The 57370-nt window shown below is 74.5% G+C and carries 52 protein-coding genes (2 of these 52 running past the window's edge); 40 read left to right on the top strand and 12 right to left on the bottom strand.

Annotation, left to right across the window (positions count from 1 at the left end; translation table 11 throughout):
• Positions 1 to 711: the 5' portion of a YbhN family protein gene (locus AB0B76_RS40260; protein ID WP_360385608.1), read on the bottom strand. The gene continues 276 nt to the left of window position 1, outside the view; 711 of the gene's 987 nt are visible here — the first part of the coding sequence; the start codon lies at positions 709 to 711; its stop codon lies off the left edge, out of view.
• Positions 712 to 893: 182 nt separating this feature from the next.
• Between AB0B76_RS40260 and AB0B76_RS40265 the strand changes: the two genes are divergently transcribed.
• Positions 894 to 1547, top strand: a complete 654-nt coding sequence (locus AB0B76_RS40265) for a TetR family transcriptional regulator (RefSeq protein WP_360385610.1) — start codon at positions 894 to 896, stop codon at positions 1545 to 1547.
• Positions 1548 to 1551: 4 nt separating this feature from the next.
• On the opposite strand, the gene AB0B76_RS40270 is transcribed toward AB0B76_RS40265, so the two are convergent.
• The 5 genes from AB0B76_RS40270 to AB0B76_RS40290 form a co-directional block, all read right to left on the bottom strand.
• Positions 1552 to 2298: a class I SAM-dependent methyltransferase gene (locus AB0B76_RS40270; protein WP_360385612.1), complete on the bottom strand. Its 747-nt coding sequence runs from the start codon at positions 2296 to 2298 to the stop codon at positions 1552 to 1554.
• A 5-nt stretch (positions 2299 to 2303) separates the two neighbouring features.
• A complete protein-coding gene (locus AB0B76_RS40275; RefSeq protein WP_360385614.1) occupies positions 2304 to 3941 on the bottom strand; it encodes an acyltransferase in 1638 nt (545 codons plus the stop codon).
• Positions 3934 to 5142 carry a M20/M25/M40 family metallo-hydrolase gene (locus tag AB0B76_RS40280; RefSeq protein WP_360385616.1) on the bottom strand — a complete coding sequence of 403 codons (1209 nt, stop codon included), beginning with the start codon at positions 5140 to 5142 and terminating at the stop codon, positions 3934 to 3936. Before AB0B76_RS40280 ends, AB0B76_RS40275 begins: the two co-directional genes overlap by 8 nt.
• 27 nt (positions 5143 to 5169) lie before the next feature.
• The gene (locus AB0B76_RS40285) at positions 5170 to 5346 is read right to left on the bottom strand and encodes a hypothetical protein (protein WP_360385618.1); all 177 of its coding nucleotides are present in this window, start codon (positions 5344 to 5346) and stop codon (positions 5170 to 5172) included.
• Between the two features lie 61 nt (positions 5347 to 5407).
• Entirely contained in the window at positions 5408 to 6220 is an 813-nt protein-coding gene (locus AB0B76_RS40290; RefSeq protein ID WP_360385620.1) for a polysaccharide deacetylase family protein, read from the bottom strand.
• A 123-nt stretch (positions 6221 to 6343) separates the two neighbouring features.
• Between AB0B76_RS40290 and AB0B76_RS40295 the strand changes: the two genes are divergently transcribed.
• Positions 6344 to 6487 (top strand): hypothetical protein, encoded by a 144-nt coding sequence (locus tag AB0B76_RS40295; protein ID WP_360385622.1) that lies wholly within the window; start codon positions 6344 to 6346, stop codon positions 6485 to 6487.
• Positions 6488 to 6569: 82 nt separating this feature from the next.
• Here AB0B76_RS40295 and AB0B76_RS40300 read toward each other — a convergent pair whose 3' ends face one another.
• Both AB0B76_RS40300 and AB0B76_RS40305 read right to left on the bottom strand, forming a co-directional pair.
• Positions 6570 to 8177 (bottom strand): MOSC domain-containing protein, encoded by a 1608-nt coding sequence (locus tag AB0B76_RS40300; RefSeq protein ID WP_360385624.1) that lies wholly within the window; start codon positions 8175 to 8177, stop codon positions 6570 to 6572.
• A 138-nt stretch (positions 8178 to 8315) separates the two neighbouring features.
• Complete coding sequence (locus AB0B76_RS40305) at positions 8316 to 9218, bottom strand: BTAD domain-containing putative transcriptional regulator (protein ID WP_360385626.1); 903 nt, start codon at positions 9216 to 9218, stop codon at positions 8316 to 8318.
• Between the two features lie 309 nt (positions 9219 to 9527).
• On the opposite strand from AB0B76_RS40305, the gene AB0B76_RS40310 reads away from it, so the two are divergent.
• The 15 genes from AB0B76_RS40310 to AB0B76_RS40380 all read left to right on the top strand — a co-directional run bounded on the left by AB0B76_RS40310 (position 9528) and on the right by AB0B76_RS40380 (position 28397).
• Complete coding sequence (locus AB0B76_RS40310) at positions 9528 to 10352, top strand: Pvc16 family protein (protein ID WP_360385628.1); 825 nt, start codon at positions 9528 to 9530, stop codon at positions 10350 to 10352.
• 48 nt (positions 10353 to 10400) lie between these two features.
• Positions 10401 to 11546: a phage tail sheath subtilisin-like domain-containing protein gene (locus tag AB0B76_RS40315; protein WP_360385630.1), complete on the top strand. Its 1146-nt coding sequence runs from the start codon at positions 10401 to 10403 to the stop codon at positions 11544 to 11546.
• 3 nt (positions 11547 to 11549) lie between these two features.
• The gene (locus AB0B76_RS40320; protein WP_360385632.1) at positions 11550 to 11996 is read left to right on the top strand and encodes a phage tail protein; all 447 of its coding nucleotides are present in this window, start codon (positions 11550 to 11552) and stop codon (positions 11994 to 11996) included.
• A gap of 2 nt (positions 11997 to 11998) precedes the next feature.
• Positions 11999 to 12364, top strand: a complete 366-nt coding sequence (locus AB0B76_RS40325) for a hypothetical protein (protein WP_360385634.1) — start codon at positions 11999 to 12001, stop codon at positions 12362 to 12364.
• Between the two features lie 157 nt (positions 12365 to 12521).
• Positions 12522 to 13334, top strand: coding sequence for a DUF4157 domain-containing protein (locus AB0B76_RS40330; RefSeq protein ID WP_360385636.1), 813 nt, complete (start codon positions 12522 to 12524; stop codon positions 13332 to 13334).
• Between the two features lies 1 nt (position 13335).
• Positions 13336 to 14082 (top strand): LysM peptidoglycan-binding domain-containing protein, encoded by a 747-nt coding sequence (locus AB0B76_RS40335; RefSeq protein ID WP_360385638.1) that lies wholly within the window; start codon positions 13336 to 13338, stop codon positions 14080 to 14082.
• The gene (locus tag AB0B76_RS40340; protein ID WP_360385640.1) at positions 14079 to 15713 is read left to right on the top strand and encodes a phage baseplate assembly protein V; all 1635 of its coding nucleotides are present in this window, start codon (positions 14079 to 14081) and stop codon (positions 15711 to 15713) included. Before AB0B76_RS40335 ends, AB0B76_RS40340 begins: the two co-directional genes overlap by 4 nt.
• Positions 15714 to 15725: 12 nt before the next feature.
• Entirely contained in the window at positions 15726 to 16070 is a 345-nt protein-coding gene (locus tag AB0B76_RS40345) for a hypothetical protein (protein ID WP_360385642.1), read from the top strand.
• Between the two features lie 12 nt (positions 16071 to 16082).
• Positions 16083 to 16472 (top strand): GPW/gp25 family protein, encoded by a 390-nt coding sequence (locus AB0B76_RS40350; RefSeq protein ID WP_360385644.1) that lies wholly within the window; start codon positions 16083 to 16085, stop codon positions 16470 to 16472.
• On the top strand, positions 16469 to 18673 hold the full coding sequence (locus AB0B76_RS40355; RefSeq protein ID WP_360385646.1) for a baseplate J/gp47 family protein: 2205 nt from the start codon (positions 16469 to 16471) through the stop codon (positions 18671 to 18673). The genes AB0B76_RS40350 and AB0B76_RS40355 overlap by 4 nt, the downstream gene beginning before the upstream one ends.
• A gap of 13 nt (positions 18674 to 18686) precedes the next feature.
• On the top strand, positions 18687 to 20336 hold the full coding sequence (locus AB0B76_RS40360; RefSeq protein ID WP_360385648.1) for a phage tail protein: 1650 nt from the start codon (positions 18687 to 18689) through the stop codon (positions 20334 to 20336).
• A gap of 33 nt (positions 20337 to 20369) precedes the next feature.
• Positions 20370 to 22559, top strand: a complete 2190-nt coding sequence (locus AB0B76_RS40365) for a hypothetical protein (protein WP_360385650.1) — start codon at positions 20370 to 20372, stop codon at positions 22557 to 22559.
• Entirely contained in the window at positions 22556 to 24712 is a 2157-nt protein-coding gene (locus AB0B76_RS40370) for an ATP-binding protein (protein ID WP_360385652.1), read from the top strand. Before AB0B76_RS40365 ends, AB0B76_RS40370 begins: the two co-directional genes overlap by 4 nt.
• Positions 24712 to 27177 carry a hypothetical protein gene (locus AB0B76_RS40375; protein WP_360385654.1) on the top strand — a complete coding sequence of 822 codons (2466 nt, stop codon included), beginning with the start codon at positions 24712 to 24714 and terminating at the stop codon, positions 27175 to 27177. Before AB0B76_RS40370 ends, AB0B76_RS40375 begins: the two co-directional genes overlap by 1 nt.
• Complete coding sequence (locus tag AB0B76_RS40380) at positions 27174 to 28397, top strand: hypothetical protein (protein ID WP_360385656.1); 1224 nt, start codon at positions 27174 to 27176, stop codon at positions 28395 to 28397. Before AB0B76_RS40375 ends, AB0B76_RS40380 begins: the two co-directional genes overlap by 4 nt.
• 46 nt (positions 28398 to 28443) lie before the next feature.
• On the opposite strand, the gene AB0B76_RS40385 is transcribed toward AB0B76_RS40380, so the two are convergent.
• The 3 genes from AB0B76_RS40385 to AB0B76_RS40395 are packed head-to-tail and all read right to left on the bottom strand — an operon-like array spanning position 28444 to position 30993.
• Positions 28444 to 29313 (bottom strand): alpha/beta hydrolase, encoded by an 870-nt coding sequence (locus tag AB0B76_RS40385; RefSeq protein WP_360385658.1) that lies wholly within the window; start codon positions 29311 to 29313, stop codon positions 28444 to 28446.
• Between the two features lie 25 nt (positions 29314 to 29338).
• Positions 29339 to 30493, bottom strand: coding sequence for a hypothetical protein (locus AB0B76_RS40390; protein WP_360385660.1), 1155 nt, complete (start codon positions 30491 to 30493; stop codon positions 29339 to 29341).
• The gene (locus AB0B76_RS40395; RefSeq protein WP_360385662.1) at positions 30490 to 30993 is read right to left on the bottom strand and encodes a SigE family RNA polymerase sigma factor; all 504 of its coding nucleotides are present in this window, start codon (positions 30991 to 30993) and stop codon (positions 30490 to 30492) included. Before AB0B76_RS40395 ends, AB0B76_RS40390 begins: the two co-directional genes overlap by 4 nt.
• A 147-nt stretch (positions 30994 to 31140) precedes the next feature.
• Here AB0B76_RS40395 and AB0B76_RS40400 point away from each other — a divergent pair, with 147 nt between their 5' ends.
• The 22 genes from AB0B76_RS40400 to AB0B76_RS40505 all read left to right on the top strand — a co-directional run bounded on the left by AB0B76_RS40400 (position 31141) and on the right by AB0B76_RS40505 (position 53641).
• Positions 31141 to 32025, top strand: coding sequence for an SDR family oxidoreductase (locus AB0B76_RS40400; protein ID WP_360385664.1), 885 nt, complete (start codon positions 31141 to 31143; stop codon positions 32023 to 32025).
• Between the two features lie 107 nt (positions 32026 to 32132).
• Positions 32133 to 33443, top strand: coding sequence for an ATP-binding protein (locus AB0B76_RS40405; RefSeq protein WP_360385666.1), 1311 nt, complete (start codon positions 32133 to 32135; stop codon positions 33441 to 33443).
• Positions 33444 to 33620: 177 nt separating this feature from the next.
• Positions 33621 to 36320 carry a cation-transporting P-type ATPase gene (locus AB0B76_RS40410; protein ID WP_360385668.1) on the top strand — a complete coding sequence of 900 codons (2700 nt, stop codon included), beginning with the start codon at positions 33621 to 33623 and terminating at the stop codon, positions 36318 to 36320.
• Positions 36301 to 37167, top strand: coding sequence for a PPK2 family polyphosphate kinase (locus AB0B76_RS40415; protein WP_360385670.1), 867 nt, complete (start codon positions 36301 to 36303; stop codon positions 37165 to 37167). Before AB0B76_RS40410 ends, AB0B76_RS40415 begins: the two co-directional genes overlap by 20 nt.
• Positions 37164 to 38180, top strand: a complete 1017-nt coding sequence (locus AB0B76_RS40420; protein WP_360385672.1) for an AI-2E family transporter — start codon at positions 37164 to 37166, stop codon at positions 38178 to 38180. The genes AB0B76_RS40415 and AB0B76_RS40420 overlap by 4 nt, the downstream gene beginning before the upstream one ends.
• Before the next feature lie 115 nt (positions 38181 to 38295).
• Positions 38296 to 38484 carry a hypothetical protein gene (locus AB0B76_RS40425; RefSeq protein ID WP_360385674.1) on the top strand — a complete coding sequence of 63 codons (189 nt, stop codon included), beginning with the start codon at positions 38296 to 38298 and terminating at the stop codon, positions 38482 to 38484.
• A gap of 34 nt (positions 38485 to 38518) precedes the next feature.
• Positions 38519 to 40315, top strand: coding sequence for a glycoside hydrolase family 15 protein (locus AB0B76_RS40430; protein ID WP_360385676.1), 1797 nt, complete (start codon positions 38519 to 38521; stop codon positions 40313 to 40315).
• A 12-nt stretch (positions 40316 to 40327) separates the two neighbouring features.
• A complete protein-coding gene (locus AB0B76_RS40435; protein ID WP_360385678.1) occupies positions 40328 to 40726 on the top strand; it encodes a hypothetical protein in 399 nt (132 codons plus the stop codon).
• Between the two features lie 88 nt (positions 40727 to 40814).
• Positions 40815 to 42113, top strand: coding sequence for a hypothetical protein (locus tag AB0B76_RS40440; protein WP_360385680.1), 1299 nt, complete (start codon positions 40815 to 40817; stop codon positions 42111 to 42113).
• A gap of 6 nt (positions 42114 to 42119) precedes the next feature.
• Positions 42120 to 42785 (top strand): carboxypeptidase-like regulatory domain-containing protein, encoded by a 666-nt coding sequence (locus AB0B76_RS40445; protein WP_360385682.1) that lies wholly within the window; start codon positions 42120 to 42122, stop codon positions 42783 to 42785.
• Position 42786: 1 nt separating this feature from the next.
• The gene (locus AB0B76_RS40450; RefSeq protein ID WP_360385684.1) at positions 42787 to 43989 is read left to right on the top strand and encodes a phage tail sheath subtilisin-like domain-containing protein; all 1203 of its coding nucleotides are present in this window, start codon (positions 42787 to 42789) and stop codon (positions 43987 to 43989) included.
• A gap of 13 nt (positions 43990 to 44002) precedes the next feature.
• Entirely contained in the window at positions 44003 to 44506 is a 504-nt protein-coding gene (locus AB0B76_RS40455) for a phage tail protein (RefSeq protein ID WP_360385686.1), read from the top strand.
• Positions 44484 to 45278: a hypothetical protein gene (locus AB0B76_RS40460; protein WP_360385688.1), complete on the top strand. Its 795-nt coding sequence runs from the start codon at positions 44484 to 44486 to the stop codon at positions 45276 to 45278. Before AB0B76_RS40455 ends, AB0B76_RS40460 begins: the two co-directional genes overlap by 23 nt.
• Positions 45266 to 45997: a hypothetical protein gene (locus AB0B76_RS40465; protein ID WP_360385690.1), complete on the top strand. Its 732-nt coding sequence runs from the start codon at positions 45266 to 45268 to the stop codon at positions 45995 to 45997. The genes AB0B76_RS40460 and AB0B76_RS40465 overlap by 13 nt, the downstream gene beginning before the upstream one ends.
• Complete coding sequence (locus AB0B76_RS40470; RefSeq protein WP_360385692.1) at positions 45994 to 47508, top strand: phage baseplate assembly protein V; 1515 nt, start codon at positions 45994 to 45996, stop codon at positions 47506 to 47508. Before AB0B76_RS40465 ends, AB0B76_RS40470 begins: the two co-directional genes overlap by 4 nt.
• Complete coding sequence (locus AB0B76_RS40475) at positions 47505 to 47843, top strand: hypothetical protein (RefSeq protein WP_360385694.1); 339 nt, start codon at positions 47505 to 47507, stop codon at positions 47841 to 47843. Before AB0B76_RS40470 ends, AB0B76_RS40475 begins: the two co-directional genes overlap by 4 nt.
• Positions 47840 to 48241 carry a GPW/gp25 family protein gene (locus tag AB0B76_RS40480; RefSeq protein WP_360385696.1) on the top strand — a complete coding sequence of 134 codons (402 nt, stop codon included), beginning with the start codon at positions 47840 to 47842 and terminating at the stop codon, positions 48239 to 48241. Before AB0B76_RS40475 ends, AB0B76_RS40480 begins: the two co-directional genes overlap by 4 nt.
• Positions 48242 to 48251: 10 nt before the next feature.
• Positions 48252 to 50822, top strand: coding sequence for a baseplate J/gp47 family protein (locus AB0B76_RS40485; protein WP_360385698.1), 2571 nt, complete (start codon positions 48252 to 48254; stop codon positions 50820 to 50822).
• On the top strand, positions 50809 to 51279 hold the full coding sequence (locus tag AB0B76_RS40490) for a phage tail protein (RefSeq protein ID WP_360385700.1): 471 nt from the start codon (positions 50809 to 50811) through the stop codon (positions 51277 to 51279). Before AB0B76_RS40485 ends, AB0B76_RS40490 begins: the two co-directional genes overlap by 14 nt.
• Before the next feature lie 58 nt (positions 51280 to 51337).
• Positions 51338 to 52399 (top strand): PASTA domain-containing protein, encoded by a 1062-nt coding sequence (locus AB0B76_RS40495; protein ID WP_360385702.1) that lies wholly within the window; start codon positions 51338 to 51340, stop codon positions 52397 to 52399.
• Between the two features lies 1 nt (position 52400).
• Positions 52401 to 52850: a hypothetical protein gene (locus tag AB0B76_RS40500; protein ID WP_360385704.1), complete on the top strand. Its 450-nt coding sequence runs from the start codon at positions 52401 to 52403 to the stop codon at positions 52848 to 52850.
• Between the two features lie 5 nt (positions 52851 to 52855).
• Positions 52856 to 53641, top strand: a complete 786-nt coding sequence (locus AB0B76_RS40505) for a hypothetical protein (protein ID WP_360385706.1) — start codon at positions 52856 to 52858, stop codon at positions 53639 to 53641.
• 4 nt (positions 53642 to 53645) lie between these two features.
• Here AB0B76_RS40505 and AB0B76_RS40510 read toward each other — a convergent pair whose 3' ends face one another.
• Complete coding sequence (locus AB0B76_RS40510) at positions 53646 to 56261, bottom strand: CHAT domain-containing protein (protein ID WP_360385708.1); 2616 nt, start codon at positions 56259 to 56261, stop codon at positions 53646 to 53648.
• Between the two features lie 101 nt (positions 56262 to 56362).
• Here AB0B76_RS40510 and AB0B76_RS40515 point away from each other — a divergent pair, with 101 nt between their 5' ends.
• Positions 56363 to 57370 carry the 5' portion of a S8 family serine peptidase gene (locus AB0B76_RS40515; protein ID WP_360385710.1) on the top strand. It continues 147 nt past the right edge of the window, so 1008 of the gene's 1155 nt are visible here — the first part of the coding sequence; its start codon is at positions 56363 to 56365; its stop codon lies beyond the right edge, outside the window.

Consider the following 57370-nt stretch of genomic DNA (forward strand, 5'->3'; position numbering starts at 1 on the left):
CAGGCAGCAGAGATCCAGTAGCCAGTTGAGGGCGGCGTACCCGACCGGCACGGCCAGCTGCCCGACGCTGACGGCCCGCGCCACGGCGGCGATGTTGTGGGCCTCCTCGTGCAGCCGGGCGGCCCACCGCCACCGGTGGCGGTGCGCGACCGGCGGTCCCGGCGGCCGGGCCGAGCGCCGCCGCAGCAGCGCGAGGACGCCGAGCAGCACGGCGAGCATGCCGACCGGCGGCGCGACGTGCCAGGCCGGTGAGTGCGCCCAGGCCGGCGGCCCGACCGTGGCCGTGTAGAGCAGGGCCAGCCCGACGACCGAGGCGACCGCGGACAGTGCGGTGGCGGTGGCGGCCACGGCGGTGCTGGCGCCGCGGCGGCGGTACTGGCGCAGGGCGAAGGCCGCGGACACCGCCGAACCGCCCGGCAGCACCAGGCTCATCGCCGAGCGGCTGTAGGTGATGGCGAGGGCGTCCCGGCGGGAGATGTCGACGTCGAGGGCCGCGAGCAGGGCCCGCTGCTGGCGGGCGAAGGCCGCCTGCGAGAAGTTCTGCACGGACCAGGCCAGGACGAGCCAGCCGGCGTTGGCGCCGGCCAGCACGCCGGCGACCGTCCCGGGGTCCGGCAGGCGTCCCCGCAGCGTGAACACCATGGCGGCGCCGGCGGCCACCATGGCCAGGGCTCGCAGGCCGTACCGGCGCGCCGCGCGATGCCGAGCCACGGCACCCTCCCCGGCCCTAGTAAACAGTTGCTGACTTACCGTCGGATCATGCGTCAAATCAACAAGCGTTTACTAGCGGATGAGTCCTGGGTCACACGGCCCCCGGTGCGTCCGGAAAGTAAGCGATTGTTTACTACGGGGATTCGGTCGCGTTACGCTGCTTGCGGACGAGAGGACGACCAGTGGCACGAGCAGGTCAGAACGCGGCGGTCCCCGCCGACCCCGGTGGCCGCGCGCCGGGTGGCCCCGCGCCGGTGCGCCGCCGCCGCAACGCGGAGCAGACCCGGCAGGCCCTGCTCGACGTGGCGATCGGCCGGTTCGCCCGCGACGGCTACTCGTCCACGACGGTCCGGGACATCGCCGACGAGGCGGGCGTGAACGTCGCGCTCATCAACCGGTACTTCACGTCCAAGGAGGGGCTGTTCGAGGCCTGCCTGGCCGCCGCGGTCACCGATCTGCGCCGCGACTCCGACAACACGTCCGCCGCGGCCGTCGCGCCCGCGATGGCGCACCGGATCGCGAGCTCCGCCCACGACGGGCGCCTGCCCGACATGCTCCTGCTGCTGTTGCGGTCCTCCGGCGACGGCCGGGCCGACGCCATCCGCCGCGACTTCGTGCACACGATCACCGAGCGTATGGCGACCGCGGCCGGCGGCCATCCGCCCGGCGACCGGGCGGCGCTGCTGCGGGCCCAGATCCTGCTGGCGGCGGCCCTGGGCATGACGCTGCTGCGCTCGTCCATGGGCGTCGAGCCGCTCGTCGCCGCCACCGAGCAGGACCTCACCGAGCCGCTGTCCGACCTCGTCGCCGTCCTGCTCCGGCCCGGCGAGTCCTGACGGCTCAGCGCGAGCAGACGAGGGCGAACGCGTTCGGCAGGCGGCCGCGGAAGGCGGCGGCGTCGAGGCCGCCCGCGCGCCAGAACGGTTCCGCGTACTCCGACAGATGCCGGACCGTCAGCCCCGCCTCGACGACCGCGGTCACGATCTCGCCCAGCGTCCACAGCCACACCGTCGCCCCCACGCCGGGGAAGGTGTCGCTGAGGTAGCTGCGGTCGAAGTAGCCGCGGTCGGCGCGGATCCGGGGCTCGTCCAGGTCCCACGTCCACAGTGGATGAGCCGGGTGCTCCTCGTACACGAACAGGTGCCCGCCCGGGCGGAGCAGGCGCGCCGCGTCGCGGGCCCACGCCGCGATGTCGGGCTGCCAGATCAGGGCGCCCTTGCCGGTGTACACCAGGCCGGCGCACCCGTCGGCCAGCGGCGCGCCGGGCAGCGCGGCCACCACGTAGGTGCACGCGAACCCCAGGGCGTCGGCCCGGCGCTGGGCCGCCCCGTTGGTGGTCGCGCTGTAGTCCACGCCGACCACGCGGCGGGCGCCCGCCCGGACCAGGGCGATGTCGTCGAGGCCGTGGCCGCTCTGCAGGTGTACCACCAGAGGCCCGTCCCGCAGCAGCGGCTCGAGCAGCGCGGCCTCGGCCGGGAAGAGCGACGAGCCGGTGCGCGCCTCCTCCAGCAGCTCGTCGTGCTCGTCGACGTACTTGCGCGCCGCCGCCTCCCAGATGGCCCGGTTCCGCCGGGTCGAGGAGTCCATGGCGGTCATCCGGCCGGGCGGTGGACGCCGCGCGGGCGGTAGCCGAGGCGGTCCGCCTGGCCGGTCAGGTCGGCCAGGAGCCAGACGATGGCGAGCCACATCTCGGTGCCCTGCAGGCCCGGGACGGTCGCCTGGTCGCCGGCGGCGTCGCGGTGCGGGGCGCGGAAGCCGAAGCCCAGGCCCTCCGTCCAGTGGCCCAGCGCGTCCCGCAGCAGCGTGCGGGCCAGCGCGTCCACCTCCTCGTGGCGGTACCCGGTGTGCCGCGTCAGCCACAGCGGGTGCGCGATGTCGAGGATGTTGCACGCGTTCTGCCGCTCCGGGCGGGTGACGCGCCCGTCGCGGGCGTGGCGCAGGACGGTGTCGATGACGCGCTCCGGGTACGGCACCGGCAGCCCGAACTGCGCGAAGCTGCCCCGCGAGGCGCGGTAGAAGCCGTTGACGACCTGCAGCAGACCGTCGTCGGGACGGTGCGAGCCCCACATGCCCGTGTTCGGGTCGGCGTTGGCCAGCAGCCAGCCGAACAGCGTCTCGACCGCGCCGGGGCGGCCCGGCTCGCCGAGCTCCTGGTTGCGGTACATCGCGGTGGCCAGCACGTCCACCCAGTGCCCGGACGCCCAGGTGTCCGTCCACCACGGCCGGCTCCGCAGCCCGAAGAGGATCTCCTCCGGCTCGGCGTCCGCGACGACCCGGATCGGGTGGGGGAAGCGGGCGCCGAGCAGGTCGAGGGCGTACCCGACGCAGAGCACGTGGTAGTCGGCGTCGGGGTCGAACAGGCCCGGCTCCGGCGAGCGTTGGCTCCCGTCCGGGTTCAGCGGCCCGACCATGCCGGTCTCCGGGTCCTGCCAGCCCTGCAGCCGCTCGACCTGGTCGTGGAAGTCCAGCTGCGGCGGCGCGGTCTCCAGCAGCAGGTCGGCGATCTCGATCGCGTCGCACTGGGCCCGCACGGTCGGCGGCGCGCCCGGCGTGTCGCGGAACAGCCCGTCGTCGCCGAAGCAGCGGTCGAGGATCGCGGTGGCCCGCGACCGGGCGGCGTCGGCGAACCGTGCCACGTCGCTGTCGAACGTCGGCCGGACACGCCACTTGAGCACCTTCGCCGGGTTGCCGCCCACGACCGCGCCCGCGGGCACGTCCTTGGTGACGACGGCCCCGGCCGCGAGCACCGCGCGGTCGCCGACCGTCACGCCGTCGAGGACCACGACGTGCGAGCCGATCCACACGTCGTCGCCGATCGTGATGCCGAGGCTGCCCATGGGCTGGCGGAACACCTCGACGCCGGGGTCGGCGAAGCCGTGGTTGAACCCGAGCAGCGACGTGTGCGCGCCGACGCGGACGGCGGCGCCGAGGCGGACCGTGCCGCGCACCACCGCGTACGGGTTGACGGAGCAGTCGCGGCCGGTGTGCAGGGTGCCGCTCACGTACGCGTACGCCGCGATGTAGCTGCGCTCGCCCAGCTCCAGCTCGTCGTTGGCGATCGACGCCAGCTCGGAGACGAAGCACTCCGCACCGATGCGGTGCCCCGGCCGCCGCCCGAGTGCCTCCTGCCGTACCCGCTGGCGCTCCCGGTCCTCCTCCGCCGCCTCGGCCGCGAACGACCACGGCGCGTAGTCGAAGCGGTGCCGGTCGTGCGCTCCGGAGTCATCCATGGTCACCATGATCGCCGACCGCCCGGTGCGCGAGCCACCCGGCCATGGCGCGCACGCCGTGGGCGATCGCGCGCTCGTCCGGGTCGAAGGCGCCGAAGTGCGGGAAGGCGGTCTCGATCGAGGCGCCCGGCCGGCGCACGCCGAGGAACGTGTAGGTGCCCGGCAGCCGCCGCAGGAACAGCGCGAAGTCCTCGCCGTTGTACGGCAGCGCGGCGTGCAGCCCGACGACCCGGTCGCGGCCGTTCGTCCGGCGCAGGTACCGGGCCAGCGCCTCGTCGTCCGCCGGGGGGACGACCATCGCCGGGAACGGGTCGCCGGGGTACTCCACCGTGGCCGGCCCGGCCGCCGCGGCGAGCCGCCCGATGTCGGCGCGCAGGGCGGTCCAGCGGGCCTCGGGCCAGCAGCGGTACGACACCTGGACCCGCTCCCCGGCGGCGGCCGCCCGCATGAACACGAACTCGGCGTACGGGCCGTGCGGGATCTGCACGTCGGCGACGAGCCGCTCCATCTGCGCCGGGCTCGCGGGCAGGCCAACGGTGCCGAGCGCGTTCATCGCGGCGGCGAGCCCCGTCGCCCGGTCGGCCGCGCCGGGGCCGGTCAGCGTGACGGTGGCGTGGTCCTGGCCGGGCAGCCCGAACCCGGGCATGACGGCGAACTGCCCGACCGGGAACGGGCCGCAGTGCAGGGCGTGGATCTCCTGCGGGCGGGTGTGCTCCAGCACGTGATCGGCGAGCATCGCGGCCGCGCCCGTGAGCGACTCCTCGCCGGGCTGGAAGACGAAGACGACGGTGCCCGCGAGCCGGCGGCGCTGCCGGGCCAGGGCCTCGGCCACGCCGACGCCGACCGTCGTGTGGATATCGTGGCCGCACACGTGCGCGGCGGAGGCTCCGGCGGGGATCTGGCCCTGTGCGGGTACCGCATCCATGTCGGCGCGGTAGGCGACGGTCCGGCCCCGGCCGGCGCCGCGGAGCACCCCGACGACGCCGTGCCCGCCGATGCCGGCGGTGACCTCGAGGCCGGCCGCGCGCAGCCGCCGCGCGACCACGCCGGCTGTGTACGCCTCCTGGCCGGAGAGCTCGGGATGACTGTGCAGATCGCGGCGCAGCCGGATCAGGTCGTCGACGTCGCCGCCCCGGCCGAGCACGGGAACGAACGCGGATGCGGCGGCGGCGCCGAGGACGGCGCGGCGGGTGATTGGCATGCGTCAAGCCTGGCGAAGCGCGGGCCTTCACACATCATGGCCGTCCATAGTCGACAGTAGAGGGTTGTCCCTACCGAGCGCGCCCATGAGCGCGCCGACGGAGATGGCGCGCAGTTCGTTCCGGGCGACGGTACGGTCGGCCAGCCAGTCGACCACGAGGGCGCGCACGAAGACCAGCCAGGCGGTGAGCACCGACGCGAGCACGTTGCGCTCCAGAGCCCGCTGACGGTCCTCGAGCTCGTCCTGCCGCCGCTGTACCTGTGGCTCACAGTCCCGCGGCGGGGAGGCCTTCGAGGGTGAAGCGCTCCTGGAGCCAGGGCAGCAGATGCTGGTACACCGTGATGGTGTTCGGTTGTCCGTTGTCGTGCGACAGCACGATCGAGCCCGGGCGCGTGTTGTGCTGGATGTCGCCGATCACCCGGCTGATGTGCGCCGACGCGCCCGAGTCGTGGGTGTGCTCCCAGTCGCGCGGGTCGACATCCCAGTAGATCGAGTCCATGCCCAGCGCGCGCGCCTTCGCCACGAGGGCGGGCGTGAAGTTGCCGCCGGGCGCGCGGAAGTACCGGATCGGCGCGTCGGCCCCCACCGCGGCGTGGATCATGTCGTTGGTGTGCTTCAGGTCCCAGTCGATGTAGGCGTCGTCGCGGTGGGCCAGGTTCAGCAGGTGCTGCCAGGAGTGGTTGCACAGGGTGTGGCCGTCGGCGTAGATCTGCCGCACGAGGTCCGGGCGGTCCCGGACGCGGAAGCCGACCATGCAGAACGTGGCGTGGATGTGCCGCTCCCGCAGCAGGGCGAGCAGCGCCGGGGTGTTGATCGGGTCCGGGCCGTCGTCGAAGGTCAGCGCGACCGCCGGGGTGCCGGTCATCATGAACGAGCCGGACGGCCCGGTGCCGGTGTGGAAGACCGGCGGCGCCGACGGGCTGGCCGAGGGCGTCGGGCTGGCCGACGGCGGCGCGGCGGCCACCGGGACGGCCGACACCGCCGGCGGCGCCGGGCTCGCGGCCCGGTTGACGAGCTCGCTGTCGCGGGCGGTCGTGCCCAGCAGGAGCACTGCCGCCGCGATCAATATGCCGGCCACCGGCCCCTTGGTCCCCAGACGCACATTTACCAGACGTCGCACGGGTGCGTCTGGGTTGCGTCGACGATCCCACTTTGATCGGGCGCGCCGCGGCCGATACGTGGCCAGTGGTCAGTGGTCATAGTGACGAGCGTACCGGGGCTGGTGCGCGGCAACGCCCAGGGCTACCACTTCGCCCGGCCGCTGCGCCCGGCCGATGTCGAACTTCTCCGGCACGGCGACGGGGCCGCCTGGCCGAGCCTGTCCACCCCGGCGGCGGCGGGCTGACGGGCCGGTGCCCACCCAGTCGGTCGTGCTCTTGCGGTCCGGCGAGGTCAGCTCGGCGTTCTGATGCCACTGCTGTCCCGCGTCACATGTCCAGGACGACGTCGGTCGTGGGGCGGGAGCAGCAGATCAGGACCGAGCCGGCCGCCGGGGGCTCCAGCGGGTCGGGGGAGTAGGCGACAGAGCCGGACAGCAGGGGCGTCTCGCAGGTGTGGCAGACGCCGGTGCGGCAGCTCCACCTCGTCGGCACGTCGCACGCGTCGGCGAGGTCCAGGATGCTTGCTGCCGCCGGTACCGATGCCGAGACACCGCTGCGGGCGAACGTCACCTGCGGTCCGGGGCCCGGCTCGCCCGTCGGCGGGTGCGGGGGCCGGGCGGGGCGGTCGGCCAGGCCCGGGTTGACGCTCGGGCGGGCCGTGAACAGTTCGGTGCGGATGCGGTCGACACCCGACCTGGTGAGGGCCGTGCGCATGTCCTTCATGAAGGCGTCGGGGCCGCACACATACGCGGTCGCGGTCGCCGGCAATCGCAGGGCTTCGAGGCGCTCGGCGGTGAGGCGGCCCCCGGTGGCGCTGTAGAAGACGTGCTCGCGGGCGTCGGGCAGGGTGGCGAGCAGGGCGCTCGTCTCGGCGGCGAGCGGGTGCTCGGCGCGGCTGCGAGCGGCGTGGATCCACCAGACCTGGCGGGGGCTCGGGCCCGACGCGAGATGGTGCAGCATCGCCAGGACCGGGGTCAGGCCGATTCCCGCCGAGATCAGCAGGACCGGGCCGGGGCCGTCCTCGAGGACGAAGTCGCCGCGGGGGGCCGCGACGTCCAGGATCGTGCCGGGCTGCAGCTCGGTGGTCAGGTACCGGCTCGCCGTCCCGTGCGACTCGCGCTTCACGGTGATGCGGTACGCGTCGTTCGAGATCGAGTAGCTGCGGACCGCGCCGTCCGGGAGGCGCAACGTCAGGTACTGGCCGGGGCGTGCCGCTTCCGGCGGGTCGGCGAAGTGAATCGACGTGACAGTCGCGTTCTCCGGGATCACCCGGGTCACGCGCAGCGGGCGGAAGCCGTCCCACGCGGTCGCGGCGGCGGGCGCCGGGGCGAGCATGTCCCGGAACGAGCCCTGCCAGCCGGGGCTGAGCGCGGGCACGGCGGCGGCCAGACGCACCCGGTCGAGGTCGCGGCCCGGCAGGTACAGCAGCGCGTCGGTCTCGGCGACCGTGATGGGGCCCTGGCGCGTCCGCACGATCTCGTCGCCGGCCCGGACGTGGCCCTCGCGGATGACCCGCATGTAGAACCCGGGGCGGTGGTGGGCCACGAGCAGCGCGGCCATCTCGGGCACGCCGAGGCGCAGCCCGACGCGGTAGCACGTGACCCGGGGCTGGGTGACCTCGAACTCGGCGTCGCCTATGCGGTACCGGTCGCCGATGCACACCTCGTCGTCGGGCAGCCCGTCGACGGTGAAGTTCTCACCGAACTGCCCGAAGTCGTCACGCAGGCCCAAATGCTGCTGCCAGTACCGGTAGGAGTCGAGCTGGTACACCAGCACGGCCCGCTGCTCGCCGCCGTGCCCCGCGGTGTCGCCCTGCCCGTCGCCGTCCAGGTTGAGCCGGCGCGCCCGGACCGGGCCGTCGACGGGGTGCTTCCAGACGCCGGTGTACACCGTGCGCCCCTGCCACGCCACGTCCTTGGGCCGCCCGACGTTCACGGACCGTAGCCGACCGTTACCTGTCATCGCGCTCGAGTGAGCACACGATCACCAGCACACCAGCCGACCGCACCCTGCCACCATCCCAGCCCGCGAGCCTGGGCGGTACCACTTCCGCGGGTGAGCACGCGGCCCGGCTCACGGAGTCGACGACGTTGCCACCCGTGGCCATCGGCGGCCGGCCGGGCCGGGCTCCGCGCTGGTGAGCAGGGCGGCCAGGTCGGCGGGCCGGTGCCCGGTGAAGGTCGCCAGGTCCGACGGCAACTGCGCCGGCGGCGGTGGGGCCGGGCGCGGCCGGGGGTCGAGCTCGCCGCGGAGCAGCGCCCGGTGGACGGCCCGCAACTCCGGGCCCGGGTCGATGCCCAGCTCGTCGGCCAGCCGGTCGCGGATCGCCGTGTAGTGCTCCAGCGCCTCGGCCTTGCGTCCGCCCGCGGCGAGCAGCTTCATGAGCACGCCGGCCAGCGACTCGTCGAGCGGGAACTCGGCCACCAGGTCGGTGACCACGCCCCGTGCGTCGCCGGGATCGCCGACCGCGAGCTCGGTCTCGGCCCAGGCGACGACTGCGGACACCCACTCGTGCCGCCACGACCGGCGGACCCGCTCCACCCACGAGCCGTCGAGGCCGATCAGCGGGTCGCCGCGCCACAGCCCGACAGCCTCGCGCAATGCGGCTCCCCGCGGCGCCGCGGCGACCATGGCCCGTGCCTGGCCGACCAGCCGCCGGAACCGGTGCAGGTCGACCCGCTCCGGGTCGATGTCCAGCCGGTACCCCCCGCCGGCGTTGACGACCCGCACCGGACCGCCGGCCCCGGCCGGCATCCGCTCCAGCGCCCGGCGCGCCCGCGCGATGTAGGAGTGCACGGTCCGGCGCACGTTCGGCGGCGGCTCGGGTCCCCAGACCCGGTCGACCAGCGCGTCGACGGACACGGTCCGTCCGGCGTCGACCGCCAGCGCGGCAAGCACCAGGCGCTGGCGCGGCGAGCCGGCGGCCAGCCACCCCGACTCCGCCCGGATCTCGACCGGCCCAAGCAACCGCAGCATCGCACGACCTCCCCGTGACAAGATGCGAACCTGTCGGCCAGGATGCTTGCGGGCCGGACGGTCTGTCGACCGTTCTGCCGTCTTCCCGTCGGTGCAATGCCATCGTTCGCACCAGGGAACCGGCGCCGGGCTGCGAAAAGGTTCTGTCCACAGTGGAGTCGGGGACATTCCGGGACAGGCATTGGCACCGGATGGAACATCGGGTCGCGTCCGGGGCCGTCCACATTCCCGCAGCAATTTCGTCCACACCCGGGTTGCAGCCTGGTGAGCGGGGACGAAATCCCGCTGGGCAGGAATGGGGTGATGGAAATGTTCAACGATCTCGACGCCACTCTGAGGGCGGTGCTCGGCGATCCGGCCGCCCCGGCTGACGTGCGCGACGCCGACGTCAGCTTCGAAACGCCTGACAAGGACTTCCGCCCGCCCCGCCCGACCGTCAGCCTGTTCCTCTACGAGGTGCAGGAGAACCGCACCCTGCGGGACCCCGCGCCGTTCGTCGAGCGGGTCGGCGACGGTGCCGTGCGGCGGATTCCGCCGCTGCGCATGAACTGTACGTACCTGATCACGACCTGGTCCCCGAAGACCGGCGCGCTGCGGGCGGAGGAGGAGCACCGGCTGCTCGGGTCCGCGCTGCTGTGGCTGAACCGGTTTCCGCTGATCGGCCGCGGCTTCCTGCGGGGCGGGCTCGCGGACCCGCCGCAGCCGTACCCGCTGCCGTCGATGGCGGCCCAGCTCAACGAGGACCGCAGCGACGGGCAGTTCTGGAGCGCGTTGGGGATCGCGCCGCGACCTACCTTCTCGCTCACGGTCACGATCGCCATGCAGCCCTTCGACGACGCCGAGGAACTGCCGCTCGTGCAAGGGGTGCAGGTGGAGCCGGCCTCCCTGACCGATGCGGTGCTGTTCGGCCGGGTCGTCAACGCGGGCCTGGCCCCGGTCGGCGGGGCGACCGTCTCGCTGGCCGGCCGCGGGCTCAGCCAGACCGTCGGGCCGGACGGCCGGTTCGGCTTCCCCGGCCTGGCGTTCGGCCCGTACGACCTGGTCGTGGCGCGGGCGGGCCATCCCGACGTGCACACGGCGATCACGTACGCGGCCGGCAGCCAGCTGCACAACGTGATCCTGACCGACACCTGATTCCCGCGATGACTACCAATCCGATGACCCGAACCGAAGGGACGGTCGATGGTCGACTATGAGAGCAAGGCGCCGGGCGTCTACATCGAGGAGATCACCCCGGCGGGCCCGATCGCCGGAGCCGGCACCAGCACGCCGGCGTTGATCGGCACGGTGGTGGCGGCGGTGAGCAACGATGCGCTCGGTGTGCCGGTCGCGATCACCAACTGGACGCAGTACACCACGGTGTTCGGCGGATTCGACAACACGCTGAGCCTGCCGTTCGCGGTCCGCGGCTTCTTCGACAACGGCGGCAGCTTCTGCTACGTCGTGCCGATCAAGGACTCGACCGGCCTGCCGGCGGCGCTCGACCGGCTCACCCGGCAGCCCGATGTGAGCCTGGTCGCCGTGCCCGGCCTGGTCGATCCGGCCCTGCAGGCCACGGTCATCACGCACTGCGAGACGATGGGCGACCGCTTCGCGATCCTCGACGGCGCGCTCGACCAGCTGCCGCTCAAGAACGACGGCCCGTTGCAGAAGCAGCGGGCGGGCCTGCTGTCCAAGAACGGCTTCGCCGGGCTGTACTGGCCGTGGATCGTCATCCGGGACCCGGCGGCCGCGCCCGGCTCGACCGCCACGCTCACCAAGCCGCCGTCGGGGCACATCGCCGGCGTGTTCGCCCGCAGCGACGGGCAGCGGGGCGTGCACAAGGCTCCGGCCAACGAACCGCTGCGCGGCGCGCTCGACCTCACGTACAAGCTCAACGACAACGAGCAGGGCGCACTCAACCACGGCGGGATCAACGCGCTGCGGATGTTTCCCGGCCGGCCGCCGCTCGTCTGGGGCGCCCGGACGCTTACCGACGGCACGCCGTGGCGGTACGTCAATGTGCGCCGGCTCTTCTCGTACGTCGAGGACTCCATCCAGGCGGGCGTGCGCTGGGCGGTCTTCGAGCCGAACAACCTTGCGCTGTGGAAGGGCCTGGAACGCTCGATCACCGAGTTCCTCACGCGGGTCTGGCAGTCCGGAGCGCTGTTCGGCCGGACCCCGGCCGAGGCGTTCTACGTCAAGATCGACGAGGAGCTCAACCCCGCGTCGACCCGGGCCCTGGGCCAGGTCATCGTCGAAATCGGATTGGCGCCGGTCCGCCCGGCCGAGTACGTCATCGCGCGCATCGGCATCTGGGACGGCGGCGCGCGGGTGGAGGAGGGCTAGGAGATGCCACAGACCGGACAGCTCATCGATCCGTACCGGAACTTCAACTTCCTCGTGGAGCTCAACGAAAGCGGCATCGCGCAAGCCAGCTTCACGGACTGCAGCGGGCTCGGCTCGACGACCGAGATCATCGAGACCCGGGAGGGCGGCGACAACACGACCGTCCGCAAGCTTCCCGGCAAGACCACGTACACCGACATCACGCTGAAGTGGGGCCTCACCAGCTCCACCGAGCTGTGGGACTGGCGCCAGCAGATCGTCGACGGCATCGTCGCGCGCAAGAACGGCTCGATTGTCGTGTTCGACCTGACCAACCACACCGAGGTCGTGCGCTGGAACTTCGTGCGCGCCTGGCCGACGCGGTGGGAGGGCCCGACGTTCAGCGGCAAGGGCAACGACATCGCCATCGACACGCTCGTCCTGGCGCACGAGGGCCTGACGAGGGCCTGACGATGCTTGTCACCGACTTTGCGTTCGAGCTGCCCAAGGGCTACGTCGACGGCGCCGGCAACCTGCATCGCGCGGGGACGATGCGGCTCGCCACGGCGGCCGACGAGATCTATCCGCTCAAGGACCCGCGCGTGCAGGGCTGGCCGGCGTACCTCATCGTCGTCCTGCTCTCGCGGGTCGTGACGAAGCTCGGCGGGCTGGCCGAGGTCAACCCGGGTGTCATCGAGGGCCTGTTCTCCGAGGACCTGGCGTACCTGCAGGAGCTCTACAACCGGGTCAACGGCCTGGTCCCGCGGGCGATGTCGGTGCGCTGCCCGCACTGCGACGAGCGGCACGAGGTGGAGGTGCCGATCTTGGGGGAATCGTAGGCTATCCCACGGACCGGGTCTACCGGGAGATAGCGCTGCTGGGACGGTACGTCCCCTGGACCCTCGGCGAACTGCTCGAGCTCGACCACACCGAGCGGCTGCGCTGGCTGCGCGAGGTCACCAGCGTGGTCGAGGAGCAGGAAGCGGCGGGCGTACGGTGAGCGCCCGCAGCGAGCCCGACACGCTGGGACGGCGGCTCGACGGCCTCGGCCGCCGGATCGCCGGCCGTCAGAATCTCGGCTTCCCGTGGGCGGCGCCCCTGGGCGTGCTGCTCGACCACCTCGGACAGCTGCCGTCGCCGGCCGGCCCCCGGTTTCACCGCCGGGAGGCGACGCCCGAGCGCCCGGCCACCCCGCCCGCGAGGGCCGGGCGGGCGCTGCCGGCCGACGTGACCGCCCGCCTGCGACCGCTCGTCGGCGACGCCGCCGGGGCCGTGCGGGTCCACGACGACGACGCGGCCGACGCCCGGGCCCGCGCCCACCGGGCGGACGCGGTGAGCGTCGGCAACGACGTGTACTTCCGGGCCGGGAAGCTCCGGCCGCGGGAGCCGCGCGGCTTCGCGTTGCTCGTGCACGAGGCGACCCACGTCGTCGAGCGGATGCGGCCGGGTGCCGCGTGGCGGCGGGCGACCACCGGCGGGGCGGGCGAGGAGGAGCGGCTCGCACTGGCGCGGGAGGAGCGAGCCCTGGCGCCGGACGCGCCGCGGGCGCCGATGCCCGGTCCACTCCCGACGGTCCACGGTGGACATGCCGCACCCGCGGCGCAACCGGCCGGGGCGCCCGCCCTCGGCCCGGCGCCCGACCCGGTCGCCGCGCCGGCCGGATACGCCGTGTCCCGCCCGATGACCGCGCCGGTCGACCGCACGCTGCCGTCCCCGGGCGGCGCGGCGCTGGACCTGGAGGCGTTGAAGGCGGGGTTGCTGCGAGACCTGATCGGGCAGCTGCGCGACGAGTTCGAGCGAGGAGGTTGAGATGACCCAGCCGCGGTTCGCGGCCGCGCCCGTGCCAGCCGGCAACGGACTGGCCAAGGCGCTGCTCGTCAACACCACCACCGGCGCCGGCTTGCCGGTGATGTACAACCCGGAAGAGCTGGTGCTCGACCAGGGCAACGCGTTCGCCGAGATCCCGGTGCCCGGGCTCAACGCGTCGCCGGTGCAGTACATCCGGGGCCGGGCCCGCACGCTGAGCATGGACCTGTTCTTCGACTCGTACGAGACCGGCGAGGACGTGCGGGCGCACACCGCGCCCATCGTCGCCCTGCTCGATGTCGCGCCGCAGACCCAGGCGCCGCCGGTGCTGCTGTTCTCCATGGGTCGGCTGCAGTTCCAGTGCGTCCTGGTCGAGGCGGCCCAGCGGTTCACCATGTTCCTGCGCGACGGTACGCCGGTGCGCTCGACGCTGTCGGTCAAGCTGCACGAGTTCGTGCGGATCGACCTGCGCACCGAGCAGGGCGTGTTCTTCGGCTCACCTGTGCTGTCCGGCGCCGTCAACGCCGCCGGCACGGCCGTCGGCATCACCACCCACACCATCCACGTCGTGGCCGGCGGCGACACGCTCAGCGGCCTGGCCGCCGCGTTCCTCGGCGACCCGGCCCGGTGGCGGGAGATCGCGCAGGCCAACAACCTCGACGACCCGTTCGCACTGCGGACCGGCCAGCCGCTGGTCATCCCGGCCCCGGCCGGCGCCGGCCCGGTGTCCCCCGGACGGGGCCAGCCATGACCGAACCGTTCTTCGCGCCGCGCTTCGCCGTCCGGATCGCCGGCCTCACCCTGGCCGCCGACATCGCCGCCCAGGTGACCCGGCTGTCCGTCACGACCGACCTCGACGTCGCCGGGAGCTTCGCGCTCGTCGTGCGCAACCCGGACAACGCCGTGCTCGACTCGGCGCTGTTCGACCTCGGCAAGGAGATCGAGATCCACATCGGGTACGGCACCGCGCTGGAACCGGCGCTGCTCGGCGAGATCACGGCGATCGAGCCGTCGTTCCCGCCGGACGGGCCGCCGACCGTGGTCATCAAGGGCGCCGACCGCTCGCACCGCATGCGCCGCCAGCAGCCGGCGCCGACGAGCTTCGCCGACACCTCCGACAGCCTCATCGCGGCCGAGCTCGCGCTCGCCAACGGGCTGGTCCCGGTGGTCGACCCGACGCCCGCGTTCGCCGGCCGGGTGTCCAAGACCGGATCCGACTTCGCGTTCCTCAAGCAGCGGGCCAAGCGGCATTTCTTCGACGTGTACGTCGAGTGGGACCGCCTGCACTTCCAGTTCCCCCGGCCGCAGACGTCGGCCCTCGTCCTGGAGTGGGGGCGCAACCTGTCCGCGTTCGCGCCGCGCGTCTCCGCGAGCGTGCTGGCCGGACTGCAGGTCGTGCGCGGGTATAACCAGGAACTGGCGCAGACGATGGTCGGCATCGCGCTCGCCGGGGACGTCGACCGGAACAACCTGCTGGAGAAGCTCGGCTCGTCGGCGGCCGACCTGCTGGCGTCGCTGACCCGCCAGGCGCTGCTCGGCGACGACGCCGACAACCCCTTCTCGGCCACCGAGCTGGCCCGGGCCCTGCTCGCCGAGGTGCTCGACGGCCTGTACGAGGGCACCGGCACCTGCATCGGCCGGCCCGGCCTGCGGGCCGGCGAGTACGTGACGATCGAGGGCGTCGGCAAGCGGTTCAGCGGCACGTACCGGGCCCGCAAGGTCAGCCACGTCATCGACGAGAAGGGCTTCTGGACCTCGTTCGACATCGCGCGCAACGCGCACACGGGCCTGCTGCCCCTGCTGCGCCGGACGCTGTTGCACGAGCCGTCGCCGGCGGCGGCCGAGCCGTACCTCGGCGTCATCGTGGCGACCGTCGAGGACAACGACGAGCTCGCCGCCGGGCAGTCCCCGCTCGGCCGCGTGAAGGTGAGCTATCCCGGCCTGTCCGACGACGTGGTGAGCAACTGGGCGCCGTGCGCGCGACCGATGGCCGGCGACACCACCGGCTTCTACGCGCTGCCGGAGAAGGGCGAGCAGGTCCTGGTCGCGTTCGCCAAGGGCGACCTGAACCGCCCGTACGTGCTGGGCGGCCTGTGGACCGTCCAGGCGCCGCCCCCGGTGCGCAACGACGGCCACAACGACCTCAGGGTGATCGTCAGCCGGTCCGGGCACTCGATCGTGTTCGACGACACCGACGGGGCCGGCAAGGTCGTCGTCAGCGATGCCGGCGGCAGCACGATCACGCTGGACTCGAAGAACGGCTCGGTCACCATCAGGGCGGCCCAGAACCTCACGATCGCGGCGGGCGGCCAGATCAGCCTCGAGGCGGCCGGCGGCGCCACCAAGCTCGTCATGACCAGCGACCACGTCGACGTCAGCTAGGAGCGTGCCCCCATGGCGAGTGTGTTGACGACCACCAGCACCGTGACGTGTGTCCACGACGGGGCCGTGACGTTCACCGGTCAGACGAAGCTGCGGTTCGCGACCAACCCGGTGCTGGTGCGGACCGACCCGCTGCTGACGAACACCGCCATCGGCTGCAAGAACAGCGGATCCGGCATCACGCCGTGCAAGAACGTCACCGGCATCACCGGCGGGGTCGCGGTCAAGCTGCGCGCCGGCGCCCGCCCGGTCCTGCTCGACGGCTTGGCCGGCACGACCAACGGGGTGGTCGCGGGACTCTTCCAGCTGCTGAAGACGCCGTCGACGGCCAACCAGACGAAGCTGACCGCACAGTGACGAGGGAGAACGATGAACGCTGAGTTCTACGGGCGGGGCATGACGTACCCGTTGCAAGTGGGGATCGCCGGCATCGGTGAGTCGGCCGGCGAGGAGAAGGTCGAGCAGTCGATCCGCGTCATCCTGGGCACCCAGTTCGGGGAACGGGTCATGCGGCCGCGCTTCGGCTGCAACCTGCGCAGCCTCGTGTTCGCCCCGAACGACGTGGCCACGGCCAACCTGGCCCGCTACTACGTGCAGGAAGGCCTCGCCGGCTCGGAGCCGCGCATCGACGTCGTCGGCGTCGACGTCGACAACGACCCCCAGCGCGGCGCCCTGATCATCACGGTCACCTACCGGCTGCGCGCGACACAGGACGTGCGCAACCTGGTGTACCCCTTCTATCTCGAGCGGGGGCGGTGACAGTGGCCGACGACCGCGGCCGGATCGTCCCGCCGAACCTCGACGACCGCAGCTGGCAGGACCTGGTCGACGAGATGCGGGCGCTCATTCCCCGGTACGCTCCACAGTGGACCGACCACAACCCGAGCGACCTCGGGGTGGCGCTCATCGAGCTGTTCGCCTGGCTCGCCGAGGGCGTCGTCTTCCGGCTGAACCGGGTGCCCGAGAAGAACTTCCTCGCGTTTCTCAACCTGCTCGGCGTGACCCGGGACCCGGTCGCGCCGGCCGGCACCTTCCTGACCTTCACGGCCGGCGCCAAGTCGACCGTGCCGGCCGGCACCCGGGCGCAGACCGTACCGCCGTCCGGCGGCGCCGGGGCCGTGCCGCCGATCGTCTTCGAGACCGACGACGACGTCACGGTGCTCCCCGTCGCGCTGACCGACGCGCTCGTCGTCGGGCCGTTCGCGACAAACGCGACGAGCGGCACCTACGTGGCGGTGAAGGACCTGGTCGGACCGCCGGCCGCGACGTACCCGCTGACCCTGCCGGCCAACCAGGTCTCCCAGGTCTGCCTCGGCTTCGACAAGGCCAGCGCCGAGGAGGTGCTCCTGCGCCTGCGGCTGTACCGCCCCGCGCCCGGCCCGGGCCAGGTCACCGCCGCGTGGGTGTACTCCAAGGGCACGACCGAGCCCCTCGCGTGGCCGGCGGTCCCGACGGTGTCCGACTCGACCGCCGCGCTGACGCACGACGGCAGCGTCCGGCTGACGCTGCCCGGCGACTGGGCCGCCCAGCAGCCGACCGTCGCCCCGACGAACCCGCCCGGCACCGGCTGGAGCACGGTCACCGCGTCCGATCCGAACGCCACGGTGACGCGGCCGCGGTTCTGGATCGGCGTGCGCGTGGCCAACACCACGGGGGTACCGCTGACCATCGGCGTCGACCGGATCCTGTTCAACGCCGCGCCGGCGCACCACGCGCTGTCGATCCGGGCCGCCGAGGCGCTCGGCGGCGGCACCGGCCAGCCGTTCCAGGTCGTGCCGCTGGCGAACCGGCCGCTGTACCGGCAGCCGGGCACCGCGCCGTACGCCCACCTCGCCGTGCAGGTCGGCACCGGCAACCCGGCGGTGTTCCAGACCTGGACGCAGGTTGCGGACCTGCCGGCCGGTCCGGGCCAGGTGTACAAGGTCGACCCGGTCACCGCCGAGGTGAGCTTCGGCAACTTCGACGATCAGACCGGCCTGGGCCACGGTTCCATGCCACCGGCCGGCAGCCAGATCCGCGCGCTGACCTACCGGTACGTCGTCGGCGGCGCGGCCGGCAACGTGGCCGCCGGCCGGCTCACGGTCCTCGGGCCGACGCCCCAGGGCGGCCTGCCGTCCGGCATCACCGCGGTGACGAACCTCGCCCCGGCCCGCGACGGCGCCGACGAGGAGCCGGTCGACGACGCGCTGCGCCGGGCGCCGCAGCAGCTGAAGATCCGGGACCGCGCGATCACCGCCGCGGACTTCGAGTTCCTGGCGGCCGAGGCGACGAACGACGTCGTCATCGCGCGGGCGCTGCCGCCGCGGCTGCAGGACGCCGACGCGCCGGGCGGCACCGCGTGGAAGAGGGGCGACCCGTGGCAGTTCGCCGGCATCCAGCGCGCGCCGGGCGTGGTCAACGTCGTCGTCGTGCCCGACCAGGGCCTGGCCGTCGCCCAGCCCCAGCCGACCCCCGACCTCGTGCGCACCGTGCAGGCCCACCTCGACCAGCGCCGCGACCTCACCGGGCGCGTGGTGGTCACGGGGCCCCGGTACCTGCCGGTCATCGTGCAGGTCGACCTGATCGTCTGGCAGCGGGCCATCGACGCCGGCGCCGACCGGAACCAGATCAAGGCCGACACGCTGGCGCGCATCAAGACGTTCCTGCACCCGACGCGCGGGGGCGCGAACGGGACCGGCTGGCAGGTCGAGCAGCCGGTGTTCGTCTCCGACCTGTTCTCGGCGATCATGCCGAACGAGGACATCGGCTTCATCTCCGGCCTCCAGGTCAAGGCCGACATCCCGGCGTACCACTTCCCGCCGCTGAATCCGGCCGGTACCGCGGGGAACTACAACGCGGGCCTGGAGCGGCCGTTCCCGCTCTCGCCGCTGGGCGCCACGGTCCGGGTCGCCGACTACGAGCTGGTCTGCGCCGCGGCCGACAACCTGCACGTGATCACGACGACGGTTCCGGCCAGCTGAGCGGGGTGGGCGAGTGAGCGAGAAGAGCAGCTACCTGCAATACCTGCCGCCGGTACTGTGGCAGGGCGAGCCCGATCTGCCGGAGTTCTCGCTCGGGGCGTTCCTGCGCATCTTCGAGAAGGTCCTCACCGGCATCGACGACGGCGTCGCCGTCACGCACGACGGGCACACGCACGCCTCGATCGGCACCGTGATCTCCGGGCTGTCCGACCTGGTCGACCCGTGGCGCACGCCGCCGGAGTTCCTGCCGTGGCTGGCCTCCTGGGTCGGGCTGGAGTTCCCGACGCTGTCCGGGCAGCCCCTGTGGGACGCGTACCAGCAGCGCAAGGCGACCGCGGACATCGCCGGGATCGACCGGCTGCGCGGGCTGCGCAACGGGCTGAACCGGTACCTGGACCTGTTCTCCATCGGCCCGGCCCGGCCCCGCGTCGCCGTCGACGACGGGCGGCGGCTGCTGATCACCGCGCCGGCGGCGGGCACGCTCGCCCCGATGTCGGCGTTCGTCAGCCAGGGGCCGGTCGTGTCCGGCACCACCATCCTGGCCGAGGGGCTCGTGCGGCCCTGGGCGGTCACGCCGGCCCCGGGCGGCGGCGTGTTCGTCGCCGACATCGGCGTGCCGACGTCGGTGCCGATCCCGCTGAAGAACCGCGTCTGGCGCATCGACCCGGCGGGGCACCACGACGTGTCCGGGACCCCGCCGCTGCCGGTGCCGCTGGCGCCGGGCACGCTGCCGCTCAACCGGGTCACGGCGCTGGCCGTACGGCCCGCGCTGGGCTCGCTGCCGGAGACCCTGTACATCCAGGACCGTTCGGGCCAGCTGTACGGGCTGCCGTCGCCCTATCTCGGCGCGTCGGCGAGCGTCCTCACCAATCTGGTCGCGGGCGCCAGCACGTTCTGGCCGGTCGCCATGGCCATCGACACCAACGGCGACGTGCTGGTGCTCGACCGCGGCGACGGGCCGGGCACTGCCAACCCGCCGAAGGTCATTACGGTGCGGCCGGGGACCAGCCCGGTGCAGGTGACCCGCAAGAACCTCACCACGGTGCTCGAACCGCTGGCGCTGCTCGTGCGGCCCGACGGCCGGCTGGTCGTCGGCGACGGCGGCGTCCAGCAGCCCACCGGGGTCCCGGTTCCGGCCGGCAACCTGGTGCTGGTCGACCGCAGCGCGGCCACCTGGACCGAGACGCCGCTGCTGCCGGCGGCCAACCCGCTCGTCGCGCCGACCGGTCTGGTCCTGGCCGGCACCCGGCTGTACGTGCTCGACAACGGCCTCAAGCCGTTCGCCCCGCCGACGATCGACCCGTTCGTGCTCGCCGCGGCCGAACCGGCCCGGGTCTACGCCGTCGACCTCGCGGCCTCGCCGCCCACCATTGCCGCGGCGACGGAGCCCGGCCAGCTGGTGTACCCGACCGGCATGTGCGCCCTCGGCGACCGGCTGGTCATCGCCGACCCCGGCCAGCCCGAGGTCACCGGGCTCGTGTCGGTGCTGTCGCGCGTCCTGCCGTACCGGTTCGACGTCGTCGTGCACTTCACCGACTCGCGGCTGCCCACCGACCCCGCCGCGCGCGGCGTCATGCAGCGCCAGGTCGTCGGCAACATCCGCAGCATCGTCGAGCAGCAGAAGCCCGCCCACGCGCTGTGGAACCTCGTCACAGAGATCTGAGCCGATACACCACCAACCAATGAGGAGGCCGCGGTGACCAGCTTGCCGCTCCAACGTACCGAGTACACCAATCTCAGCCTGGGCGGGCCGCGCGGGGGCGCCACCGCACACGCCGAGAGCCTGGTGGACGCCGAGTCCTACCAGATGCCGCACGACCGTATGCTCGGCACCAACCTGTTCACCTTCGGCGTCGCGGACGGCCTCGCCGTCACCGCCACGACCGGGCAGACAACCCTGCAGATCGGCACCGGCGTCGCCCTCGACGGCAACGGCAACCTCATCGCGCTGGCGGCCAACGGCTGGGCCGTCACCGACCCGAGCGTCAACCCGACCCAGGTGGTGAACATCCCGATCGTGCCGGTCGACAACACCGGCGTGCCGCTCGCCACCACCGGCGTGACCGGCGAGTGCTACCTGACCATCACCTTCCGCGAGGTGCTCGACCCGGCCGCGACGCCGACCCAGCAGAACCTGTTCCACGCGCCGTGGCTGCGGCTCATCCCGGTCGCCGACCTCGGCGCCAACGGTGACCAGGTGGTGCTCGCCCGGGTGAGCCTCGACGGCCAGTCGAAGATCACCGCGGTGACCGCCGAGAACCGGCGCCTCACGGGCCTGCCGGCGGGCCGGGTCGAGCTGCGCCGCCCGCGCGTCACGACCGGCGCGCCGGCCGCCGTCGGGCAGGTCCCGGCGGCCGACATCACCGCCGCGGGCGACGGCAGCCTGAGCGTCACGATGCGGCCCGACGGCGGCGCCGCCCATCAGCTCCTCAAGGCCGACACCACCGGCAGTACGCTCGCGCTGCAGCCGGGCGGCGGCAGCGTCGGGGTCGGGCTGCAGGGCCAGCCGCCCCAGCGCACCGTGCACGTCGAGGGCAACGAGGTGCACTCCGGCGGCAACCACGGCGGATTCTCCTTCGCCGACCGGACCGTCGGCAGTTTCGACGAGACCGGCGGCATCGGCGGCCGGTGGATCTGGTACGCGCAGGACGGCGTCGCCCGCCTGTGGTCCGGCTCGGACCAGGTCACGGTCGCGACCCGCTCGTCCGCGCCGAACGCGGGCGTCGGGCCGCGCGTCGGCATCGGCGCGCCGGCGGCCACCCACGCCCTGCACGTCGGCGTCACCTCCGGCATCCGCCAGAACGCCCAGTACCTCAGCGGCACGCTCGGCTGGAGCAGCCTGTCGTACAACGCGTTCCACAACGACGCGAACAACGCCTGGGTGTTCCCGGTGCCCACCCGGCCCGCGGTCACCCTGGAGATGGACGACGCCGCCGGCGTCGGACGGTTCCAGGTGTACGGCACCACCAAGGCCGCGCCGCAGAACTGGGTGCTGCGCCTCGCCGTGGACGGCGAGACCGGCGACGTCCTGATCCCCGGCAAGCTCACGTCCGGCTCGCTGGTCACCGGCGCCGCCACGACCGCCGCGCTGACGACCCGCACGTCCGCCCAGATCACCGCGTTCAGCCCCTCGGCGGCGGACGCCCAGGCCATCTGCGCGTCGAACAGCAGCGGCACCGCGACGATCTTCGCGCTCAACAATGGAGCCGGCCCGGCCATCGAGACCATCGGCGGCCTGGAGGTCTTCGGCTTCGGCTCGTTCAGCCAGGACGTGTCCGTGAGCGGCACGCTGACCGCCGGGGCCAAGCGGTTCACCATCGACCACCCGCTCGACCCGGCCAACCGGCTGCTGAACCACACCAGCGTCGAGTCCGACGAGCGGGCGGTGCAGTACAGCGGCAACGTCACGCTGGCCAAGGACGGCACCGCGACGGTCCAGCTGCCCGAGTGGCTCGACGCCCTCGCCACCGACTTCCGATACCAGCTCACCTGCATCGGAGGCCACGCGAACGTCTACATCGCCGAGGAGGTGCGCGACAACGCGTTCCGCATTGCCGGCGGCACGGCCGGGCTCAAGGTGTCGTGGCAGCTGACCGGCGTCCGGCAGGACGCCTTCGCCCGCGCCAACGACTTCGTCGTCGAGGAGGACAAACCCGAGGACGAGCGGGGCTTCTACGTCCACCCGGAGGCCTACGGCCGGCAGATGGACGCCAGCGTGCACTGGCCACGCAACGCCGAGCTGATCAAGCGCAACCCGGCGCTGGCCAAGCGGTCCGTGCGCACGTTCGCGGCCGCCGAGGCCGGTCGCGTCGAAACGCAGAACGCGCGCCGGCAGGCCGAGGCCGACCGCGCGGCGGCCGCCGCACCGGACGGCCCGGCGTCGTGACCGATGACGGCGTCCGGCCCTACCGCGACAGCGCCGAGCACCTCACCGACGAGCTGCGCAGGCTCGACGTGAGGATCGCCCGGCGGCTGGCCCGCACGGCCGAGCGGCACGAGGCGATCTCGCCCGACCAGGTGGCCCGGGCGGTGTACATCACCCGGGCCGAGGTCGACTGGCTGCTCGCGGGTAGCTCCGGCGGTGTGCCGCCGGAGCCCGCCGATCCGGCCGCCGACCTTTCGGCCGAGATCGCCCACCGGGTGCGGGCCAGCGAGCGGGCCGGGGTGACGCTCGGCCTGCCCGCGCTGGGCCGCCACTTCGGGCTGTCGCCGATGGAGCTGGACGCCGTCGTCATCTGCCTGGCGCCGGAGCTGCGGCGGGCGTACGACCGGTTGTACGCCTACCTTCAGGACGACATCACCCGCCAGCGGCCGAGCGTCGACCTCGTGCTCGACCTGCTGTGCGCGGACGAGCGTGAGCGCTGGGCCGCCCGGCCGGTGTTCGCGCCGGACGCGCCGCTGCTGCGCTCGGGCCTGGTGCACACCTGGGACGATCCGCAGAGCCCGTCCGGGTCGTCGGGGCTGGCCCGGATGCTGAGCCTCGACCCGCAGGTGACCCGGTTCCTGCTCGGGTCGCCGGGGCTCGACGGCCGGACGTCCGGGTACGCCCGGCTGGACCGGCCCGGCGCACCGGTCCCCGGGACCGAGGTCGACCCGGCCCTCACCGAGCGGGTCGCCCGGCTGGCGGGGACGCATCGCCCGGGCGGCCCGGCGACGGTGCTGCAGCTGATGGGCGCCGATGCCGGCGACGTCGACGACCTGGCCCGCCGGGTCAGTGCCCGGCTGGGCCGGGCACTGCTCAGCCTCGACGTGCCGGCCGTTCCGCCGGCCGCCGACCCGGGCGCGCTCGTGGCGCTGGTGCTGCGCGACGGGCGCCTCTTCGGCGCGGCGGTCCACCTGGCCGGCACCGACGCGCTGAGCGGGGAGGAGCAGCGGCCGGTCGCCGCCGCGCTGGCCGCGGCCGTGGACCAGCACGGCGGGCTGGTGTTCCTGTCCGGTGCGCACGACTGGCCCGAGGGCCGCCGGCTGCTGGGCGGCCGGGTCCAGGTGGTCGCGGTGCCGGCCCCCGATCCGGCGCGCAGCGCGGCGATCTGGCGGGAGGAGCTCGCCGCGCACACGCCCCGGGCCGACGCGTGGGCCACCGAGCTGGCCGGCCGCTACCGGCTGCCGGCCGGCCGCATCCCGGCCGCCGTCGACCTGGCCGTGCGGTCCCGCACCGGCCCGCTCGGCCTGCCCGGCCTGTTCACGGCCTGTCGCGGGCAGAGCGCGCCGACGCTCGGGGACCTGGCGGTGGCGGTGCCGGTCCGGGCCGGCTGGGACGACCTCGTCCTGCCCGGTGACAGCGTCGCGCAGCTGCACGAGATCAGCGACCAGTTCCGCCACCGGGCCCGGGTGTGGCAGACGTGGGGCTTCGGCGGCTCTTCGGCCCGGGGCCGGGGCCTGAGCGCGCTGTTCAACGGCCCGCCGGGCACCGGCAAGACGATGGCCGCCGAGGTGCTCGCCGGCGACCTGGGCCTGGACCTGTTCCACATCGACCTGTCCGGCGTGGTGAGCAAGTACATCGGCGAGACCGAGAAGAACCTCTCGCGCGTGTTCGCCGAGGCCCGCTCCAGCAACGCCATCCTGTTCTTCGACGAGGCCGACGCGCTGTTCGGCAAGCGGACCGAGGTCTCCGACGCGCACGACCGCTACGCCAACATCGAGACCAGCTACCTGCTGCAGAAGATGGAGGAGTACGACGGCGTGGTCCTGCTCGCCACCAACCTCGCCCGGCACCTCGACGAGGCGTTCACCCGGCGGATCCGCTTCCACGTCGAGTTCCCGTTCCCCGACGCGAACCACCGGGAACGCATCTGGCGCACGCTCGTGCCGGCCGCGGCGCCGGTGTCGTCCACCGTGGACTACGCCGCGCTCGCCGAGTGGTTCCCGGTCGCGGGCGGCAACATCCGCAACATCGCCGTCAGCGCCGCATTCCTCGCCGCGGCCGACGGCGGCGTCATCACCGAGGCGCACATCCTGCGCAGCGGCCGCCGCGAGTACGAGAAGATGGGCAAGCTCTGGTCCCCGCCGGGCGAGCCCGCGCAACGCGGGAGGAACTGATGGGCGAGCAGTCTCACGAGGAGCCGCGCGGCAAGCGGGCCGCGCCGGCGCACCGGGCCCCGGCCCGGAAGCACGATCGCAAGCCGGCCGCGGACCCGCGCGTGCCGGCGCTGCACCGGGCGGCCGGCAACACCGCCGTCGCCGACCGTTCCGCGGCGCCGCCGCCGGCCCCGCTCACCTTCACGTCGGATACGCCGCAGCCCAAGTCGTACACCGTCGATCTGTTCATCGACGGCAAGGTCCGCAGCTATCCGAACCTGTCGGCCGAGCAGGCCCGGGAGCGGCTGCTGTTCTACTGGCGGCAGTGCCACCACGACCTCGACCTGTTCCGGAAGCTGCACAACGACCACATCGTCGAGCGGCGGGAGCACCGCACCGCCGGGTTCTGGTCGGAGACCTTCGGCGGCGCCGTGCTGCCGGACCTCGACATGTGGAACAAGATCGGTAGCGGAACGCTCTCCGCGGCGATCCAGGCGCTGAGCACCGACGACGACGTCCTGCGGCGGGAGTGGGAGCAGAACGAGGCGGCCTCCGACCGCGGCCTGTCCGACGACGTTCGCAACCTCCCGCTGATGCGCGCGGCGCTCGCCTTCGACCCCGACCGGATGCGCATCGAGAAATCCGCCCGGCTGCTGGAGCGCGCCTCCGTCGAGCTGCAGAACAGCTGGAACCTCATCGCGACCTACGAGGACGGCGTCCAGCGCGGGGCCGGTCGGGCCATCACCGGGATCAAGGTGTCGATCGCCGTGCTGTCGGCGGCCGCCTCCGGCGGTGGCGTGGCCTTCGCCGGCCGGGGCGCGGGACTGCTCGCCAAGAGCGCCGCGTCCGCGCTGACCTCCGGTGGCCTCGGGGTCGCGACCGAGACGTTCACGCAGATCGGCGAGCTGCGCATCGGTGCGCGGACCGAGTTCGACGTCGGCCGCATCGCCAAGCGCGGGGTGACCGACACGGTCACCGGCTTCGTCTCCGCCGTCGCCGGCGGCGCCTTCGGCAAGGCGCTCAAGGGTGCCGTGGGCCGCTGGCTCGCGAAGATGTCGAAGGCCGAGATGGCCGCGCTGGGGTTGACCGAGGACGAGCTGCTGGGCCGGGCCATGGCGACGGTGCTGGACTGGTCCGCGGGCGTCGGCGCCACGCCGCTGAGCACCGCCACGGCGGTCGCGCTCAAGCGGGCGCTCGACGGGCAGTGGCAGGTGCACAACTTCGACGAGTTCGCCACCCAGGTCTTCGACGACATGCTGTCCAACGCGGTGATGTCGGCGGCGATGATCTCCACGGAGCACGCCCTGTCGTCCGCCGCGCCCGGCAAGGGCGGGGGAGCGGGCGGCGGCTCGTCGTCCGGTGGTGGTTCGTCGGGCGGTGGTTCGTCCGGTGGCTCGTCGGGTGGTGGTTCGTCGGGTGGTGGCTCCTCTTCGGTGAGTCCGCGCACGGTGGAGCCGAACACGGCGCTGGCGGGCACGCGGCCCGAGTCGCGGACGGTTCCCCACGATGGCCGGACGCAGCCCGAGTCCCGGACCGTCCGGCCCGGCGGCAGCACGCCGGCCGAGTCGCTGACGGTTCAGCCGCACGGCAGCACGGCCCTGGCGCCCGGCCCGGAGACCTTGTCACCGCTGCCCGATTCGGCGCCCGGCCCGGCGACCGCGGCCCCGGGCGACCAGCGCCTGCAAACGTCGCCGGAGTTGTTCCTGCGCCACCCGGACGCCCGCGCGGCCACGCTGTCGAGGCCGGCGACGGAGGAGCTGCACGGCTTCACCGAGGAACGGATAGTCAGCCGGCAGGGCGGCGATCGCAACGAGGGTGTGAACCGCAAACACCTGCTCAAGGACCCGTCCGGCAAGCGCTGGCTGTTCAAGCCGGCCAGCGGCGAGGAGATGGGTCTGCGCGGCGAGAGCCTGGGCATCTTTTCCGGGGAGCGCTACCGCCGGGCCCCCGCCGCCGCCCTCATCGCCAAGCGCCTCGGCATCGACACCCCCGACGTGCGACTGGTCACCTGGAACGGCGAACGCGGCTCGCTGCAGGAGTGGCGTGCCGGCTACGAGCCCGGCCGGGAGGTGCGAGCGACCGACCCGGCCGGGTTCGACGAGTTCTGGAACTCGCAGGACCGCCTGGACCTCGACGCGATGGACTACGTCTCCGCCCAGCAGGACCGGCACAGCAGCAACTTCCTGCTCAAGCGGCGGGCCGGCGGCGGCTATGACATGCTGGCCATCGATCAGGACTCCTCACTGCCGCCAACGGCGGAGCGGGTCAACGCGAACCGGCGACCGAACCCGGACGAGCACCAGCCGCGACCGTTGCCGAGCACGCTGAGCAGGGAGATGAGCGCACGGATGCGGCAGCTGCAGCGCAACTGGCCCGAGGGCGAGCTGCGGCAGTGGCTGACCGTCAGGGAAGTGGCCGGCGCGAAGGCGCGCCTCGACGAGATCGTCACCAGGCTCCAAAACGGCTCGATCAGGGAGGCGCCGTGACGATTGTCGCTGAGATACGCCGGCTCGACGATTCTTTCGACGTCGTGCCGCTGGCCCGCCTGCTGGTCCGTCCCGACGGCGGGATCGACGTCCTCGAGCTGCACCCGAATGGCGGGGCGATCGCCCGTGACCTGCTGGGCGAGTCGCTGCAGGACCCGTTCGGCCGTACCGTCTCCAACGCCGACGGCGCCGATTTCGTGCGCACCCTCCGATGGGCCTGCTCGACCGATCGGCTCTGGGTGACCCCGCTGGTCGAGCTGCCCGGCGAGCGGGCCGGCGACCCCCGTGCCGAGCTGCCGATGCCACCGGTGCCACACGTCGCCGCCACCGTCCCCTACCCGGAGCAGCCGCCGCCCGAGCTCGCCGGATTCGACGTCGTCGAGCTCCGCCGGCCCGGCACCGACGACTATCTGCGCCGCGAGGTGGTGGCCCGCCTGGTCCAGGACCCCACCGGCGCGGTCCGCGTCGAGGGTCCCGACCCGGCCCGCGTCCTGTGGATCGACGCGCTCTACGCCCGGGCCGGGCGGCCACCGCTCGACCGGCTCGGCGAGGTACCGCTGCCAACCGGAACCCACGCGGTGCCCCGGCCGTTCGAGCGGCCCGGCGACCAGGCCTGGCGCGACGGGCTCGTCGGCACCCGCAAGGTCGCCGAGGCGGCCGGCGACCGGACCGCGGTCACGCGGCTCGACCGCGAGTTCGCCGCCCTGCTGCCGCGCGTCTGGCTGTCCCGGTGCCCGTTCACCGGCGAGGTGCTCCGCCTCGCGCTCGACGGCTGGGGCTTCGACGGCCCCTACTGGGACCCGGTGCACCCGCTGCGACCGGTCGACGAGGTGCCCGCCACGTTCGTCGGCCTGGCCGGCGCGGTCGTCGACCCGGCCGCCGCCGAGCATCCGGAGATCACGCCCGAAACCCTCGGACCCGGTCGGCCACCGGTGTACGCCGAGCTGCTCGGCGACCCGGACACCCGGGCCGTGCTGGCGGCCGTGCGGGTCGCCGGGCTGCGCTGCGACGTCGTCGCCTACTTCAGCCGGCGCCGACCGGCCGGGCCGGCACCCTTCCGGGAGTGGGGCACCCGGGCCGCGGGGCGGGTCGCCGGCCTGACGCCCGCGACCGACCTCGAACCCCTGCTGCGCGGCGGCCGGCTGCGCTGGATCGAGCCCTTCGACGGTGGCGTAGCGCTGCGGGAGGGCCCGGAAGGCTGCCCCTGGCTGCCGTCCTGACCGGCCCGGGCTGGGCGCCGTCCGCGGCCCGGCCCGGTGCCGAGGATCACCAGCCGGCGGCGGCGAGGAGGTCGTCGACGATGCCGTCGGCGTGTTGGACCAGGGAGAGGTGGCCCGCCTCCGGGTCGAGGTGCGCGCGGGCGCCCGGGATGTGCGCCGCGAGCCAGGCGCCGTGCCCGGGCGGCACCATGAGGTCCTGGCCGCCCTGCCACACGCAGACCGGCACGGTGATGGCCCAGGGGTCGAAGCCCCAGGGGCGCACGAACGCGAGGTCGTCGTCGCGCCAGCCCGCGGTGCCGGTGGAGACGGCCGACCGGAAGCCCAGCGCGACGGCGTCGGCGAAGTCGCCGGTGAGCTCGGCCGCGTCGACCGGGGGCAGGAGCCCGCCGAGCGCCGCGGCGATCTCGGCCCCGGTCACCCGGGCGAGCCCGGCCGCCTGGCGGTCGAGGACCTCGGTGAGCGCCTCCGGGCCGGCGATCGCCGCGCCGAACTCGACGATGTTCTCCGGGCCCATGCCCTCGGTCCAGTCGAGGCCGCCCGCGTCGTGGGGGGCCACGCCGGCCAGGGTCGCGGCCGCGGCACACCGGTCCGGCAGCAGCGCCGCGCAGGCCAGGGCGTGCGGGCCGCCGCCGGACCAGCCGAGGGTGACGAACAGGTCGTACCCGAGGTGGTCGAGGACCTCGGCCACGTCCCCGGCGACGTCGGCGACCCGCCGGCCCGGGCGCGGGGTGGAGCCCGCGTAGCCGGGCCGGCCGAGGACCAGCGTGCGCAGGCCGCGCTCGGCGGCGGGACCGGTCAGCGACGGTACGTCCCGGGGGCCGGACGGCGTGCCGAGGTGCAGCACGAACGGCCGCCCGTCCTCCGGTCCGAACGCGAGGACTTCGAGCGCCCGTCCGTCGGCCAGCGAGATACGCATGGCCGCCACAGTACCGCCGAAGCCCTCACCGGCACGCCCAGCGGAACGTCACCGTCCGGCCGTGGTCGTCGGAGGCGGCGCCGACCAGCACGCCGCTCGCGCTCGCCCCGGTGACCTGCCAGCGGGCGAAGCCGTCCGGGACGGGCAGCTGCGTGGTCCCGGTGTCCGTCCACAGCGTGGCGGTCCGGTCGCCCCGCACGACCACGGTGCCGTCGGCCAGCAGGCCGCCCGAGCCCATCGCCATCACCTGGCTGCCGCCCGGGAGCGCCCGGACCTCGCCGGTGCGCAGGTTCCACCGGGCCCACGTCATCGGGGGCTTGCCGACCGTCCGGCCGTTGTTCAGGACCATCGAGTTGGCGGCGTAGTCGACGGGGCCGGCCGCCCAGTCGCCGACGATGTCGCTGGCGACCCCGCCGGGCTTGCCCTCCGGTGTGGGCAGGGGCGCGCCGGTGCCGTCGGGCTGCCACAGGTACGGCCGCGGGCTCTTGCCCTGGCTGCCCACGATCCGCCCGTCCGCGGCGATGCCGTTCGCGATCGACTCCTCGCCGGCCGGGGTGGCCAGCAGCTGCGGCCGGTCCCAGTTCCCGCGCCGCCACACGACGGCGCGGTAGGTCTTGCCGGGCATCCGGGCGTCGCCGACGACGTCGCCGGTGTCGTTCACGGCATACGGGGTGACGTTCAGGGCGCCCGCCGGCCGGCCGAGCTTGACGGTGGTGCCGCCCTCGACGACGTACCCGTCCTCGGCGTCCTCGGTCTGCACGATGCCGATCACCGTGCCGGCGCCGTTGACGCCGGTGACGGCCAGCCGCGGCACGGTGGGGAGCGTCCGGGTGCCGTCCGGGCCGGCGAGCACCAGCGCCGTGTCGTCGCCGTCGGCCGTGGTGGCGGCGAGGTACCGGCCGGACGCGTCCATCGCCACCAGCACCGCCGAGTCGAGCCCGGGGACCGGCTGCGCGGTGCACGCGGGCGACGGCTCCACCGGGGTGGGCCTCGGCTCGGGCCGGGGCCGGGCCAGGGCGACGCCGCCGATGACGATCGCCAGGGTGAGACCGGCCGCGACCGCGGTCAGGCCCCGCCGGCGGCGCACCCGGGCCCGTCCGCGGGCGATGACCGCCCGCTCGTCGAGGCGGCTGTCCGGGACCGGTTCACCGGTCAGGATCGCGAAGGGGTTCTCGCTCATGCCAGGCTCCTCGTCGTCGTGTCCAGCCGGCGGCGCAGGGCGTCGAGGCCCTTGGCGGTGTGCGCCTTGACGGTGCCCTCGGCCACCCCCAGCAGCGCCGCGACCTCCAGGACCGGCAGGTCGCACAGGAACCGCAGCACGAGCACGGTCCGCTGCCGCTCGGGCAGCTGCCGCAGCGCGGCGCGCAGCAGCATCCGCTCCTCGACATCGGGGTCGGTGGCCACGACCGGCACGTCGGGCGGCGACTCCCACAGGTGGACCCGCGACAGCCAGCGCCGGCGGTCGCGCAGGCACTCGCGCACGACCATCGTGTGGGCGTACCCGTCCAGGTTCGCGACGTCGTGCATGCGGTTCCACCGCTGGTAGAGCACGGTCAGTACGTCCTGAACGGCGTCGTCGGCGCGGTCGCGGTCGCCGAGCAGGTGGTACGCGACGCGGTGCAGCCGTTGCTTGCGGCTGCTGACGTACTGCAGAAACTCGTCTTCCCTGTCCGGGCGCACGCGGTGGGTTCCCCTTCCCTGGGCCGATCCACCCTCTTCGAGTCCAACGCCCCGGGAAAGGTTTACCCCACTCTCCATGTCACCCGGTGACATGCCGTGCTAGCGTTTGGCATGTCATCAAGTGACATCGCCTTCGGGAGGACCACCATGCGCATCTTCGTCACCGGCGCCAGCGGCTGGATCGGCTCCGCCGTCACCGCCGAGCTGCTCGGCTCCGGGCACCGGGTCGTCGGCCTGGCCCGCTCCGACGCGGCCGCCGCCACCATCGCGAACCTCGGCGCCGAGGTGCGCCGGGGCGGCCTCGACGACCTCGACGCCCTGCGCGCCGGCGCCGCCGACTCCGACGGGGTGGTACACCTCGGCTACAACCACGACTTCTCCCGCATGGCCGACGCCGCGCAGACCGACCTCGCCGCGATCACCGCGCTCGGCGAGACCCTGGCCGGCAGCGACCGCCCCCTGCTCATCGCCTCCGGCGTGGCCGGCCTGCCGGGCCGTCCGGCGACGGAGCGGGACACCGCGGACCCGGGCGTCCACCCGCGGGTCGCCAACGCGAACGCCGCCCTGGCCTTCGCCGACCGGGGGGTGCGGACCGGCATCATCCGCTTCGCCCCGACGGTGCACGGCGACGGCGACCACGGCTTCGTCGCCGTCCTGGTGTCCGTCGCGCGCGAGCGGGGGGTGTCGGCCTACATCGGCGACGGCGGCAGCTGGCCGGCCGTGCACCGCCTCGACGCGGCCGAGCTGGTCCGGCTGGCCCTCGAAAAGGCGCCCGCGGCATCGGTACTGCACGCCGTGACCGAGCCGGGCGTGCCCACGAGGGACATCGCCGAGGCCATCGCCCGCGGGCTCGACCTGCCGGTCAAGTCCATCCCGGCCGAGGACGCCCCGGCCCACTTCGGGTGGATCGGCCAGTTCTTCGGCCTCGACGCGCAGGCGTCAAGCGAGCACACCCGGAAGCTGCTCGGCTGGACCCCGCGGCACCAGGGCCTGATCGCCGATCTCGACGCGGGCTACTACTTCAAGGGCTGACCGGCGGGATCCGCCGTTCGGCAAATGTGGGCCGGGGGCGCCGGCCCGCAGGCTGGCCGGGTGACCGCGGGCCCGGGCCCGGACTGGGCCGCGGCGGCTGGGAGCGCGTGGCCGCGTTCGCGCTCCCCGCGTGGACGGCCGCTGCCGGGCTCGGCGCCGTCATCACGGTGCTCAAGGCGTTCCCGGCCGACCTTCCCGCGGCGGTCCTCGTGGCGCAGCACCTGGGCGGGCACGGCAGCGCGCTGGTCGAGATCGTGCGGCGGCGCACCGGGCTGCCGGTGAGCTGGGCCGTCGACGGGATGGTGCTGCAGCGGGGCCGGGTCGTGATCGCGCTGCTCGACGACGACGCGGCCTGGCCGGTCGGCCGGGTGGTCCGCACCGATCGCGCCGCGACCGCCGAGCGGCTGGCCGAGACGTTCCGCGGCGTCACCATCGGCGCCGCCGCCCGGGAGCCGCACAGCGCGGCGGCCTTCCCGCTGCGGGAGCCGTACGACGCCGAGAGCCAGGTGGCCGGCGTCCTCGTGCTCGGCATCAACCCGCACCTGCCGCTCAACGGCGGGTACCGGGAGTTCCTGGACCTCGTCGCCGGGCAGGTCGCGGGCTCGCTCACCGAGGCCACCGCCCGCCAGCGCCAGCGCGAGCGCATCGACCGCCTGGCCGAGCTCGACCGCGCGAAGACCGACTTCCTGTCCAACATCAGCCACGAGCTGCGGACCCCGCTGACGCTGCTGCTGGCCCCGCTGGAGACGCTCGGGGCCGACCGGGCCGGGCTGCCCGCGCCGCTGCGGGCCGAGGGTCGACATCGCCGCCCGCAACGCCCGCCGGCTGCTGCTCATGGTGGAGACCCTGCTCGACTTCTCCGAGCTCGAGGCGGGGCGCCTGCGGGCCCACCCGGAGGAGGTGGACCTGGCCGCGCTCACCGTCGACATCGTCAGCGCCTTCCGCGGGCCGCCGACCGCGCCGGGCTCGAGCTGCGCGTGGACTGCCCGCCGATGAGCGGCCCGGTCACCGTCGACCCCGGCATGTGGGAGAAGATCGTCGCCGACCTGCTGTCCAACGCGCTCAAGTTCACCTTCGACGGGCGGATCAGCGTCGAGCTGCGGGAGCTGCCCGAGCACGCCGAGCTCGCGGTGAGCGACACCGGCGTCGGCATCCCGGCCGACCAGCTGCCGCACATCTTCAAGCGCTTCCACGGCGTCCGCGACAGTCGCGCCCGCACCCACGAGGGCGCCGGGATCGGCCTGGCGCTGGTCGACCAGCTCGCCCGCCGTCACCACGGTCGTGTGCGGGTGCAGAGCAGCGCCGGCAAGGGCAGCCGGTTCACCGTCTGGCTGCCCAAGACCCAGCCGGCGCGGGCCGGGAAACCCGCCGCCGCGGCCGAGCCGGAGCGCCGCCACCACCTGGTCGCTACCGGATGAGCCCCGTGGACCCGGATGGGCGCCCTCGACGGCCGCGGGTTCGTCGCCGACGCCAGCGAGCCGTCCGCCACCTGGCTCGACACCTATATCCACCCGCCGCCGGAGCACGAATGAGCGGCCCGGATGATCGGCGGCGCGATCAGGGCTGAGCCGCGATGGTGCGGGTAGCACCCGGCGATGGGTACCTCCACGCTGCCGCCGACGCAGGACCCGCCGTTCCACGCGCTGTCGGCCGCCGAGGCCCTGGCCGCCGAGCACGTCGAGGCGCAGGCCGGGCTGACGCCTGACGAAGTCGAGCGGCGGCGGGGGACGTACGGGCCGAACCGGTTCACCGAGGCCGGCCGGGAGCCGCGATGGCGGGCGTTCGTGCGGCAGTACGCCGACCCGATGCAGATCGTGCTGCTGGTGGCCGGCCTCGGCAGCGTGTATCCGCTGCGGCAGTACGGCACCGGCCTGCTCCTCGTCGCGCTGACCCTGTTCAACGCCGTGCTCGGGCTGCGCCAGGAGGGCAAGGCCGCGGCCGCGGTGAGCGCGCTGCAGCAGGCGATGATCACCCGGGCCCGGGTGCGCCGCGACGGGCGGACCGACTCGGTGCCGGCGGAGGAACTCGTGCCCGGCGACGTGGTGCTCGTCGAGGCCGGCGACCGCGTGCCGGCCGATGGGCGGCTGGTGCGCACCGCCCGGCTCGAGGTCGACGAGTCGGCGCTGACCGGGGAGAGCGTGCCGGTCGGCAAGGACGCCGGCGTGGTCGCCGCGGCCGCCGCCGCGCTCGGGGACCGGGTCGACATGACCTACATGCACACCAGCGTCACCCGCGGCACCGGCGAGATGGTGGTCACCGCGACCGGCATGACCACGGAGGTCGGCCGGATCTCGGGGATGCTGCAGACCGGCAAGGAGCCGCCGACGCCGCTGACCCGGCAGCTGAGCCGGCTGACCAACCAGATCCTGCTCGTCGCCGGCGTCGCGCTGCTGGTGTCGGTCCTGCTGAGCCTGGCCCGCGGCAACACCTTCGACGTGGTGTTCACCGCGGCCATCGCGTTCGCGATCTCGGCGATCCCGACCGGGCTGCCGGCCGTGGTGACCACGATCCTGTCGCTGGGCACGCAGCTGCTCGCCCGGGCCAACGCGATCGTCAAGCGGCTGCGCTCCACCGAGACCCTCGGCTCGACGTCGGCGATCAACTCCGACAAGACCGGCACCCTGACGCTCAACCAGATGACTGTCGCGGAGCTGGCGATCCCGGGCCGGCGGTACACGGTGTCGGGCACCGGCTACGCCGCCGACGGGGACATCCGGCGGGTGGCGGGCGACCCCGACGTACCGCTGGAGCCCTATCTGCTGCCGATGGCGCTCGCCGGCGATGCCGTCGTCACCGCCGGGCGGCTCGTCGGCGACCCGACCGAGGGCGCGCTCGTGGTGCTCGCCGAGAAGGGGCACCTCGACGTGGCCGCGACCCGGGAGCGGTACCCGCGGATCGCCGAGGTGCCCTTCGACGCGGCGTACAAGCTGATGGCCACCTACCACCGCATGACCGACGAGTCCGGGCGCGACGTGGTGCGCTGCTTCGTCAAGGGCGCCCCGGACCAGCTGCTCGCGCGGGGCGCGCTGGACGACGAGCGCCGGCGGCGGTACCTCGCCGAGAACGAGCGCATGGCCGGGCAGGGCCTGCGCGTGATGGCCACGGCCCGCCGCGACTTCGACCCGGCGACGTTCGACCCGCACGGCGACCTGCTCGGCACCCTCGACGAGCTCACCCTGCTCGCGCTGGCCGGCATCGTCGACCCGCCGCGGCCGCAGGCCCGGGACGCGATCGCCCAGGCGCACGCGGCCGGCGTCCAGGTCCGCATGATCACCGGCGACCACGCGGTCACCGCGAGCGCCATCGCCGGGCAGCTCGGCATCACCGGCCGGGCCATCACCGGGGCCGACTTCGCGGCGATGGACGACGAGGAGGCGGTGCGCGAGATCGACGGCATCGGGGTCATCGCCCGGGTCACGCCGGAGCACAAGGTACGCCTGGTGGAGATCCTGCGCCGCAAGGGCCACATCGTCGCGATGACCGGCGACGGGGTCAACGACGCCCCGGCGCTCAAACACGCCGACATCGGCATCGCGATGGGCATCACCGGCACCGACGTGTCGAAGGAGGCCGCCGCGATGATCCTCACCGACGACGACTTCGCCACGATCGTCAAGGCGGTCGCCATCGGCCGGGCGCTCTACGACAACCTCAAGCGGTACGTGTACTTCCAGATGGGCGCCCTGATCGGGTTCATCGCCACCTTCCTGGGGGCCGGCATCCTGGGCATCGCCGCGGGGCTGCCGTTCCTGCCGCTGCAGTCGCTGTGGGTCAACTTCACCGTGCACCTGCTGCAGTCCATCGGGCTCGGCTACGGCCGCCCCGAGGAGGACATCATGCGCCGCCCGCCCCGCCCCGCCGACGAGCCGCTGCTGGCCGGGCGGACCCTCGCGTGGCTCGGCGTGCTCGGGGTCGTGCTGGGCACGGTGACGCTGGCCGTGCTCGCGGGGACCGACGTCCGGCACGACCTCGACACCGCCCGCACCATGGGGCTGACGACCTTCTCGCTGCTGAGCCTGTACCTGTCCGCCACCGTCCGCAGCGACACCCGCTCGGTGTTCAGCCTCGACACGTTCGACGACCACCGGTTCCTGGTGACCAGCGGCCTGTCGCTGCTCACCATCGTCCTCGCCACCGAGTTCGCCCCGCTGCAGGTGCTTCTGCACACCGTCCACCTCGACCTCGCCGAGTGGCTGGTCTGTGCCGTGGCGGCGGCGTCGGTACTCGCGGTGACGGAGCCGCGCAAGGCGCTGCTGCGCCGGAGGGAGGCCCGCAATGCCCAAGCATCAGCGTGACCGCATCGCCGAGCTCATCGCCCCGCTGCGGGTCGAGCCGGGCCGCCGGGTCCGGCTGCCCCGTGACTTCGACCCCGGCTACACCGGCGATCTCGTGCACAAGCGCGACGGCGCCGAGCTGCTCGAGCGCGGGGTGGCGCTGCTCGCCGACCACCAGGCGCGGCTGGCCGCCGAGGGCACCCGGGGCGTGCTCGTCGTGCTCCAGGCCCTCGACGCCGGCGGCAAGGACGGCACCATCCGGCACGTCATGAGCGGCGTCAACCCGCAGGGCGTGCGCGTGCACAGCTTCAAGGTGCCCAGCGCCGAGGAGCGGGCCCACGACTACCTGTGGCGGTACAGCCTGCGGCTGCCGGCCCGCGGCGAGATCGCCATCTTCAACCGTTCCCACTACGAGGAGGTGCTCGTCGTGCGGGTGCACGACCCGGAGGCGCCGGCGTCACACTGGCGGGACCGGTTCCGGGCCATCAACAACTGGGAGCACCACGTCGCCGCGAGCGGCTTCCACATCGTGAAGCTGTTCCTCAACCTCAGCCCCGAGGAGCAGCGCCGGCGCCTGCTGGCCCGCATCGACGAGCCGGCCAAGAACTGGAAGTTCTCCGCCTCGGACCTCGCCGAGCGGCAGCACTGGGACGACTACCAGCGCGCCTACGCCGACCTGCTGTCCCACACCAGCACGGACTGGGCGCCGTGGCACGTGATCCCGGCCGACCAGAAATGGTTCGCCCGCATCGCCGCGGCCGCCGTCATCGCCGACACGCTCATGGCGATGGACCCGCGTTACCCGACCCTCGACCGCAAGGCGCGCCGGGACCTCAAGCAGTTCCGCGGCGCCCTGGAGGACAAGTGAACGGCCGGGAGCGGCTGCAGCGGCTCGGGCGGACCGGCTGGTCGGTCGCCGGGCTGGTCGGCGGGGCGGCGCTGGCCGCGGCGGCGGTCGCGGTGCTGGTACCGCTGGTCATGCCCCTGCTGCTCATGGTCGTCATCGCCATCACCGTGCAGCCGCTCGTGGCCCGGCTGCGGCGGATCGGCCTGGCCCAGGGGCCCGCGGCGCTGGTCGGGGCGCTCATCCTGCCACTCGGCCTGGTGTTCGTCGCCGCGCTGCTCGTGTGGGTGCTGACGCTGCAGGCCGCGGAGTGGCGCCCGGCCCTGGCCGAGGCCGGCCGGCGGCTGCAGGATGCGCTCGGGGCCGACCCCGTGCAGACGATCCTGCAGTCGGCGTCGTGGCGCGCCGCGCTGCTCGGCGTCGGCTCGGCCGTGACCGGCGGGGCGATCGCGCTCGGGCAGGCCGTGGTCGGCCTGCTGGTCGGCACGTACCTGCTGTACTACCTGCTGCACGACGGACCCCGCTGGGGCGCGGCGATCGAGCGGCGGCTCCCCACCGAGATCGACCCCGACCACCAGCTCGTCCGGCGCTCGTCGGTGCAGCTGCGGCGGTACATGGTCGGCACCACCGTCGTCGCGGCCATGGACGCGTCCGTGATCACGTTCGGCGCGGCCGTACTGCGGGTGCCGTTCCTGCTCACGATCGCCGTCGTCACGTTCGTCGCCGCGTTCGTGCCGTACCTCGGCGCCTGGGTCTCGGCCGCGTTCGCGGTGCTGCTCGCGCTCGGCTCGGGCGGCGCCACCGCGGCCGTGTGGATGCTCGTCATCGTCCTCATCACCCAGAACCTCCTCGAGGGCGTCCTGCGCCCGCTCATCTTCGGCCGCGCCCTCGACCTGCACCCGGTGGCGGTGCTCGCGGCCACCGTGGTGGGCGCGGCGGTGGGCGGGCTGTGCGGGGTGTTCCTCGCCCCGCCGCTGACCGCGATCGTCCGCTCGTGGTGGAAGGTCCGCCGCGCCGCGCGTCCACCCGACGCCTGACCGGAGGGTAGAAGGCGGGCCGCGCGGGTTATCCCGGCTGACCTCGCGAACCAACGCGCTCATCCACGGGCTGCCGCCCAGCGTCGTACGGCTGCTGCTGGCCGACGGCTGCTTCGTGCTCGACATCGCCGACCACGACATGCAGGCGTTCCCGCAGCTGCGCGACGTCGAGCCCACGGACTCGGGCGGCCGCGGGCTGCACCTGGCGCGGCAGCTGTCGCTCGACGTCGGCTGGTACGCCACCGTCGACGCCAAGCACATCTGGGCCTCGTTCCCGGCGGTCACGACGACCCCGGAAGGGTGATGGTGGTACCACCCGGGACCGCCACCCTCGGGGTATGGAGACTGCCCCGATCGAGCGCCACGGACTGATCGGCGATCTGCAGACCGCCGCCCTCGTCGCCGAGGACGGGTCGATCGACTGGTTCTGCGCGCCGCGTTTCGACTCACCCAGCATCTTCGCCGCCCTGGTCGACGACGGGCACGCCGGCGGCGGGCTCTGCCGGTTCCGGCCCGAGCGCGACGACTTCGTGAGCCGCCAGCTGTACCTGCCCGGCACCGCCATTCTCATCACGCGCTTCATGAGCCCCGAGGGCGTCGGCGAGGTGCTCGACTTCATGCCGGTCACCGGCGACGAGCCGGCCGAGCGGCACCAGATCGTGCGCGTGATGCGGATGGTCCGCGGCCACGGCCGGTTCGTGTTCGAGTGCTCCCCCGCGTTCGACTACGGGCGGGCCGAGCCGGACATCGACATCACCGAGTCCGGCGTCGTGTTCACCGGCGGCGGCCAGGCGCTCACCCTCAACCCCGGCCGCACCGAGCTGGCGAGCCAGATCGAGCGGGTCAACGGCGGCGTCCGGGTCGTGCTCGACGCGCACGAGGGCGACAGCGGCGGGATGGTGCTTACCACGGGACCGTCCGAGACGCCCCGGACCGTCGCGACGGACGAGATCTGGCGGCTGTACGGGCGGACGCGCGACTACTGGCGCGGCTGGGTCGGGCAGTCGCGGTACACCGGCCGCTGGCGCGAACAGGTGGAGCGCTCGGCCGTCACGCTCAAGCTGCTGACCTACGCCCCGACCGGCGCCCCGGTCGCGGCCCCCACCGCGGGGCTGCCCGAGTTCGTCGGCGGGGAGCGCAACTGGGACTACCGCTACACCTGGATCCGCGACGGCTCCCTGTCCGTGCACGCCCTGCTCGGCCTGGGCTACCGCGACGAGGCCCGGGCGTTCCTGAGCTGGCTGCGCGACCGGGTGACCGAGGGCGAGCCGCGCATCATGTACCGCATCGACGGCTCCACCGACCTGCCCGAGCTCAGCCTGCAGCACCTGCGCGGCTACCGCGGCTCGAAGCCGGTCCGCATCGGCAACGACGCCAACGGCCAGCTCCAGCTCGACATCTACGGCGAGGCCCTCGACGCCATGTACCGCGGCTTCCGCTCCGGCCTGCGCCCGGCCTACGACGGCTGGAGCGCGTTCACCCGCAGCATCGACCGGCTCTGTGACTCGTGGGACCGGCCCGACGACGGCATCTGGGAGTCCCGCAGCGGGCGGCACGACAACACCTTCGGCCGGCTCATGTGCTGGGTCGCGTTCGACCGCGCCATCCGCATCGCCCGCGTGCTCGGCGCCCCGGCCGACCTGCCCCGGTGGACCGCCGCCCGCGACGCCGTCTACAACCAGGTGATGGCCCGCGGCTGGAACCCGGCCGCCGAGACGTTCACGCAGCACTACGAGACCGACGTGGTCGACGCCGCCCTGCTCTACATGCCGATCGTCGGCTTCATCGCCCCGGAGGACCCGCGCTGGCTGTCGACGCTGGACGCGATCGACGAGCACCTCGTCTCGGACAGCCTCGTGTACCGCTACGACCCGCTCAAGTCCCCGGACGGTCTCGCCGGCGCCGAGGGCACCTTCTCGATGTGCACCTTCTGGTACGTCGACGCGCTCGTGCGCGCGGGCCGCCTCGACGAGGCGCGCCTGACGTTCGAGAAGATGCTGACGTACAGCAACCACGTCGGCCTGTACGCCGAGGAGATCGGCCCGACGGGGGAGCAGCTGGGCAACTTCCCGCAGGCGTTCTCCCATCTCGGCCTCATCAACGCGGCGATCCGCCTCGACCGGGCCCTGGGCTGACACGATGGGGGCATGATGATCGCCGAGGGCCGGGGTGGCTTCCCCTGGGGCCTGCTCGTGGTGGCGGACGCGGACTCCGACTTCGCCACGCTGCCCGACGAGCCGGAGCGCGACGTGCCGCTCGTCGCGGGCGAGGACGCGATCGTGTGCCGCGTCGCCCCCGCGGTGTTCGACGACGTGACCGTGCGCGTCTGGCGCGACGCCCCCGGCCCGGCGCTGACCGGGCCGCCGATGGGCGCGGCCCCGATCGCGGTGCCGTCGGGCCGCCTCGTCATCGGCGACGTCGAGCGCGAGTCCCCGGCCACGATGACCGTGCACCTCCCACCGGGGCACTACGACGTCGAGGCGTACTTCGACGAACCTGACTGGCCCGAGGCGGTCGACCTCGTCCTGCGTACGTCGAGTAGCTGACAGAACCCGAGTATTTCGGGGCACTCGCCGGGGCTCTTTGTGAGGCCTGGTGCGGGAGAGCCGCACCGCCGCACGAAGGGAACGCCCCATGCATCTCTTCCGTCCCCTGCTCCGGTACCGCGGTCCGTACCTGCGGATCGGCGTCAACGTCGGCCGGCTGGCGCGGTTCACGCGCCACGAGCTCACGGTGCTGCCGCTGCTCGAGTTCGACCGCGTCAAGGCGCCGTCGGCGATCTGGGGCATGGCGCGCGACGACGACTTCGAGTCCGAGGGCGTCGATGACAAGACCATCGAGTGGGTCACCACGCACGCCGCGGCGGTCAAGGCGGCGAAGTGGAAGAAGCGCACGTGGGTGGTCATCGACGACAAGGGGCACAAGTACTCGACCCTGATCTACGGCGGGCAGCTCAGCGAGCTCGCCCGGGCGCGGTACTACGGGGCCGGCGACTACAGCGAGGTCATCGCGGCGCTGCTGAGCTGCTTCGCGCCGTCGCCGCGCCGCGACGCCTGGATGACCGAGCTGCCGCTGGAGTGGGCCGGCCAGGACGAGGGGTACGTGCCCCGGGCCCTGACCCAGGAGGAGCTCACGCCCGAGCGGATCGCCACGATGGAGTCGCTGACCGCCCTCGGCAGCAACATCATCGAGCGCTCGCACGTGAAGGTCTCCCGCAAGGGCAAGTACCTCATCATCCAGTACCTGGCCAGCACGCGCCGGTTCAACCACGGCCTGGACGGCTACGCCGAGCACCGCCACATCGTCGACCTCGAGACCGGCGACATCTTCTTCCAGGCCAACGGCGAGGGCCGGCACGCCGTCCGCACCGTCGACGGGATCAACAACCCGCTCGCCCCGTTCGTGTTCGACGTGATGCTGCGCTCGTTCTTCGCCTGGAACCGCCTCCTCGACGAGCGGGCCAAGGCGCGCCGCGAGTCCGGCGACACGAGCGCGGAGACGCTCGACATCCTCCGCAAGCCGCGGGAGGCGCACCAGGCGCTCAACGAGTACCTGCGGCGCACCGACAAGCGGCTGTTCCTGCACCGCCAGCTGGCCTGGGCCCTCGACTTCGCCAGCGGCCTGTCCCGCACGGCCCGGCTGATCTTCGGCGGGGAGGTGGTCGGCGCGCCGTCCGTGCTCGGCAAGCCGCGGCCCAAGACCGGCGGCGGTGGCGGCGACGGTGGCCCGTCGGGCGGCGGCACCACCCTGCAGCAGTCGGTCGCACCGATCCTGCCGTTCCTGGTGCTGCTGGTGTACTTCCTCGACGAGGAGCCCGACGAGGTCGGCGACGACGAGGAGCCGGACTACAACTCGATCTTCGTCGCGCTCGACGAGCGCGACCGGCCGATCGCCCAGGCGCCGCTGAAGCTCTTCTCCGAAGAGGAGATGTAGCCGGCGATGCCCGCCTCCGGCGTCATCCCGGCCGTGACCGAGGAGCTGCTGGCGTGGGCCCGGGCGGCCGGCCTGACGGTCGCGTCCGGCCCACCGGCCGGCGATCGGTCGCAGGTGTACCTCTGGCTGCTCGGCCTGCTGCCGGAGCAGCAACTGCGCCCGGGCGAGGGCGTCGCGGCGGTACGGCTGCGGCTGCGGTACCTGTGCTGCGCCGGCCGCCCCGACGACCTCGCCTCGCTGGACCGGCTGCTGCAGGCCACGGTCGGCGGCCCGCACCCCGCGGTGTTCGAGCCGGTCCCCGCCGAGCTGTGGCTCAGCGCCGGACTGGCCCCACGCCCCGCCTTCCACCTCGACGTCGTCGCCCGGCTCGAGCGCCCCGTGCGGGCCGTGCCGCGGGTCACCGGGCCGCTGCAACTGCGGACCGCGCCGATGGCGACCCTGCACGGCACCGTGCTCGGCCCCGGCGGCGTGCCGCTGCCCGGGATGCGGGTCGAGACCGCGGACGGGCGGGTCGGCGCCGAGACCGATCGCGCCGGGCGGTTCGCGCTGCCCGGCGCGGTCGCCGGCGGCCCGGTCGCGCTGCGGCTCAGCGGCCGCGGCCGGCACTTCCAACACCAGGTTCCCGCGGACGGTCAGCCCGCGGTGATCCGCTGCGAGTTCAGAGAGGACTGACATGCCCCACTACGCATCACCCGGCATCTACGTCGAAGAGGTCAGCGGCGGCGCCCGGCCGATCGGGGCGGTGGGCACGAGCACCGCCGGCTTCGTCGGCACCGCCCCGGACGGCGGCGCGCGGCGCAACGAGGCCGTCGCGATCGGGTCGTGGTCGGAGTTCCTGCGTGCCTTCGGCGGCGAGGGGCCCGGCAGCAGCACCGCGCTGTCCCGCGCCGTGTACGGCTTCTTCGACAACGGCGGCGGCCGCTGCTACGTCGTAAACGTCGGCCCGGGCGAGCCGATCGGCGGCACCGGGCGCGCTCGCAGCGGCCTCGGCCTGCTCGAGGCCATCGACGAGATCGCGATCGTGGCCGCTCCCGGCTACAGCGACGCCGCCTCCCACGAGGAACTGCTCAAGCACTGCGAGGCCCTCGGCGACCGGGTCGCGATCCTCGACCCGCCCGAGGAGCCGGCCGAGGTCGAGCGGTTCACCCGCGTCGCGACCGCCGCCGTGCCGAAGAAGCCCAAGGGCGACGGCGACGCCCCGCCGGCTCCGGTCAACGACGGCGCGCTGCGGCCGCGCCAGTCCGACTACGGCACCTTCTACCTGCCGTGGCTGGTCGTGCGCGACCCGATCACCGGCGAGATCGTGCCGACGCCGCCGAGCGGGCACGTGGCCGGCATCTGGGCGCGGACCGACACGCTGCGGGGCGTGCACAAGGCGCCCGCCAACGAGCCGGTGCGCGGGGCGCTCGACCTCACGTACCGCATCACCCGCGCCGAGCAGGAGCTGCTCAACCCGGCCGGGGTCAACTGCATCCGCTACTTCCCGGCCGAGGGCATCCGCGTGTGGGGCGCCCGCACGCTGGCCGCCGAGGCCTCGGAGTGGCGCTACCTCAACGTGCGGCGGCTGTTCAGCATGCTCAAGGAGTCCATCGCCGACGGTACCCGCTGGATCGTCTTCGAGCCCAACGACGAGCAGCTGTGGCGCTCGATCCGCCGCGACGTCGGCGCGTTCCTCACCCGGGTCTGGCGCGACGGCGCGCTCATGGGCGCCTCCCCGCAGCAGGCCTTCTTCGTCAAGTGCGACGCGGAGACCAACCCGCCGGAGGTGCGCGACGCCGGCCAGGTCGTCGCGCTCATCGGGGTCGCGCCGGTGAAGCCGGCCGAGTTCGTCGTGTTCAAGCTCAGCCAGTCGTCCGTCGGCACCGAAGCGCAGTAAGGGAGCCCCGCCAATGACCACGCCACTGAGTGCGCCCGCCGCGACCCCGGCGGCCCAGCCCGGCAACTGGGTCGACCCCTACCGGGCCTACAACTTCAAGCTGCTCGTCAACAACGTGACCGAGGGCCACTTCACGGAGGTGACCGGGCTCGGGGTCAAGGTCGAGCGGATCTCATACCGCGAGGCCGGCAACAACAGCGTCGTGCGCGCGATCCCGAGCCGCGTCACCTATCCGCCGGTCACGCTGCGCTTCGGCCTGACCCGCTCGGCCGACCTGTGGGAGTGGCTCATGACCGCGGTCGAGGGCCGGGTCAGCCGCCGCAACGCCTCGATCGTGCTGCTCGACTCGTCCGGCTCCACCGAGGTACTGCGCTGGAACCTCATCAACGCCTGGCCGCAGGAGTGGTACGGGTCGCCGCTGGACGCCATGAGCCGGGAGCTGGCCATCGAGACGCTGTCGCTGGCGCACGAGGGTCTGCAGCGGGAGGCCGGCGGTGGCCCGGCGGCGACTGCGTAACGGCCTCGCCGCGGGGCTGCGCCGCGGGGCGGCCCGGGCGCGCCGGCTCGCCGAGCGGGCCGAGCGCCTGGCCGACCGCCTGGCGGCGCCGCCCCCGCCGGTCCTCGACCCACCGTTGCCGTTCGAAGACCAGCTGCTCCCGCTCGAATCCGACGTGGACCTGGATCTGCCCCCGGACCTGACCCCGCCGTCCAGGCCGGCGCGACCTCCGCAGCACTGGCTCGACGTGGTCAACCGCCGCGCTCCCGTGGGCGCGGGGCCGTCGGCGGACTTCGGCACGGCACGGTTCCCGGAACTGTCCGCACCGGACTCACCGGGCCCGTCCGCACCGGCCTCCGTCGCACCGTCCACACCGGACAATGCGGCGTCCCGGCCGGTTGGGACCGACTTCGAGCCGTTGCGCGCCCGCCCGGAATTCGGGCGGCCGTCGTCCGCGCCGGACGCTCGGTCGGCTTCCGGCGAGCCGGCGTCCGCGCCGGACGTTCGGTCGGCTTTCGGGTGGCCGTCTTCAGCGCCGGCCGGCCGGCCGGAGGTTCGGTCGCGAATCGGTGACCCGGGCCACGGCGAGCCGATGCCGGCCCTCGGCCCGGTCGTGCACGCGGACGAGGCCGCGAGCCCGGGGTGGGACGGGAGCCCCGGCGCGATCCGGCCGGGGGACTGGCCCGAACTGCCCGACGACACAGCACAGTGGACGGTCGCGCCGCGCCCGCGGCGCCGTGAGCGCGACCGGTACCTGGACGAGGAACAGCGAGGACTGCCATGGAACGCGTAGCGTTCATCGTCGACACGACCGGTGAGCGGATCGACTGCCTGCTCAACCCGGAGACCTTCGAGGTCAGGCGGCTGGCTGGGGTGCGCACCCCGGCGGCCGGGGCCGAGCCCATCGTCGGGCGCGGCCGGGCCGACGACCCGGTGCGCTACACCGGCGGCGGCCGCACGGAGCTGCAGCTCGACATGGTCTTCGACGTCGGGCTGATGGAGACGGCCGGGGCGCCGCAGGACGTGCGCGCGCTCACCGCGCGGCTGTGGAACCTGGCCGAGAACTCCGCCCAGGAGCTGGGCAACGGCCGGCCGCCGCTCATCCGGCTCGTGTGGGGCAAGTCGTGGAACGTGCCCTGCGTCGTGTCGGCGATCGCCGAGCGGTTCGACGCGTTCAACTCCGGCGGCGCGCCGGGGCGCTCCTGGATCCGGCTGAAGCTGCTGCGCGTCGGCGAGCCGGACGCCGCCTCGGCCCGCTCGTTCGACGACGAGCTGACCCGCTCCGCGACCGCGACGGCCGGCGCCGACCGCCCGGCCGCGGTCGAGGCGATCGGCGACGGCGGGCGGCCGGACGGGGCCCCCGGCTCGGCCCGCCTGGACCTGCTCGCCGCCGAGGCGCTCGGCAGCCCGATGCGCTGGCGCGAGCTGGCCGCCCACAACGACGTCGTCGACCCCCTCGCCGTCACCGCGGGCACCGTCCTGGCCGTGCCCCCGGATGGGAGCGCGCCGTGATCCCCGCGGTCGAGGTGCGGGCCGGGGGCGCGGCGCTGCCCGACGGGTGCCGGGTGCGGGCGGTCCGCGTGGCGCGGCGGCTCTCCCAGCCCGCGCAGTGCGAGCTCACCCTCGACGACCCGCTGGGCCGGGCGACGGAGCTGCTCGGCGTCGCGATCACCGTGCGGGTGGCCGGCGACGGGCAGGACCTGTTCGCCGGGGAGGTCACCGGGGCCGACGTGGTCCGCGCCGCCGACGGCGAGGCCGGGTCGCGGCTCGTCGCCTACGACGCGCTGCACCGGCTGCGCAAGCGGCAGACCCCGCGGTGCTTCGAGAACGTGGACGCCGCCGGGCTCGCCGAGGCGATCGCCGGCGGGATCGGGCTGAGTGTCGAGGCCGGGGAGCGCGGGCCGCGCTTCGAGCGGATCGTGCAGCACCGCCAGCGCGACCTGGAGGTGCTGGTCGCCACGCTCGCCCGGGTCGGGCTCTATGCGGCGGTGGACGGCGCTGCGCTGCGCCTGGTGTCGCTGGCCGGCCACGGCGAGGCGGTCGCGCTGCGGTACGGCCGCAACCTCCACCGCGCCGAGGTCGCCGCCAGCCTGGAGCGCGCCGTGGCCCGATGCACCGCGTCGGCCTGGCGGCCCCGCACCGCCGACCTGCTGACGGCCGCGGCCGAGCGCCCCGGCGGCGGCCGGGACATCGGGCTGCGGCCCAGCCCGGGCACCGACGGCGGCGCGGGCACCCTGACGCTGCTCGACGAGGCCGCCGGCGGGGCGGACGAGCTGCAGGCGGTCGCGCAGGCGGCCCTCGACGCGAGCGACGCCCGCACGGTGGTGCTCGACGGGGTGGCCGACGGCGACCCGCGGCTGCGGCCGGGCGGGCGGGTCCGGGTCGACGGGATCGCTCCGGCCCTCGACGGCGGCTACGTGCTGACCGAGGTCATCACCACCGTCGACGCCGACGGGTACCTGGCCGCCCTGTCCACCCGGCCGCCGGAGCGCCCCGCGTCCCGCGGCGGGGCGGCGCTCACGCTGGGCACGGTCACCGACGTCGGCGACCCCGACGGCTGCGGCCGGGTCCGCGTCGGGCTCGGCGCCGTCGCCGGGCTCGACCTGGGCTGGCTGCCGGTGCTCGTGCCGGGGGCGGGCGCCGGCCGCGGCCTCGTGGTGCTGCCCGACGTCGGCGACGCGGTGCTGGTGGCGCTGCCCCAGGACGCGTACGGCGGCGCGCTCGTCGTCGGCTCCCTCTACGGCACCGCGGCCGCGCCCGACGGGGCCGGGGTCGAGGGCGGCCGCGTCCGGCGCTGGTCGATGCGGACCGCGTCCGGCCAGTCCGTCGTCGTCGACGACGAGCGCCGGTCGCTGCGCCTGCAGAACGACGCCGGCTCCTACGTCGAGCTGGGCCCCGACCTGCTGCGCCTGCACGCCGCGAGCGACCTGGTGCTGGAGGCGCCCGGCCACGGCATCACGGTCCGGGCCGGCACCGTCGACTTCGAACACGCGATCATCGCCGTCCCGGGAGGTCCCTCGTGAAGCTCGTGACCCTGGCCGCCGTGGTCCGCTGCGGGCACGACGGCCGCGTGCAGAACGCGGCCTCGCAGACGTGGGTGCGCGCCGCCGGCGGCCCCGTGCTCGTCGACGCCGACCCCGAGCGGCGGCCCATCGCGGGCTGCCCGAACATCGGCCCGACGATGAAGCCGTGCACCACGACGCTCGCCGTGAGCGCCGGCTACAGCTCGTGGCTGCGCATCGACGGCCGCCGGATCGTGCTGTCCAACCTGGACGGGCTCACCGACGGCACGGTACCCGGCACCGTGCACTACACCGTCCGGGATCCGGGCCAGGGCCTCGCGGGGGCCGACGCATGAGGGCGATCCGCTTCCTCGACAACGGCCTCGCGGTCACCGCGGCCGGGACGCTGTCCATGGTGGAGGGCGACGCGGCCGTACGACAGGCGCTCCTGCTGCTGCTCGCGATCACCCCCGGCGAGCGGCTGATGCGGCCGGAGTACGGCTGCCACCTGAACCGGCTCCTGTTCGCGCCGAACGACCAGACCACCGCCGGGCTCGCCGTGCACTACGTGCGCCAGGCGGTCCAGCGCTGGGAGCCGCGCGCCGACATCGTCGAGCTCGACGCGGCGGCGGACCCCGACCGCCCGACGCGGCTCAACATCCGGCTGCGCTACCGGGTGCGGGCCACGGCCGCGCTCGGCGTCATCGACCTGCCCCTGGACCTCGCGCCGGCCGAGCCCGGTACACCCGCATGAGGAGCCCGTCATGAGCCTTCCGGCCCCGAACCTCGACGACCGCGCCTTCGCCGACCTCGTCCGCGAGGCCCGCGAGCGCATCGCCCGCACCTGTCCCGAGTGGACCGACCTGTCCGTGCACGATCCCGGCATCACCCTGGTCGAGGCGTTCGCGCACCTGACCGAGGTGCTGCTGTACCGGCTCAACCGGGTCCCGGAGAAGACGTACGTCGAGTTCCTGAACCTGCTCGGGGTGGCCCGCCGCCCGCCCGCCGCCGCGTGGACGGCACTCACCTTCGCCCGCACCGGCGAGGACCGGCCGCGCGTGGAGATCCCGGCCGGCACCGCGGTCCTCGCCGCGGCCGGCGCCGACCCGCGCCCGGTGGCGTTCGTGACGACCGAGCCGGTCGTGCTCGCCGAGGGCGCCGCGGAGGCGAGCGTCCGCGGGCACCACTGCGAGCCGGTCGCCGCCGAGCTGCTCGGACTCGGCACCGGACGGCCCGGCCAGGTGCTGCGCACCGCGCACGCCCCGCTCGTCACCACCACCGAGCCGTTCGACGTCATGCTCGGCGTCGAGACCCCGGCGGGCGAGGTCGCCGACGGCACGGCGGCCCGGGACTTCGGCGGCCGCTCCTTCGAGATCTGGCATCCGGTGGACGGGTTCGCCGGCCTGGCCCCGGACGCCCGCGTGTACCTGCTCGACCGCAGCACCGGCACCGTCACGTTCGCCCCGGCGGTCGACGACGCCGGGGTGCCGGTCGCCGCGGTCCCGGCCGCGGGGCGCGAGGTGCGGCTGTGGTACCGCACCGGCGGCGGCCCGTCCGGCAACGTCGCCGCGGGCACGCTCACCGCGCTGCGCGAGCCGATCCCGGGCGTGCGCGTCACCAACCCCGACCCGGCGGTCGGCGGCCGCGAGATGGAGCGGACCGAGGCGGCCCTGACCCGCGGCCCGTACGAGTTCTTCGCGCTGCGCCGGGCCGTCACCGCCCGCGACTTCGAGCTGCTGGCCACGTCGGCGTCTGCGGCCGTGGCGCGCGCCAAGGCGTTCACCCGCAGCAGCATGTGGGCGTTCGCGCGCCCCGGCGAGGTCGAGGTGGTGCTCGTACCGCACGTCGGGGAGGAGTCGCGGACCGGCGGGCGGCTGCCGATGGCCACGATGCTGGGCCGGCAGACCGAGGACGTGCGGGCGCAGACCCAGGGCGACCTCGACGCCCGGCGGGCGCTCGGCACCAAGGTCCTGGCCGGCTGGGCGCGGTACAAGGCGGTCTCGGTCCGCGGCCGGGTCGTCGTCGGCCCGCACGAGGACGTCGACGCGGTACGGCGGCGCGTCAACGACCGGCTGCACGCCACCATCAGCCCGCTGCCGACCCCGGCCAGCCCGACCGGCTGGGCGTTCGGCGAGCCGCTGCGCGCGTCGAACGTGTACCGGATGCTGGAGCAGGCCGAGCCCGGCGTGCGTTACGTCGAGGACGTCCGCTTCGTGCTCGACGAGGTGCCCGACGGCGCCGTGCGGGCCGTGGCCGCCGACCGCTACCAGCGCGACACCTGGTACGCGGGCAGCGCCGGGCTGCTGTTCCGCTCGACCAACGGCGGTGCCGGCTGGGAGACCGTCGGCCGGTTCCCGGGCGAGGACGTGCGGATCGTCGCGGTCGCCCCGGAGGCGGCCCGGCCGGGCATCGTCGCGCGCCCCGGGCACCTCGCGGTCGTGACCCGCGACGCGGACGGCGGCTCGGTGGTCCGGGTCTCGGCCGACCTGGGCGAGACGTGGACGCTCGTGGCCGCGCTGGAGCCCGCCGTCGCCGATGTGGCCTGGATCGACCGCGAGGGCGCGGCCGCGCTGCTGTGCGCCACGGACGCGGGGCTCTACGAGGTCGCGGCGGAGGCGGGGGCGGTACCGCTGCAGATCCTGGTCGCACCGTCCGACCCCGACCGGGGCTTTGCCGGCGTGCGGGCCTTCGTGTCCGAGCGCGGCGTGCACGGCGTCGCGGTCGCGGCCCAGGCCCAGCTGGGGGTCTATCTGTCGGTCGAGGGCGGCGCGGCCGGCTCGTTCGTGCCCATCGGGCTGGCCAAGGTGGACGCGCGGGCGCTCGAGGTGCAGTACGACGGGCCGGCGACGGTGCTGTGGGTCGGGGCCGGCGAGTCCGACCCGAACAAGCCCGGCCAGGGCTGCCACCGGGCCCGGCTGTTCGAGGCCGACGTGCGCTGGGAGCGGCTCGGCGCCGGCTGGTCCGGCGGCACCTGCTGGGACATCGACTTCGACGGGCCCACGGTGCTGGCCGCGACCCAGAGCGCCGGCGTGCTGCGCCTCGACGGGGCCGCGCCCTCCCCCCAGTGGGTGCCGGGCAGCGTCAACAGCGGGCTGCCGCTGCGCGACCGGACCCGGTTCGCGCCGGTGTCCTCGCTGGCCGCCGGCGCCCCCGGCGGCCAGCCCCGCCGGGTGCTCGCCGGGACGGGCAGCGGCGTCTACCGCACCGACGACGGCGCCGGATGGGCGCTCACCGCCGGGCGGGAGACCACCGGCCCGGTGACGATCCCGGAGACCTGGCTGCTCTGCTCGGCGGAGCACGACATCGAGGTGGTGCGCGCCGATGCGACGGACTGAGATCGAGCGCCTGCTGCCGGCGGTGTACCAGCGGGCCGCCGGGGGCGGAGCCCTCGCCGCGCTGCTGGACGTCATGGAGGGCATGCACGAGCCGGTCGAGCGCCGGCTGGCCGCGGTCGAGGACCTCGTCGCGCCCTACCGGGCCCCGGACGCGTTCCTGCCGTACCTGCTGAGCTGGCTCGCGATGGACCACCTCGGGCGCTCGCTGCCCCCGGGCCGGCGCCGCGACCTCGCCGCGCGCGCCGGTGAGCTGGCGCGGGCCCGCGGTACCGCCGCCGGGCTCTGCGCGCTGCTGGGCACCGTCACCGGCGTCGGCGGATTCGCGGTCGACGAGCCCGCCGACCGGCCCTTCCACATCGTCGTGCGGGTGCCCGAGGCCGCCCGCGACCAACTACCGCTGATCCGGATGGCGGTGGCGCTGGAGAAGCCCGCCGCCGTCACCGTCGACATCGCCTGAGCCGCCTGACTCGCCTGACTCGCCTGACTCGCCTGAGTCGTCACAAGGAGGAACCTTCATGTCCACCAGCTGGGTGGTCACCACCGCCGCCGAGCGCATCGCGCTCGACGACGCCAAACAGGGTGAGACCACCTTCACCGTCACCAACCCCGGGACGCGCGCCGACCGCGCGGTCTTCGAGGTCGTCCCCGGCGACAGCGCGGACCCGGCGTGGTTCACCGTCGACCAGCCGCAGCGGCAGGTCGCGGCCAGCGGGTCGGCGTCCTTCCTGCTCGCCGTCGCGGTGCCCGCCGGCGCCGCGCCCGGCACCTACGAGGTCCGCGGCCGCGTGTACTCGTCCAGCGAGGCGCCCGAGGAGTCCTCGGTGCTGAGCAACCGGGTCGTCTTCGACGTCGCCGCCCCGCCCGCGGCGCCGCGGCGCCGGATCCCACTGTGGATCATCGCGGTCGCGGCCGGGCTCGTCGTCGTCACCGGCATCGTGGTCACGCTCGTGGTGACCCTCGGCGGCGGCGATGGCCAGGCCGGGCGGCCCCAGCCGGCGGTCGCCGGGTCGGGCCCGGCCACCGTGCCCGACGTGACCCAGCTCAACGAGGCCCAGGCCGCGTTCGAGCTGCGCCGCTCCGGGCTCGTGCCCGGCCTCGTCAAGCACCGCAACGACTCCACCCGCAACGACACCGTCGTCGAGCAGAGCGTCAAGGCCGGGTCCACGCTGCAGAAGGGCGACGCGGTCGGCCTGGTCATCGCCGTGCGGCTCGCCCCGCCGGTCCCAAAGACGGCCGACAACGCGACGATCAGCCTGAAGGACGGCAAGCTGGAGTGGGACCAGGCCGAGCCCTACGTCACCCATTGGTCGGTCGCCTACTGGCCCAAGATCTGCATCGGGCAGAACCAGAACCCGCCCACGCTGGCGTGCGCTTTCGTCTCGGTGGCCATCGTCCGCGTCGACGCGCGCTCGGCCGTGCCGCCGCTGCAGCCCGCCCGGTCGAACCTGAGCCCGGCCCCGTACGACGTGTACAACCTGGACTTCGACGGAACCTTCCAGTGGACCGTCGCCGCGGTGGACGACTTCGGCATCGTGGGCCCGGCCAGCCCGGTGCGCACCGGGACGCTGGGGTTCTGACATGAGCTCGAAGCGGATCGCCATCCTCGTGATGGCGGCGATCGCGGTGCTGTACGTGCTCTCCGCGGTCAACCACACCGGCGGCGACGCCGCGGCGCTGCAGCGGCCCGGCGGGTTCGTCGGATGGCTCGGGCGGTGGCTCGGCGGCACTCCCGACGCCGACCGGAAGGACCTGAGCGCCCCGTGCCTGAGCGAGGCGCGGCTCACGGTCACCAACGGCACCTGCACGCTCAAGGTCGCCGCGGCCCCGGCGGACCAGCGCAACGTGCGGCTTCGCAGCGACAGCAACCTCGCCGTGCAGGCCCCGGCGCCCGGCCGCGACACCCTCGTGCGCAGCGACGTCGAGGCCGGCGCCACGGTCAGCGTCGCCGTCGGCAAGGCCGGCGCCGACATCGACGTCATCTGCGCGGGCGAGCGCACCTGCGTGCTGACCCTGGTGACGGGGGAGTGAGCCCGATGAACCTCGAGCGGCTGCGCACCCCGTTCTTCCTCATCGCCCTCGTCGCGATGGCGCTCGTCGTCGCCGTCGAGCTCGGCGAGCACCTCATCGTCGGCGGGTTCGACGCCGGCACCGCGCTGACCGGTCAGGCCGCGGCGGCCGGGCTCGACGTCCCGGCCGGCGGGCAGGTCGAGCGGCCGGCCGGGCTGGGCGTGCCGTACCTCGCCCTCGTCGACGCCGCCGCCCTGTTCACCGTCGCGCTCATGGCCGCCGGGCTCGTGGTGCCGCAGCGGCTGCAGGGCCGGCTGCAGGGGATCGTGACGCTGGTCTTCGCGATCCTGCTGCTGCTGGCCGCGGCCGGGCTGCTGGTGCTCGCGATCGCCAAGCTGATCCTCATGGTGACCCTGCTGCTGGCGTTCCCGTTCGGCACGATCGCCTACCTGATCGGGTTCGGGTTCTTTCCCCGCGGTACCGCCGTCGTCATCCTGTCGCTGCTGATGTTCCTGAAGTTCGTGTTCGCCGGCGCGCTTGCCGCGGCGCAGCAGCGCTTCCTGCAGAACAAGGGCCTCGTGGCGCTCGTGCTCACGTCGCTGCTGTGCACCGTGGTGGTGAGCCTGCTGCACGGCGTGGTGCCGGGCGTGCTGGTGAGCATCACCGACGCGGTGGCCGGGATCGTGTGCGCCATCGCCGGGATCGTGTGGGCGATCGTGCTGCTCGTCGGCGCGATCGTCGGCATCGTGACCGCGGTCCGGGCGACGGCCGACGCGGCCCGCACCGCGGCGGTGCCCGCGATCGCGGCCTGAGCGCTCACGCGCCGAAACAGGCGAAGACGCCGGTGCTGTACCGGTGCGCCGGGTCGGCGGCCAGCTGCGCGGCGGCCAGGGCGGCCGCCGCGTCGCTGCCGGCGGCGAGGCGCTTGTGCACGTCGCTCATCAGGGCCGCGGTCGCCCGGTCGTCGACCGGGCCGGTGCTGGCCACCACCGAGCGGGTGCCCAGCTGCAGCAGGGCGCTGGTCAGCCCGAGCAGCTCCTCGCCGAGGTGCACGGCCGCGACGCCGGTGTCGCAGCCGGACAGCACGAGCGTGCCGGGCGCGGTCCGCAGCGCGGAGAGGTCGTAGATGGTGAGCGGGCCGTCGGTGAGCCGCAGCGCGGAGAACAGGCCGTTGTCGGCGCGGAAGTCGCCGTGGCAGGCGATGTGGCCGATCCGGGCGCCGTCGAGCGCGGCGAGCACGTCGGCGACCCGGGCCCGCTCGCCGTCCAGGACCCGTGATCCGGGCGCGTACCCGGCGATGCGGGCCACCTCGGCCCGCGCGTGCGGCGGGTCGGACGGGCCGACGAGCACCGGGCGGCCCGTGGGCTCCGGCGTGCGGTACGCCCGCCACCACATCGCCGCCGAGGGCGCCACCCGCACCGGCCGGCCCCGGCAGCTGGGCAGCAGGGCCCAGGGCACCGCGTGCAGCCGCGCCACCGGCGCCAGCACCAGGTCCCGGTCGCCGATGCGGTCCGCGAGCGGGGACAGCAGGGCCGCGTCGAGCACGTTCGCGGCGTGCCGGGCCGCGGCCTCCGCGGCGGCCGTGTGCCCGCGCGCCGCCACCAGCCGCCGCTGCGCGAACCGCAGCCCGGCGAGCTCCTCGGCCACCGGCGCCAGCTGCCCCAGCGGCCGGTGGGTGACCTCCCCGCCGGCCACCACGAGCGCGTGCAGGACGCCGCCGACCGCGACGAAGTCGACCAGGGCGGCCGGGCCGAGCGCCGCGGTCAGCTCGGCCGGCCCCGGCGGGCCGCCCGCCGACGGGCCGTTGCCCTGCGCCTGCCACGCGCGGGCCCGCACCCGCGCCTCCAGGTCGTGCTGCCAGCGCATGAGCCGCCCGGAGTCCGCGGCGCTGACCGGCGCCGCGGACAGGTCGGCGTGCACCCGGCGCAGCATCGCCAGCCCGCGGGTGACCACCGGGTCGGCGCTCGGCCGGGCCGGCGGCAGCCACAGCGTCGCGGCGCTCGTGCGCTGGGCGGCCGCCAGCATCCGGGCCGGCTCCTCGTGCGCCACGGCGAGCTCCAGCCGCAGCTCGGCCAGCTCGGCGACGGTGGCGCCGCTGCGCACCCGCAGCTCGGTCGCGCCCAGGCTGGCGCGGTGCACCTCGAACTCGGCGAGCCCGGCGTCGGCGTGGCGGATCGCGGCGGCCACGTCACCGCCGGCCCGCGCCGCCCGGGCCCGCTCGTGCCACAGCCGGGCCCGCAGCGCCGCCGGTGCGCGCCGGGCCGCCCCGGCCGCGGCGGCGAGCCCCAGCCGCACGCGTTCGGGATCCTTGAGGTGTACCGCGAGCTGCACCGAGTCGAGCCAGGCCTCCCATGCCGGGATGAGCCACCCGGCGCGGCCCAGCGCCGCCGCGGTGTCCTGCAGCCGGCGCAGCGTGCCCCGGTGGGCGGCCCCGGCCGCGACGGTCGCGGACAGCTCCACGGCCAGGGCCCGCAGCGCGAGCAGCGGCCGGCCGTGGGCGCCGAACGCCCGCCGGGCCGCCCGGGCCGTCGCGCGCGCCTCGGCGGCCCGGCCCCGGGCCAGCGCGATCCGCGCCACCAGCAGCGCCGCCTCGCCCCGCACCGCGTCGAGCCGCCCCCGCGCGCCGGCGTCGAGGGCCTCCTGGGCGGCCCGCTGCGCCTCCGGCAGCAGCCGCACCGACTGCAGCAGCTCGGCCAGGTCGAGCAGGCCGACCGCGTCGGGCCCGGTCCGGCTCAGCTCCGGCCGGGCCCGGGCGTAGCGGGCCAGCGCCTCGGGCACGTCGCCGGCCTGCGCGGCCACGAAGCCCCGGTTGTGCTGCACCTGCGCGGCGCCGGCGGGCAGGCCCAGCTCGGCGTAGAGGGCCGCCGCGGCGGCGAGGTCGGCCTGGGCGAGGCGGACATTGCCGTGGTACCCGTGCAGGATGCCGCGGTTGTTCAGCGCGCGGGCCTGCCACAGCCGGTCGCCGGCGCGCCGGAACACCCGCAGCGCCGTCCGGTAGCCGCGCATCGCCTCGTCGTCGCGGCCCAGCCGGCGCAGGATCACGGCCTGCTGCATGACCGCCCGGGCCCGGCGCAGCCCGTGCAGCCCGACCAGCGCCGCGTCGATCTCCCGCAGCGCGGCGGCCGGGCGGCCCAGGTCCTGCAGCACGAGCGCGAGGCTCATCCGCGCCTCGGCCGCCGGGGTCGCCCGATCGTGTCGTACCGCGACGGTCACCGCTTTCCGGAGATGTTCGGCGGCGGTCCGGGCGTCGTACGATGCCCGGGCGGCTAGGCCCGCCGCCCGGTGGGCCATCGACAGCGCCTCGGCGTCACGGGCCCGGCGGGCCGCACCCAGGGCCACCTCCGCGAGCGCGCGCGCCCGCCGCGGGTCGCCCGCCGCCGCCTCGATCGCCCGCGCCGCCAGCGCGAGCGGTTCGGAGGCTCCCTCGGTCACACGGCCGATCCTGCCACCACCGTGAGCTGTCGCCTACCCGACGTATCGATAGGATGGCCGGACCAGTCATCCTCTGCAGTCACCGACATCGAGGAGGAGCCGTGAACGCGTCGCAACGGTTGGAGCGGTGGCGGTCCCGCCGCGCCGAGCACCTGGCCGCCCTGCCCTGGCTGGTCACGGACACGGCCGGGGTCCGTCCGGTGCGCTACGTCGGCGGTGAGCTGCTCGCCCTCGACGAGCACTACGACGACGCCCGCGCCGCGGTCTCCGCCCAGGGCCACAACGCCGCCGACCTCGCCGAGGACGAGCCGCTGCCGGGCGTACGGCGCATCCGGGCCCGCGGGCTCGACCCGCTGCGCGCGGCCCGGCGGGTGCACGAGCGGGCCGGCCGGGGCGGGCTCGTCGGCCCCAACCACGTCCTGCTCGGCGCGCCCCACGAACAGGGTGGGCCGTTCGGCCGCCCCGTGGCCAGCCGGGCGGCCGCGATCGCCGCGCCCGGGGTCGAGGCGCCGGTGCGCGTGGCCGTCCTGGACACCGGGGTGTGGGCCGACAGCCCGCTCCCGCCGAGCCGGTACGCCGTCGGCGCGTCCGACTACGAGACCGTCGTCGACGCCGACCTGGACTCGGTGCTGGACTCCGACGTCGGCCACGCGAACTTCATCGCCGGCGTCGTGCTGCAGGGCACCACCCGCGCGCAGGTGCGCATCGTCAAGGTGCTGGACTCCTTCGGCGTCGGCACCGAGCTCGACCTGGCGCTGCGCATCGCCGGCCTCGGCGACGCCGACGTCCTCAACCTGTCGCTCGGCGGGTACACCGCCGACGACCAGCCGCCGGTCCTGCTCGGCGCGGCCCTCGACCGGTTCCTCTCCGGCCGCGACCGGGTCGTCGTCGCCGCGGCGGGCAACGACGGCCAGGCCGGGCTGCCGTACTGGCCGGCCGCGTTCGCCGCCGCCGACGTGCCCTGGAAGGACCAGGTCGTCGCGGTGGCCGCCCACGACGGCACGGCCGTGTGCCCGTGGAGCAACACCGGCCCGTGGGTGAGCCTGGCGGCGCCCGGGGCCGACGTCGTCAGTACGTACATCAACCACCCCGACTTCGGCACCGGATGG

It is taken from the genome of Dactylosporangium sp. NPDC049140, assembly GCF_040648435.1.

Bases quoted from the DNA above. Each gene is read 5' to 3' on its own strand.
- AB0B76_RS40270 (WP_360385612.1), bottom strand. From the start codon at position 2,298: ATGGACTCCTCGACCCGGCGGAACCGGGCCATCTGGGAGGCGGCGGCG.
- AB0B76_RS40275 (WP_360385614.1), bottom strand. From the start codon at position 3,941: ATGGATGACTCCGGAGCGCACGACCGGCACCGCTTCGACTACGCGCCG.
- AB0B76_RS40280 (WP_360385616.1), bottom strand. From the start codon at position 5,142: ATGCCAATCACCCGCCGCGCCGTCCTCGGCGCCGCCGCCGCATCCGCG.
- AB0B76_RS40305 (WP_360385626.1), bottom strand. From the start codon at position 9,218: ATGCTGCGGTTGCTTGGGCCGGTCGAGATCCGGGCGGAGTCGGGGTGG.
- AB0B76_RS40310 (WP_360385628.1), top strand. From the start codon at position 9,528: ATGTTCAACGATCTCGACGCCACTCTGAGGGCGGTGCTCGGCGATCCG.
- AB0B76_RS40315 (WP_360385630.1), top strand. From the start codon at position 10,401: ATGGTCGACTATGAGAGCAAGGCGCCGGGCGTCTACATCGAGGAGATC.
- AB0B76_RS40320 (WP_360385632.1), top strand. From the start codon at position 11,550: ATGCCACAGACCGGACAGCTCATCGATCCGTACCGGAACTTCAACTTC.
- AB0B76_RS40325 (WP_360385634.1), top strand. From the start codon at position 11,999: ATGCTTGTCACCGACTTTGCGTTCGAGCTGCCCAAGGGCTACGTCGAC.
- AB0B76_RS40335 (WP_360385638.1), top strand. From the start codon at position 13,336: ATGACCCAGCCGCGGTTCGCGGCCGCGCCCGTGCCAGCCGGCAACGGA.
- AB0B76_RS40340 (WP_360385640.1), top strand. From the start codon at position 14,079: ATGACCGAACCGTTCTTCGCGCCGCGCTTCGCCGTCCGGATCGCCGGC.
- AB0B76_RS40345 (WP_360385642.1), top strand. From the start codon at position 15,726: ATGGCGAGTGTGTTGACGACCACCAGCACCGTGACGTGTGTCCACGAC.
- AB0B76_RS40350 (WP_360385644.1), top strand. From the start codon at position 16,083: ATGAACGCTGAGTTCTACGGGCGGGGCATGACGTACCCGTTGCAAGTG.
- AB0B76_RS40375 (WP_360385654.1), top strand. From the start codon at position 24,712: ATGGGCGAGCAGTCTCACGAGGAGCCGCGCGGCAAGCGGGCCGCGCCG.
- AB0B76_RS40385 (WP_360385658.1), bottom strand. From the start codon at position 29,313: ATGCGTATCTCGCTGGCCGACGGACGGGCGCTCGAAGTCCTCGCGTTC.
- AB0B76_RS40390 (WP_360385660.1), bottom strand. From the start codon at position 30,493: ATGAGCGAGAACCCCTTCGCGATCCTGACCGGTGAACCGGTCCCGGAC.
- AB0B76_RS40400 (WP_360385664.1), top strand. From the start codon at position 31,141: ATGCGCATCTTCGTCACCGGCGCCAGCGGCTGGATCGGCTCCGCCGTC.
- AB0B76_RS40410 (WP_360385668.1), top strand. From the start codon at position 33,621: ATGGGTACCTCCACGCTGCCGCCGACGCAGGACCCGCCGTTCCACGCG.
- AB0B76_RS40415 (WP_360385670.1), top strand. From the start codon at position 36,301: ATGCCCAAGCATCAGCGTGACCGCATCGCCGAGCTCATCGCCCCGCTG.
- AB0B76_RS40430 (WP_360385676.1), top strand. From the start codon at position 38,519: ATGGAGACTGCCCCGATCGAGCGCCACGGACTGATCGGCGATCTGCAG.
- AB0B76_RS40435 (WP_360385678.1), top strand. From the start codon at position 40,328: ATGATGATCGCCGAGGGCCGGGGTGGCTTCCCCTGGGGCCTGCTCGTG.
- AB0B76_RS40440 (WP_360385680.1), top strand. From the start codon at position 40,815: ATGCATCTCTTCCGTCCCCTGCTCCGGTACCGCGGTCCGTACCTGCGG.
- AB0B76_RS40445 (WP_360385682.1), top strand. From the start codon at position 42,120: ATGCCCGCCTCCGGCGTCATCCCGGCCGTGACCGAGGAGCTGCTGGCG.
- AB0B76_RS40450 (WP_360385684.1), top strand. From the start codon at position 42,787: ATGCCCCACTACGCATCACCCGGCATCTACGTCGAAGAGGTCAGCGGC.
- AB0B76_RS40455 (WP_360385686.1), top strand. From the start codon at position 44,003: ATGACCACGCCACTGAGTGCGCCCGCCGCGACCCCGGCGGCCCAGCCC.
- AB0B76_RS40465 (WP_360385690.1), top strand. From the start codon at position 45,266: ATGGAACGCGTAGCGTTCATCGTCGACACGACCGGTGAGCGGATCGAC.
- AB0B76_RS40480 (WP_360385696.1), top strand. From the start codon at position 47,840: ATGAGGGCGATCCGCTTCCTCGACAACGGCCTCGCGGTCACCGCGGCC.
- AB0B76_RS40485 (WP_360385698.1), top strand. From the start codon at position 48,252: ATGAGCCTTCCGGCCCCGAACCTCGACGACCGCGCCTTCGCCGACCTC.
- AB0B76_RS40490 (WP_360385700.1), top strand. From the start codon at position 50,809: ATGCGACGGACTGAGATCGAGCGCCTGCTGCCGGCGGTGTACCAGCGG.
- AB0B76_RS40495 (WP_360385702.1), top strand. From the start codon at position 51,338: ATGTCCACCAGCTGGGTGGTCACCACCGCCGCCGAGCGCATCGCGCTC.
- AB0B76_RS40500 (WP_360385704.1), top strand. From the start codon at position 52,401: ATGAGCTCGAAGCGGATCGCCATCCTCGTGATGGCGGCGATCGCGGTG.
- AB0B76_RS40505 (WP_360385706.1), top strand. From the start codon at position 52,856: ATGAACCTCGAGCGGCTGCGCACCCCGTTCTTCCTCATCGCCCTCGTC.